Source organism: Plantactinospora sp. CA-294935, from assembly GCF_050936445.1.
Taxonomy (GTDB): domain Bacteria; phylum Actinomycetota; class Actinomycetes; order Mycobacteriales; family Micromonosporaceae; genus Plantactinospora.
In genome coordinates, this window is record NZ_JBNJMU010000001.1 from 1 (window position 1) to 52,720 (window position 52,720).

Consider the following 52,720-nt stretch of genomic DNA (forward strand, 5'->3'; position numbering starts at 1 on the left):
CGGCAACCTCGGCGGTGGCGGGCAGCGGGCAGTACGGATCCCCGGCACTCTCGACCAGGTCCTGGCGCAGGCTCACGCCGAGGGATGGACGATCGACTGGGTGACGCCTGGCACTGGAGCGACCATGCACCGCGGTTGGCTGGCGGTGCGTCTCACGATCGTCCGAGGTGGCGTGCAGGCCGAGCGGGTGACGTCGACCCGGACCGTGCTGACCTGGGCGGTCGCCGTCCTCGCGATCGTCGGCGCCTGCTGGCTGATGGTCGTGATCTGACCCCAGACACAGAGAAGCGCGCCCGCCGCCCGGCCGAAGCCAGGTAGCGGGCGCGCCGCGTTGGAGACAGGTTAGGGCTACCGCAGGCGCGGCATCGTCCCGGCGGGCCGGCCCACCTCGGCGGCCGGCACCACCTGCGGGCGGATGCCGAACAGGGCGAACCCGGCCAGCACCGCTCCGGAGATCGCGGCCACCGTGCCGTCGGAGACGTTGTACCCGTACTCGGCGATCAGCGCCGCACCCGCCGCGACCACGCCGGTGAACAGCGCCGGAGCGATGGGCCGGGTGGTGAAGGCGATGATGACCGCCGACGCGAACGCGGTGATGGCTGCCGCGGCTCCGGCGTCGATGCCGGGCATGTTCAGCGAGGCCAGGACGGTGAGCAGCGCGCCGATGGCGCCGATGACCAGCGCCGGCTCGCGACCCCATAGCTTCATGGTGATCTCCTTGATCGGTGGACCGACCCCGGGCCCCCGGGGTCGGCTGTTCAGACCGGGTGCGCTAGGGACCGGCAGCCGATGACCGTGCCGGACAGGTCACGGACCTCGCGAAATGGGGCCAGCAGATCGGTACGGTGGCCGGCCTGAGCGAGCGCCAGGGCCAGCGACACCACGTACCAGGTCGTCGGGTTCTCCCACTCCGGGGACCCCTTCTCCGGCCGGGGTGGCAACCCGTTCGCGTGGCGATACTCGACGAACTCCACCGACGTCGGGCAGTCCTGGAGATACTGGGTGCCGAGTTCGATCTCTCCAATGCGGGCCACGGTGCCGGATGGCTCGATCACCATCTGCGGCTCGTGGTCGCCAAGGTTGAACCGGTCGGGCACGTCCCAGCCGTAAATACGGATCGGATGCGGGGTCAAGTTGACGAGCACGTCAAGCTCCTTCGGTACGGTGTCGGGCGTGCCAGGGATCCCGCAGCTCAGAGAGGCCGCACGGCTGTACTCGCCCGACGGCAGGCTGCTGGCGATGGTGCGGCTGGAGCAGCGGATGGACGGCTCCGGCATCTGGGTGGTGCTGGTCAACGACCCGGCCAAGGCGCCCACCGAACACGGCGAGTTCACCACTGAGGCGGCGGCCTAGCCCCGACGGTTCAGGTCCCCAGGCGCCGAACGCACCAGATCCCGCAGCCGAGCCAGGTCAGCGTCCGGAGACAGGATCTCCGTACGGAGCCTGAGCAGCATCCTGGTCAGGTCCCGCACCGAATCCTTCAGCCGGTCCAGCTCGCCGTTCGTCGCAGCCACCTTTCGTCGGGCGTCGTCAGCCTCGGTCTCCAGCTCGGCGACCCTTTCCCGCAGCGGCTTGACCAGCGTCAGCGCGGTGTCCGTCAGCACATCGGCGGTGTCCGCCTTCAGCTTGCGCCGCTGCACCAGCACCATTGCCGCGGCGACCACCCCACCCGTGCCGCCGAGCATGCCGAGGGCAGACAACAGGATCTGCAACCACGCCGGAGACGCCGCGCTCATGACCCCTCCGTCGCGTCATGGTGCCGGGCGAGTCTGCGCAGGTCGCGGACGATCAGCGCGGTCCGCCACCAGGACGCCACCCCGATCGCCGTGATGAATGCCCCGGCCGCCAGCGCCTGCCAGCCGGAGATGGCGAACAGTGCGATGGCGTACATCGTCGTCGCCGTCCCGAGCACCACCAGCGCGCTCAACTCCGAACCCACCCCGACCAGCGGCGGCCCCGGCCAGTAGATGCCGACCAGGCCGACCACTCCGGCCAGGACGAGGGCGATCTCCCAGGTGTCCTGGAGCAGCGGCGGCATTGCCTCGGCCACCGACCGGGGCCGCTGGCCGGCGGCGATCAGGGACGCTCCGGCGACCGCCGACGCGGCGAGGACGGCCGCCTCGAACGGATTCCGGCCGACGACCAGGATGCGGCGCACGGTCAGCTCTGCATCCGCTTCGCGGCGTCGTCGTTGACGGCCTTGGCCAGTGCGCCGATGAACGTGGTGTTGCCGGCCAGCGCGACAGCCACGGCGCTGGCATCCACCGCGACGGGCCTCGGCGCAGCCGTCCGGTTCAGCAGCTCGTCGGCCTTGTTCACCAGGCTGTTCGCCGAACCGCGGCCGTTGCCCGGGTCGGTCTCGAACCCGCAGGACGGGCCGCCGAGGAACACCGCCGAGTAGATCGCGTTCAGCTTCTTTCGGTCGTCGTCGGTCATGTCGTCGTCCTCCGTGTCGATCAGTCCGATGAGCTGTAGCCAGCGGCGGGCCAGCGCGACCATGCGCCGGCCATCGGCGTCTCGGAACTCGCTCAGATGGGTGTGGGTGCGGTGCGAGCTGTCGCCGGTCGACCGCTTCCCGAGCCGGTCCCAGCGGCGGACCGTGGTCCCGTCCAGGGAGTAGATGACCTCTCGCAGATCAGCGGTGTCCGAATCTCCCGAGCGGCAGAGCCCGACAAGCCAGCGGTTGTAGTCGTACAGGTCGAAGGTGCCGCGGTCGGTGGTGACCTTGAAGTAGCCGATGTCCATCGCCGACGCGTAGTCGGATCGACCGCGGCGGTCCCGGGGTGACTCGTCGACCGAGTAGTCGCCGGAGTCGTTGTCTGCACGGCTGATGTGGTAGCCGCTGCCGTGCCGGGAGTCGCCGACGATGCCAGCTTCCAGCGGGTCGAGGTCGTTCCCGACGGTGCGGCCAGGGTGCAGGTCGAGGTGCTCCAGGTAGAGGGCCCTGGCCTCCTTGTGCTTCGGCTTCGCGACCGTGGCCATCAGCCGGCCGCCATCGCCGCCTGGACGGCCTGCACCATCAGCGAGTTTCGAGCGACCATCCCGTCGGCTGGGTCCAGGTGCACGCCGTCGGAGAGATAGGCGCGGACTCGGTCGGGGACGATGCTGATGTACCGCTCCCACGCCACGACGCTGAGGTTGTCGTGGCGGGCCGTGGCCTCCCAGATCACGCCGTTGATCCAGCCCGTGTTGCGCTGGTCGTTGACCTGGATGTAGCCAGGCTGGAGCCACCGGCTGATGTGCGTCTCCACCCAGATCAGGGCGGTGTCCGGCCCGACGATTGAGGCGGCCCGGTCGATCTGCGCGGCGATGCTGGTGGGCCCGACCGGCCCGAAGATGTCGTTGGCGCCTGACGCGATGATGACGACCGGCGGCAGGCCGTAGGTGGACGCCCACTGCTCCAGCACGTCGATCGTTGGCGGGGTTGGCCTGCCGCTCTTGCCGTCGACCGCGATGACCTGACCCGTCGCCGCATGCAGCCGGGTACCGAAATCGCTGTACGTTGCCACGGTGATGCTGTCGCCGAGCAGCCACACACCGCCGGTGTCGACGGCCTCCTGGATCCGGACCGGGCTGGACACGGCGTGCGAGCCGATCGTCCAGTCGCCGAGGGTGCCGGAACCGTACGCGCCGGGGCCGGGTGGCGGCACCACGCTCGCCGCGGTGGCCGGCTCGGTCGTCAGCAGCAGTGTCGCGATGGCGACAGCCGATACCAGCGCCTTGCGGACGTGAGGAATCATCGCAGCTCCCAGCGTTTTCGGAGGATCTTGAATGCGGATTCGCAGGTTCATCGCCGTCGTCATCGCCGCGCTCGCAGTCAGCGGCGGATCATGTGACAGCTACCAGGCCGATCCGCCGCCACTCCCGGCCGAAGGGCCGGCGGCGCCGAACGTGTACCCGAGCCCGCGATAGATCAGAAGAGGGTCACGACGACAACGAGGCCGGGACTGCCCGCCCCGCCCGCCCGGGTGGTCGTGGACCCGAACGCCCCGCCGCCGCCGGCGCCGTAGCCGGTACCGACCAGGCCGACACCGCCGGTACCGGGCGACGGCGCTCCACCGTGGCCGCACACGCTGTCGCCGCCGTGGTTGCCGAAAATGTTCTGGACGGACAGGGTTCTCCCGTAGCCACCAGAGCCGCCCGGAACGTTGCAGACGTTCCCGCCGGTCGCGCCCCCACCGGCACCACCGACCCCGACCGTGCTGCCCGTCGTCGCCGTCACCGCCGCGCTCGACGTCCCCCCAGTCGCGGTCATCAAATCGAACGTGCTGTCGCCGCCAGTACCGCCGGCACCGACCCCGCCGCCGACACCGCCCGCGCCGACTGTCACCGCCTCCGACGACCCCAGATCAGCCGCGTCGTAGACGCTCTCGCAGTAGCCCCCGGCCCCGCCGCCTCCGGACGCACCAGCGGTCGTCCCAGCCGCGCCGACGACAGCTCCCGCTCCGGCGCCGCCGGCTTGGACCCGCACCCATACCGTCCGCGCGCCGGCCGGTTTCGTCCACGTCCCGTCGGCGGCGAACACCTGCACATCGGCGGCGTCGCTGTACTGGGCGAGCAGCGTGTCGACGGCGGTGGCGAGCGCACTGACATCCGCCGGCACGTTCGGCGCATCCGACAGGTCGGGATACGGCAACCCGTGAATCGGTGTGGTGCCCACCTTGTGACCTCCTACGGTGTGCCGATGACCTGGTCCACGACCAGCAGAGACGGCGGCTGAACGACGACGAGGACGGTGTCACCGACGGTCGGTGTGTATTTGGCGCCATAAGCGGCATCGACCTCAGCGCCACGCCACTCGACGGTCAGCAGGGCGTTGCCGTCGGATGCCGCACCGGGCGCGACGGCGACGACCGTGGCCTGCTCCATCCATGACGCCGGAGCGCCCTGCGGTGGCCGGTCCCGCAGCAACTCGGCGGCGGCCCGGCGGATCTCACGGCGCACGGCTACCCCTCGGCCCCGTCCGGCCGCGACGACCGGGTGGTGATCGACTGAACGCCGCCGACGGTCAGCGGCACTGTCACCGCGTCGACCAGGTGCTGCTCGACCCGGCCGGAGGAGGTGAGCACGGTGATGACGTCGCCGCGGTCGAGGCCTGGGTGCACCACCGCATCCACGTTGAGCTGGGCGTTGACGGCCCTAACCCTGTTGAGGATGGTCGTGCCGGCGACGACGGCCTGTGGCGCCGACGTGACTACCGGGCTGCTCCAGAAGTACGGGACCCTGCCGAATGGGCCGCCGACGTAGGTCGGGCTGGCCGGGTCGTCGTCCTCGATCACCTGCGGGGCGAACGGCGTACTGCCGTCGGTGCGGGCGTCGCTGACCACCACGACGTTGTAGGTGCGGGACCGGTCCCGGCGCAGGTCACCGCCGAGCAGCACCCCGGACGGGGAGGCATCGACCGTCCACACCGACGGCTGCGACAACAGCGGCGCATCCCGGACCACCAGGGTTCCGTCGTTGTCGAAGTACGCCTCAGCACCGATCGACGTCGCCAGGTCGACGATCGCCTTGTCCCGATCCCGGTCCCAGACCAGCGCCCCGACCGTCGCCGTCGAGGTGGCCAGGACGGACACCGCGACGCCGGAGACCGCGTCGGTCACCAGTCGCACTATCTCGTCCACAACAAGGTCGCCAACCTGGCTCGACGCTGGCGTCTCGAACTTCGCCCGCTGCACCCGAGCCCACCGGTCCGGGGCGGTCCGGATCCTGATCCCGCCGTCAGGGCCCACCGACATCGACTGCTCGTCCAGGCCGAACACCCCGAGCGGCACCAGTTCCGTCGCACCGGACGGATACCGGACGCCGCGGTAGGGCCGTAGCTCAACGCCGGTGACGTCCAGGTCGTCCCACAGACCCGCGTCGGTGATCGTGAGGTCGAGCTGCCGGCGGACACCCGTCCCAGCCTGGATCGTCACCTGGCCGGCGCTGCCCTCGTCGAGCGGTAGATCCTCGATCAGGAGAGCCCCGTCGTACCAGGCGTCGACCCGGACGGCGAGGGTGTGCGCCTCCCTCAGGGCGTGCCCGAACACGCTGCTGACCGGGTACATCAGGACGTCCCGAGAAGCAGGTCGGAGTAGGTGTCGTACGCAGCCAGCACATCGGCGTAGGTGGCGTGTTCGGCCAGCACGTCGGCGTAGGTGCGTTCCGACTGCAGTCCGCCCGCAGGCCTGCCCACCACCACGTACGGCGCTGACCAGGTCCGCCACGGGTGAGGTCCGTAGTCGTCGCGGAACGAGGTCTCCTCCAGGTCGCCGAGCGCCAGGTAGGCGTGCGTGATGCCGAGTCCCCAATCGGCGTCAGCGTCCAGCAGGAGGATCGACGCGTCATCGGTAATGCCGACCAGGGCGGCAGCCTCGTCCGCTGTCTCCGTTCGCAGTCGCAGCGTCGACCGGATCGACTTGCGGCGCGCGTCGGTGACGACGATCGGCTCCCGCCGGCCCAGTGGCTGCAAGACCGCCTGGTTGACCGGGCGGACCCGGTCGGCAAGCGGCCCGACCGGTTCGATCGGGATAGACAGCGACGGCACCCCGGGGTGTCGTAGCCACGGCCGGTCAGCGGTCAGGGTGACCGGGGTGGAGGTGACCGACCCGCCGGCCGTGATCGCCGTGTAGACGGCCTCGCCGTTGAGCCAGCTCTCGTAGTCGTAGCCGGTCCACAGTCCGCCCGACAGCGTCGCCGGATCGGCGAGCCGCACCAGGCGGGTACGGCCGTCCGGGTCCAGCCGGGACACCGTCGCCTCGGTCTGCCCGGTGTACTCCAGCTCCAGCAGGACCCGTGGCGGGGTGTTGCCCGGCTCTGGCGTCGCGACAAGGGTTGTCGGCACCGGCCCCTCCCGTCACTCGGCGGTCTGGTAGATGGTGGCGTCAGCCAGAGAGCCGAACGCTTCGTCGACCTCAACCCGGACCAGGCCCTGCACGGCGCCGTCCTGGACCACCAGCCGCAGCGTCATCCCACCTGACTGAGTAGGCTGCTGAGCCTGTACGGGCGCTGCGCTGCCCATGAACGGGGCCGTAACCGGACCAGGTCCGCCGGATGCCGGCCAGGCCACCCGGCCACCGAGCCACTCCTCGACCACCGTCTGCGCGATCATCCGAGACCGGGCGGTGTCACCGTCACGCGGGATGTACGCCTCGCCGCGGGTCTCCCGCTCCCCGTACAGCACCGTCGGCGAGGTGGCGAAATGTGCCTCGATCATGCCGCCGCCGGCCATGGCGTAGTCGATGCCGCCCCAGCGCCGGCCGCCGACACCGCTTCCGATCGGGACGTTGCGGCCTTCGCTGCGAGTCACCACCTGGTTGTTGACCGTGGTGATGACGACCCGCTTGGATTTGATCTGTGCCGACAGGGCGATGATCGCCCGCAGGTTAGCGGCGGCCTGCTCCGTATCGGCGGTGACCGTGGTGGGTACCCTGCGCGGCACCTTCAGGTACTGATCGGCGAGTAGCCGCGCCTGCTCCCGGGTGTAGCCCATCCGCATCGCGGTCGCGACGAAGTCGCTACGGGCCTCCCGGCTGCGCTCCGACAGCGTCTTCGTGGACGCACCCTGCGCCTCCAGTGCGTCGGTCAAGGTGTTCGATGACCGGGCGAGGCTGAGAAGCTGCTCCTCCTCAGCCGCGGAGACCTTCCGCTTCTTGTCGATCTCGTCCCGGGCCTCTTTTAAGGTCTCCCGGTAGCGGAGGTTCGCCTCGGCAGCGGACAGGTTCTGGTCGACGATCAGGTCGAGCGCCTCGGCGTACTGCTGGACCGCGCGGGCGGCGTCCTCTGCCTCGGTCGACGTCTCCCGGAAGCCGTTCATCAGGTTGGCCAGCTCGCCAGCGAACTCCTCACTCTTCTTGCCACCTTCGTCGTTGGCCCGGCTGAACCACTCGAAGAGGCCGTTGCCGAACTCCATCACCTCGTACAGCTCGGCCAGGACGTTGATCAGGCCAAAGACCATCCGGATGCCGGTCTCGACAACCTCGAAGACCAGCGTCAGGGCGCGAGCACCGCTCTCGGAGTTGTCGGTCAGGGACTCCATCCCGTCCCGGGCCGCGCTGCCCAACTCGGCCAGGCCCTCCGAGATCGCGTCGACAGCCGGGCCGGCCACCTCGACCAGCTCGCGAGCTCCGGTGACGATCTCCTGAATGCCCGTACCGCCGCCTTCCGCCAGCGGCACGACAAACCGGGCGGAGTTGCTGAAGATGGACTCCAGGTCACCCTCGACCTCGGCGAGCTTGTTCCGGATCACAGAGATCCCGGACAGCGTCGCCGGGACGAAACTGACCGCCGCCGACTGGAGCCGGTTCTCGAACTCGCTGCCCAGGGACTCCGCCGCTGACTTGACCGCAGAGTGCTTCGCGGCGATCGTGACCCCGCCGATCACCCCGCCGATGCCGGCGCCGCCCGTGATGCCGGCGGCGACCGCCGCGCCCAGCACCGTGGCGACCTCGGCAGCGATCGGGAGAGCAATGGCTGCGCCAATGGGGCCGACGCTGATCGGCGCCCGAGCGATCAGCGGTCCGATCTTGGTGGCGAACTCGGTACTGAAGCCTTTCGCCGCCTCGTCGGCATCGATCAGGTTCCGAAGATCGGTGAGGCCCCGTTGCTTGCCGCGCTCGACCTTCAGCTTCTCGGTCAGCTTGGCGCGCTCAGCGGCGTCGGCGGTGCGGGAGATTTCCCGGGCCAGGTCCCGCACGCCGCGGGCCGTGTCCGTGATCTGGCGGTCCAGAATCGCGGCATCCCGACGCAGGCCGGTCAGCTCCCTGCCGGCGCCCCGAGCTGACTTGCCGACATCACTGATCGACTCGGACGCCTTGCCCATCCCGGCAGCGGTTTCCTTCGCCGAACCGCCGGCCGACTCGACCGCGTCATCCAGCTTCGCGGTCGCCTTCTCCGCCCGCCCCACGCCGCGTACGTACGGGGCTTCATCGACGTCGAGGCCGACCTTGACGGTGCGGGCCACGGGTCACCCCCTCGGTACGAGCTGAACGGCGTGGAGGATCGCGGCCGGATGCTGCGGGTTCTGGGTGCGCGTCTGCTGCTCCGACCGGTCGATCGCCGCGCAGCAGTGGCACTGCCGGGGGTAGCCGGGTGCCGGCAGGTAGACGGCGGTGGCGAACGGGTTGTTGAAGTCCCTGCCCGGGTCAGTCGTTTCCTCCAGCACGCCCCGGCAGCGGGGGCACTGGCCCGCCTCGTAGGCCGCCAGCGCGGTCATCCACGCCACCTCGCCCGGAGTCCACTCCGACTCCGTGGTGGTCACCGACCGGGCCAGCTTGCCACCCTCATGCCGGTACTCGGTTACTCGTTCGGGCTCCCAGCCGTCGAGTCGGCGGAGGGAGATGCCGAGGGTTCGGGCGAGACCGACCCGCTGGCGGAGTCCCGCGTCCTCAGCCAGCCGGCGAACGAGAAAGGGACGTCGGGCTCTTCCTTGTTCAGGTCCCAGCAGGTGCGGCCCAGCCTAAGGAACTGCTGCACGTTGATCAGTTCCTGCTCGGAGTCGAGCAGCGCCGCCCACGTCTCCTCACGCAGAACCGGCTCGACCGTCGACAGCCGGATCAGCGCCGGGAAGAACGTCTCGTTGTTGACCTGCGGGCCCCGGTCGTCCTGGTGGATCGACCCGTCCGCCAACTTGCGGGGAGGGTGCTCGTCAACCAGGTCACGCCACCTCTTCGGCTGCAAGGCCCGCAACCTGAACTGGACCGTGGCCGCCTCGATCTGCTGCCGCAACTCATCGACCCGGGCCCGCAGGTCGGCGGTGCCACTGCCGGCGATGCGCGGGTCCGCCGCCGCCTGCACCTGGGCCTGCGCCAGTTCGCGGTCCAGGCGCCGGAACTCGTTGATCAAGTCGCCCCGGGTGCACACCGGCACGGTCTCCTCTGGCAGCCGGGCGCCCAGCAGAACCTCGTCAGCGTTGGTCATGCGACGACCGCGACGTCCGACTGCACCTGGTTGGTCACGAACAGCCGCTGAGTCGCCGTGTGCACCGAGTTCGCGCCGTTCCAGTTCTTCATCGGCTCACCTGCGGTGATCGGCCACACGTCGGTCAGGTCACCGATCGCCCACGCCTGCGTGCGTGGCACCCCGTAGCGGGACAGGACATATCCGGTGGTGCCCTCGGCCAAGGTGATGTAGGCCTCGTTGTTGGTCGGGTCCGCCGGGTTGTGGACGTACACCACGGTCAGGCTCTTGGTCTTGCGACCGGGCTGCTCGAACGTCTGCGTGGTGGCGATCCGCTCGTCAGCAACCACAGCCTGCTCCCCGGTCGGCTGCCATCCGTCGCCGGTGATGTAGCCGTCCAACTCCTGGCTGGTCACGGCGTTTATCTCGGTCAGCTTGGGCGCCGTCGGGTCGGTCAAACTCGCCACGTACAGGAGAGCGAGGGTGCCATCAGACGGCACCGAGGTGGGCAGCGGTGAGGTCATCGGGCCTGCTCCTTGCTCTTCGCGGTCATCTCGGGAGTGGTGGGCGGCAGCGGTCGACCGAGGTTGTCGACGGCTTTCGCGTCCTTGAGAATCTCCACCCCGCCACGCTGGACGAGCTGGTCGGCGCGGCGGCGCGACACGGTGCTCTCTGCCTTGGTCCGGGTCTCTCGGATGCGCACGAACTCAGTCGGCACGTCGTCCTCCAAAGGTGATGTGCCGGTCAGCCCGGCAAAGACTCCAAGCGGTAGATGTCGATCTGGTCGACCACGAGACGGCCGGTGGACTCGTCGGGGCGGGGTGGCTGCCCGTCGTCGGAGCGGATCGGGTACGGCTTCCGGCCGGCGATAACTGGCACGACGTCAAGCAGCGCGGACCGCACCCGGTTGGCAACCACCCGGGCAGCGATGTCCGTCTGGCCGACGCTGTGACAGGTCACCCGCGCGACCGCCCGGCTGGACAGCAGATCGATCGTCGGGCCCAGCGCGTAGGTGACCTGGATGTACGCCACCACGTACGGCGGGGACGCGCTGGTCGGCACGATCTGCCCGTCGCCCTCACCGTCGGCCGGCGGGTACACGACCAGGCCGTCGACAGCGCGGAGCAGGTCGAGGATGGCGACGGCGTGCGGCTCGTCGCTCACTTCCCCTCCAGGGCATCCGCAGCGGCGATTTCCAGGCCTCGTACGAAGTCCGGGGTCCAGTGGTCCAGAGCCGGGCCCAGGTGGGCGTAGGGCGGGTTGTTGACCGTGCCGTACTCCAGGATGTTGCCCAACGCTCCCTGGCGGCGCCCCTTGTCCGGACCGATCTCCGCCGTCATGCCCCGCCCGACACCGAGATCCTTGGTGTCGTACGTGATCGCCCTCGGGTAGTCCGGGGCGTGGGCGATACCGCTGGCAGCGCCCCGCGCCGCGTCCCGGATGCCGTGGGCGGTGAACCGCACCGCCGCCCGGATGAGGACGTGCGCGTTGTCGGGCGCCTCGGCCAGGTCGGCGCGTAGCTGGTTGAGGCTGGAGCCGTCGAGGTTGATGTCCACCTAACTCGTCACCTCCTCGATCCCCAGTCGTCGAGCGGTCGCGTGGGTCTTGCCGAACTCGGCCCGGACCACGAACCGCCGGCCGACCACGTCCGGGTCGTACTGGCAGACCGTGATCTGGACCCGTTGACCGGCGCGGACGCCGACAGAGGTGGCCACCGGCAGCCACAACAGCCGGGTCACCATCAGTCGGTCCGCCTCGCCGACCATCTCGGCCCGGGCGATCGGGTCGGCCTGCTGGACTCGGCACGGGCCGGCGTACACCACGTCGGTATCCTCGACGGCCTGCCCGGTGCCCAGGTCCGTGTGTGTGCCGGTGACGGCAACGATCTCGCAGGTGTCGACCATCAGCTCAGCAGCGAACTCGCGGCCCCGGGCCAGCACCTCGGCGGCCGACATCAACAGCACCTGGCCCAGGACGGAGCGCCGTACGGCCGGATCGTGAACGCGCCCGACGTGCCCAGGCCGAGCGCATCGCGGATCTGCTCCCGCTCGGCGTCGGTCAGGCCGATGCCGGACAGCGTCTCGGAGGCATACGTGTTGGTCTCGGTGTAGTCGTCGATCTGCCGTGACCTCGACCGCATGCCGCCCGGATTAAGCAGCATCCGCTTCGCCACGTCGAGGGCGACCGGCTTGAGCATGCTCACATCGGTGAGCGCGTCGTAGACCGTCGGGCCGACCTCGTTACGGATCAGGGTGGTCACCAGTGCCAGCACCAGCGCGCCCGTTGCCGGCGGCACGGTCTGCTGGGTGTAGGCGTCCAGCTCGGGCAGCGTGAACAGCGGGTCAGGCATGACGCCTCCGAGGGTCGGTCCGGCCGGGCAGCCGGGAGGGTGACCGGCCGGCCGGAGCTGCTACTCGGTCGGGACGTTGGCCGCGGACAGCGCCGCGATCACGTCGTCCCGGGATGCGTCGTCGGGCACCTCGACACCCTTGCGGGCCGCGTACGCCCGCCACTCCGGCGCACCGGATCCGGCACCGCCCTTCGGCGGCGGACCGTCGCCGGCCGGCGCCTGGGGCCCGACGGACTCGCCAGCCGGGGTCGGCTTCGCGGCGTCCGCCCAGACGTCCGGATTGGTGATCGCCGACTCGACCCAGGACAGCTCCGGCCGCGACAGGTCGTCGTTCGGGCCGACGGTCACCGACTCGCCGGTCAGCTCGCCCTTGTCGTCGCGGCGGTGCACCGTGACGAAGGCGTTCAGCTTGCGCGCCATCGCATCTCCTCAGGTCAGGCCACGTCGGCGGCGAGCGTCAGGTCCGGGTTGGCCATGATCGGCAGACCGATCGCGGCGGCCTTCGTCCACACCGCCACCGGGTCCTTCGTGCTGTACGAGCCGGCCACGATGCCCGGCTCCACCCCCGACAGCCCGTACTCGGGTTCCAGCGACTCCGCGGTGGTGCCGAGCAGGGTCGCCCCCAGGTCGGTGCCCTCAGGGTTGTCCGGCGAACCGGGCGCCGGCAGCAGGATCACCCGGTCGGCGGGAATTACCCGGGTCGCCGTGGTGCCGACCCGCACTTGCGCGTCGTAGATGTAGATCGGCGGCAGCCCGTACGCCGCGAACACCGCATTCACGGTCGCCTGCGACACGATGCTCGGGGTGCCCGCCACGGTGGCGGCGAGCTGGCGCATCTCGGCGTTGCGCAGCAGGTAGCCGAGCACCGTGGTGGAGGTCAGAATCGCGCCCGGCGCCTCCCCGTTGGTAGCGATGTAGGTGTCCCGCCACGTGATCAGGTCGGCCAGCGGGGTCGCGGTGGCCACCACCGACCACAGCACCGCCGGAGCCACCGTGTGCGAGCCGGACCGGCCGAAGTCGACGGTTGCGACCACGCCGTTCTCGGAGATGACCAGGGACCCCCGGTAGAGGGCCTCGCCACGGAACAGCTCCAGCCGCGCGGCGACCGCCCGGGCCATCCGCTCCGCGTCCGACAAGATCGCGTTGCGGATTCCCGCCTCGTCGCGACGCTGCCGCAGCCGCTCGTACTCGCCCAGCCGGATCTTGCGGCTGATCGGCGGCAGCTCGCCGGTGACCCGGGTCAGGCCCGGCCGGGAGCCGATCGGCGACTCGGCGTCGTACGCCCGCACCGTGGCCGCCTCGGTCAGCCCTTCCCCGCCCCGGGTGTAGCGGTACTGCAGGTCGTCGATCGCCCGCCGGGGCAGCCACTGGGACAGGGTGAACCGGTTGCGGTCCAGGTCGGCCAGGGCCTCCCGGACGTAGCCAGTCAGTTCCGCCGGGGTGATGTAGTCGGTGAACAGGAACATCTACCTCACCCCTCTCAGGCGTCGAATCGGATCTGCGGAAGGTCGGCCGCGTACGCGTCGCCTGCGTCCGGACCGCCGTTGAGGCCCTCCGCGATCGGCAACTTGGACAGCAGCACCCGGCCGTGCCAGAGCATGGCGCCCTGCACGTCCGTGGTCGTCGCCGACGGAGCGCCCACCGCGCACAGCAGCAGCCCGGCGGCGGTCTCCGTCCCGTCCGCGGCGGCGGCGTTATACGGCCCGTACAGGCCGGTGGCGGTGATCTGGCCGAGGATGATGCCGGAGCGGAAGTAGCCGTCGGGGTAGTGCAGGCCGGCGTTGAACGCGCTGGTGTCCAGCGTGATCGAGATGGCCCGGTCCGTGCCCTCCTCCGAGCCCAGCCAGGACTGGTCGTCCTGGCCGAACGCCTCGGTCACAGGGGCGAGGTTCATCGTTGTCTCCTTCGCGAGCGATGCCGCGCCGCCCTGGCGCGGGAATCAGCGCGGAACACCCGCCCGCGCGGTCAACTCTTCTTGCCGTGTTTCTGCTGGTAAAGGCTCGCCCCCGCCTCCACGGATGCGGTCGGGGCGGTCGACCGGGCACCCTGCGACGGGTCCGGTTTCGGGGCCTTCGGTTCCGACTTGGCCCGCGCTGCCGGGAAGTCCCGCAGGATCTCCTCGGCGTCCGCCTCCAACGCTTCCCGGGTGTCGCCGACCAGCCGTTTGGCCTGGGCCGGGGTGAGGCCCTTCTCGTGGGCCACCTCCAGTCGGGTTGCCCGCAGTTCTGCCTCAGTGGCACGCTGTTCAGCGGCGGCTCGCCTCTCGGCCTCCGACTTGTCGGCCTCGGCCTTCTGCTGCTGGGCCTTTTCGTACTCGGCGAGCTTGGCCTGCGTCTCCCGCAACTCCCGCCGGTACCGGGCCGCCTCCTGATTGGCCTTCGTGACGCGCGGGTCCTCGGTGGTTCGTTCCTCGACGTCGGGCGCCTCCGGGGCGTCGACCGTCTCGGTGATGGTGTCGCTCAAGATGCCCTCCTGGGGCGTACTTCCACCGCCCTCCAGGGGCGGGAAGATCAAATGAGGTACCCGTGCTGCCTCAGCAGTCGGATCGCCTCGTCACGGTTGCCGGCCGCGTCGCGGAGGATCTGCTCCGGCATCAGCCGCTCCATCCGGCGGCGACGGGCACCTTCCCTGGTCAGCTTTCGGCCATCAGCGGCGGTATACATGCCACGTCGGGCGTTGACGACCTGGCCGATGTCGGCGCCGTCCCTGATCACCTCCGCGCCTGCCTTGGTGAACACCCGGTCCTGCTCGGCGGCGTCAAGACTGCCGAAGTAACGACGGGGGTCCGTCCGTACGTCGTCGGCAGTGTCCTCGGCCGCCGGGACGTGGACGCAGTCGCAGTTCGGATGCCGTTGGAATCCGGTGTTCCACCGGTACCGCTGGCCGGCGAGGAGGATGCACCGGGAGCAGGTTCCGCCGACGACCATCCGCACGTAGCCGGTCACCGACGGCCGCGCCGTCAGCGCCACCTGGTCAGCGACCCGACCAGCATCCGCCACCTGGGTCCGTACGATCATGTCCAGGTGCGCGGCGCCGCCGGCCAAGGCCCGGTCGACAGTCGCCCCGGCCCCGATCCCGGCCAGCGTCGTCACCACCGGCCGGTACAGGAGTCCGGACAGATCCCGGCCGTCCGACGCGACCCCGGCCAGGGACCCGGACCGGATTCGCACCCCGCCGACCGGATCAGGATCCAGGCCCTGCGCGTCGAGTACCTCGGTCAGGTAGCCGTCCGCCCGACCGGCCGCCGCCTGCTGGGCTCCGACCAGCACCAACAGCAGTCGGACCAACAACGACCGCCACGACACCGCGATCCGGTCCGGCTCCACCTGGCGCCACAACCGGGCCGCCTCACCGGCGACGGTCGATGTCAACTGGGCACGGTCGCGGTAGTGGCGGCGGGCGACCTCAAGCGGCGTCGGCACCGGTCACCGCCGCGGCCGGCTCGCCCGCCGCATCGCCGCCGGCCAGGCCGCGGGCGATGTCGAGCACCGGGTCGCGACGGCGCTCCGCCTCGTCCTCTTCCTCCATCCGGGCGATCTGCACCTGCGAGAAACCCAGCGACTCCCGGGTCTGCCGCAGCGGCACGATCGGTCGCGGGCTGGTGCTGAACAGCTTCACCGCGGCGTCGGCCTCGGCCGCCCTCGTCGGCGTCGCCGGGTTACGCCAGATCGTCTCCAGGCTCGCCAGGTCCGGATTCCAGTCCTCGTCGAGGATCCGGCGGACCAGACGCATCACCCGCTCCCACGACCCGCCCCGAGACCGCTGTACCCGCTCGCACAGCTTGATGACGCGCGACTCGTCCGCGCGGATGCCCTCCGCCGACGGCGGATTCGTCGTCGACTGGCCCAGGTAGCGCATCGGCAGCCCGGTCACCCCCGCCACCAGGCTGGCGTAGTGGTCGACGATCGTCTTGAAGTTGCTGAGATCGGCGGCGTCGAACTGGCCGACCTTGGCGGCCGGGTTGAGCAGCGCCCAGATCGCTCCGAAGTACGCCTCCCAGGCGGGCAACTGCTTGCCGTCCTTGTCGACGAAGTCACCCTTCGACGCGCCGAGGACGTACCGCTGTGGAATCGCCATGATCTCGGTGGCGAGCTGGGCGTTCGTCAGCGCGCGCGCGGCGGCGTCGGTCAGCGGGATAACCCGCTCCATCTCCGACCGGCCATGCCGACGGGCGACCCGGGACCGGTTCACCATCGGCACCACCGGCACCACACCCATGCCGTGATCGTCCCGGTCGACCTCCACCCAGCGGGCGTTACGCCGCTCCAGCCACACCGTGACGTCCGGCAGGTACAGGGTGGCGAGCTGAATCGACTCGGCTCGGCGGGCCGGACCGATGGGGCTGTCCCGGTAGACCTTCACCGCGGCGGCGACCCGGCGGGTACGCGGAGACAGTTCGGCGGTCACCTCACGCGGCGACTCAACCGTCACCAGAGGCGTGGCCGGATCCCGGTCCTCGTCGCCGTCGTCGTCCTCGTCCGGCCCGGCGTCACCGGCGCCGACCGTGACATAAGAGCGGCCAAAGACCAGCGAATCCAGGTGGGCGAGCTGGGACTCCTCGTCGAGGTCATTCTCCTGCCACACCCGCCAAAGGTCGGCGTCAGCGCCGTCCTGGCCGGGCAGCCGGAAGCCCTCCACGTCGAGGCGCTCCTCAATCGCGTCCACATACGTGGCCGGCCAGTTCACCACCGTCAGGAACTGGCGCAACTCCGGTGGCACCGCCAGGCCGAGCTGCTCGACCCGCTGCTCACCGTTGTAGTAGGCGTCGAGCGTCCACAGCTTCCGCTGCTGCCGAACGAGTTGGTACTCCAGCCGGGCCAGGGTCTCGGCCTCGTCTTCGCTGAGCGCCACAGACCCTCCCCTCCTACCGGAACACGATCACGCGGGTGTCCTCGGGCTCAGGGCTCCATAGCCCGGAAGCCAGTACGTCGAGCCGGGCCTGCCACGACAGCCCGCCGGCCATCGCACAGTCGATCTTTTTGGGTGAGTCGTGCCGCTCCTTGGCCATCACCCACAACCGCTGGCCCTCGTCGTCGACCATGTTCGTGAACCGCTTCTGAGCGGCGCCGATGTGCCGAGTGAAGGCGTCGTCGCCGTCGTTGGTGACCTCGCCGGCCCGGATCGCCGCCGAGTACGTGCGGCACATGAACGCGGTCTTGCGCAGGTTCCGGGAGTCCGTGTACCAGAACGCCACGACCTTCGGCCCGTGCGTGCCCGACCAGCGCGACAACGGGTCGTCCCAGCCGGCCGCCGGATCGCCGTAGAACCGCAGCACCCGCCACCGCTCGAACATCTCGGCCACCGCGTCATCGACCTCGGCAACCTTGATCTCACCGCCGGGGGATTCCTCCGGTATCCACAGCCCGAATCGGTGCTGGAAGCCAGTCTCTATCTCCGTAACGACCAACGCGGTGGTGTCCCGCCATCGGGCGCCATCCAGACCGGCCGTGACGGACGCACCACGCGGGATCTTCCGCCCGAGTCGGGCCAGGTCGATCCACCGTCCGGCGTCGAACGCCTGCGCCTCGGCCTGCGTCCACCGGTTCGTCCAGACCCGCTCCAGGTACGCCTTGTCGGCCTTCGGACGGTCCCACTGCTTCGCGATACCCCGCAGGTCTGACCAAGCCGCCGCTGGGCCGGACGCCTCCCGGATGGCCTCGATCCTCCCGGTCAGGGTCTTCAGGTCGTGGTGCGGGCCGGCCTCGCGGTGGAAGTAGAACAGCTCCGGCTCGTCGATCTCGCCCCGCGCGATCGCCTCGGCTTCGTCCTTGTCCTGCTCGGCGACCGATCCGCCGCCTGGCACTCCCGCCGTCGTAATGCCCATCGACCAGGGGTCGTCGAGCGGCCGTTTCGGGAGGTTGGCCTCCATCGTGTCGTACGCCGCGACGTGCCGGGGCAGGTCCAGGCGGTGCGTCTCGTCGTAGCCCTGGAACGTCGTCCGGGCGCCGTCCCGGGCATTCGGCGACTGGGCCAGCGGCACCGCCTTACCGTCCGCCCGGCCGCGCTCGTCGAGCCGGATGATGCGCTCCAGCCCGGCGTCAAACAGATCGGCGTCCGGGCCCTCGGTGCACACCACGTAGAGCACGTTGTAGGCGAGTTCCTCCACCTGCTCGGCGGTGTACGCCAGCAGCGGAATGTACGGGTCACGAACCGGCCGACCAACAGGCTCGCCTGCGGCATTCCACCCGTCGAACCGGACCTCCGCCTCAGGATGCAGCTCGGCGAAAGCGATCCAGCCGAGCTTCTCCGTCTTCGCCGTACCCTTCCGGGCGGAGATCCGGACCCGCCGGAACCGTCGCCGGCCGGCCAGTTCGTGCCTCCGGGGGTAGACCTCGTACGCCTTGTAGATGATCGCCCGGGTCTCGTCGTCCAGCTTCGCCGGCTGACCCTTCAGCGAGCCGGGACCGAACACTGCCCGATCCTGGATCAGGTCACAGACCCCGGGACCCAGCGTCGGCCAGGGCTCCTCGTCCAGCGGTGGAACGACGAACGTGCTCACGACACCGCGTGCAGGACGTTACGCGGATCCTCCCCCGTCTCGGCCGGCGTCTTAGCAGCCTGTCGACGACGCTGACCACGCTCCTGCGCCTCACTGGTCCGCTCGATCTCCCACTGGAGCCGGCGACGATCCATCGGGGTCAGACCGAAGCCCTGCCGCTGCTGGCGGATCTCCGCCGCTATCTCCTTGCGGAGCTTCGCGTCCTCGGTCGTCCAGAAGTCATCGACCAAGACGGCCAGCGCGAACAGGCCGTGCCGATCCGACTCGTCGTACTCCGGGGCCATCGGCGACGACCAGATGTCCCGCCACCAGGCGCGCGTCTGCTCGTGCCAGAGCCGGGTCGGGAGCTTCGGAGCCTCGATCGTCGGGTCGATGGACAGGGTCGCCGCCGTGCTGGCGCGGTTGCGGCGAGCCCGGGTCGACGGGTGCTTGGGTGCTGGTCCGGGCATGGTCACCGCCTCCAACGCAGAGTCACTGTCAGTCACCGGATCCCGTACGCGGCGATTTCTACCTCCCCGGCGGTCCTGGTCCGGGGCCTGCCAGAGGGTCACCCCCCCTTCGTCACTGTCCGTGAGATTGGGCGCGTCGCCATCCTCGGTTGCATCGCTCGTGCTCGGGCCCAGTCCATCCTTTGCGGTCGTCCGTGTGCCCGAGGTCCCACCGTTGGCCGGGCTTGATGGTCCGGCTCGGCATGACGCAGGTTGTGGCGTGGCAGTCGACCTCGCTTCGCTCGACCTTGGGCTGCCACTCGCGGCGGAGTCGTTCGTGCTCGGCGTCGTAGCCGCGGTCCTGTCGTCGTCCACGTGCGGCGTCGGCGGTCCGGGCGCATCCGTCGCATCGTCCGCCCGTCGTCAACTCGGGGCACGATCCGGGGTGCTCGGCGCATCCAGTGCAGGGGCAGACGCGCATTGCTCTTGGCACTGTGTCCACGCTCCCGCACGAACCAGGCCGGACCCATACCCGAGTAACCCTCAGGCTCAGATCTTGGCTTAGAAACGCTCTCAGACCCGGTCGGCCTGGTCACGCCTTGGTCATCGCAGGTGGCGCGGCCGGACCTCGCCCGCGACCCGGCCGCGCACCACCACCCGCACCGTCTCCCGCCAGCGCCGACCGATCTCGGAGACGACAACAGCCCGGGAGCGAGGGGGCTCGACCGGGCTGTAGAGACACCCCTGCCATCGGGGTGTGTGATCAAAGCGTATCAGCCCGCTACCGGGACGCGTCGTCTGCCGCGTCCGGACAGCCGCTTGTCCCGCTCGATGCTGGCCGCCTGGTCGAGTGCGTAGTAGACCGTCTGGCCGACCTGATGCCGGTGCAGTCCGTCGCGCTGGGACCAGTTGCGGACCATCGCCACGGTGACGTCGGGGCCGAGTGCGACAGCAATCTCGGCGGCGGTGCCATACCGGCGGCCGGTCTCGGGGTGCCGGATCACGGCCGCTCCTCGATCATCTCCACGCCGATGACGTTGTCGCGAAGCCACTGCTCGCACTCTGCCCTGCTGGCGAACCAGATGTCCAGCGACAGGCAGAGGCCAGCGGTTTGCAGGACCGGCTGCCACGGATAGGCCGGGTCGCTGCGTGGCTCTCCGTCCTCGGAGTCGACGTCCTCAACGTCAGCGAACCACCCCACACGATCACTCACGCTGCCTCACCTCCATCGGCGGTAAGCCCGACCAGCCACCGTCGCGGCCACTGTGCCAGCTCCATCGCAGCGACCAAGTCGACAGCGCCCGGCCAGATGTGCACCGCACCCTCCACCTGCACCAGCATGGCGCACCCGCAGCCCTGGCCGGCGCAGCGGCAGCCGGCGGTGCACACCACGGTCCAGTCGGCGGGGTCGGGGGCGGCGGTGCAGGCGGTCATCGGCCGGCGTCCGCAGGCGGGGCACTCAGCGCCCGGCAGCACCTGCTCGTCGGGACCAAGGCCGAGCGCGGTCCGGATCCGGGCGTCGTGGTCGACGAGCCACCGGCGTAGCTGCTCGGTGGTACCGGGCTGGAGCCGGGGCAGACCGTCGAGGATCCGCCACATCGGGTCCGGGCCTGCGGTGAGCCGGAGCGTGTCGGCGAGCCAGGTCAGGGTGCTGGTGGTAGCCCGCTCCAGCCTGGTGAGGCTTTCGTTCCCGGTCAGCTTGGTGGGGGCAAGTGCGATGTTGCCGACCGGGTCGCCGTGACCGCCTCGGGAGCGGACGCTGCCGCCGGCACAGGACCGGAGTCCGTCGCGGGGCTGGTCGGCTCCGCACTGAATGGCGTGGTCGAGCTGCTGTCGGGCGACCTGGAGGCTCCACGCGGCGGTGAGCGCGTGCAGGGTGTTCGGGTGGCGCGGTGTGGCGGTCTGGCCGGTCATGACGTGCGGTCCCCCTCGGTAGGCTGGCCGGTGAGTCGCAGCGCCTTCGCGGGGTGCTGGTGGTGGCCCTCCCGGTTTCGCGGTCGGGAGGGCCACCGGCGTTTCAGGGGGTCGGGGCGGCTTCCTCGGCCGGTGTACCAGCGGTGTCCTCGGTGACGACCCGCACCGACAGGTTGGTCAGATGCAGGGTGTTGTGGTCGCGGTGGCACTCGACCTTGGCGTCGTCGGGGATCTCCTCGGCGTCGAGCGCCCGGACGAAGTCGCGGAGTGCCCACACGCTCATACCGCCCTGGTACGGCGACACGCTGCGGATGTAGATCGAACGGCTGGCACTTCGGGTCACCTTGGCCATCGGGGCAGTCATGGGTCTCGGTCCTCTCGGGTTGGCCGCTCAGCGCGGCGCGGGGTCGTCGGCGGGCAGGTGGCGGGCGTAGCGGCCCATGAGCTTGTAGGCGGGGCTGCGCGACGGGTCGTAGTGGCTGCGGTCGTAACCCTGGGTCGTGTCGGTACGGCTGTGGCCGACCTCCCGGGCCACGTCGTAGATCGAGGCGCCCTCGTCGAGAGCACTGGTCACGTAGGTGGCGCGGGTGGTGTGCGGGGTGAGCCGGTCGGCGACCTCGGGCGGCAGCTTGGCGGCGCGGGCGAGGCGCTGGAGCAGCAGCCGTACGGCCTTGCGGTCGAGCCGACCTCCGGTGCGGGTGGCGATGAGCGGCCGGACGCTGCCGGCGCCCGTGTCGTCGGCGCTGACCAGCGTGCCGGTGTCGCGGCGGGTGGCCTGGTAGGTGTCGAGGCGGGCGACGACCGGGGGCACGAGCAGCACGGCCCGGGTCTTGCCGCCCTTGCCGTCGATGATGTGCAGGACGTGGTGCCCCCGGTCCAGCCCGACGTCTCCCGTGTTGGCGTTGGTCAGTTCGCCCACCCGGATGCCGGTCTGTAGGAGCGTCCACGCGATTGCGGCGGCCCGGGGTGTGTCCTGGTCGGCCTGGGCGAGGATCGCGGCTGTGTGTTCGTCTGAGAGCGCTGGGGCGTGCTTCGGTGACTGGGCGGGTCGGTCCTCGGGCAGGAGCGCGGCCGGGTTTCGTGGGGCGGCCTGGTGGTAGACGAGCCACCGGTACCAACTGGAGACGGCGCCGAGCCGGCGGGCGCGGGTGGTGCCGGCCTCCCCGGCACGGTGGAGGGTGCTGAGCCAGAGTTGGGCGTGGGCGGGCCAGGCGTCGAGGGGGTCGATGCGGTTGGTGTCGCACCACTGGAGCCAGAGGGCGAGGTCGCGGCGGTAGGCGGCCTTGGTGTGGTCGCTCTTGCGGCCTTCGATGAAGGCGGTGACAAGCCGGGCGAGGTGGTCGTCCGGTTGCGTCACGGTGGCAAGGGTGGTCATGCCACGAGCTCGCGGTAGTCGGCGGCGCAGAGGTAGCCGTCTCGCTGGGTGGCGAACAGGTGGTCGTTGCAAAACAGCTCGCCGCATCCGGCGGCGGTCTGCTCGCCGTTGAGTTCGCCGCAGCGGCTACCGGGAGTGTCGGCCACGGTGGTGGGGCATCCGTCCTCGGTGCAGGTGGCCTCGTCGGGCATCGGGGTCATCTCGATCTCCGATCTGTCAATGAATCGAGCCGGATAGGGACCGTTAGCGCGAAGCAGGGCGGTGACGAGGGTGGTCACGCAACACCTGCCTTGCGCCGGAGGTAGGCACGCTGACGACAGAGCGGGGAGAAGTACTTCGGGCGGCGCCCGGTCGCAGGTCGGATCACCGTCCGTCCGCACTCACAGGCGCACAGGGTTTCGTCAAAACTCCGAGTTCCGGCGCTAGTTTCGTCAAAAGCCCTGTTCAGCCATAGGGTCTCGGTGCCCACCGCACCCTGGCGGCCGGCACGGTTGCTCGTGGGCCTGCTGATTCCGACGTCAATCCGGGTCCAGTCGGCGTACAGCTCGTCGTAGAGCGGCGAGGCGTACCCGGACAGGATCACCATCGCCCGCAAGGCGTGCAGGGCCTCGGCGAGCGAGCGGTGATCGTCGGAGGTCATCTCCTCCTGGTAGGCGCCCCGGTCGTTGCGGGTCTCAGGCAGGTACGGGGGATCGACGTACAACAGCGCGTCATCAGCCCGCCCGTGCTGGGCCACCACCTCGACCGCCCGGCGTTGCTCGATTTGCACCCGGCGGAGGCGTTCCGCTGCTGCGCCCATCCGGGCCAGGTAGCCGGTAACCCGGGTGGCCGGATTGTTGCTGGCGTTGGACAGCGACCAGCCAACCCGGGCCCGCCGGGTCTGGATGGGGACGGCATTGAAGCCCTGCATCTGCCGCACCCACCAGCGTCGAGCCTGCTCCACCTCGTTCGCCGGCTGGTCCGCGTGCTCTTGGCAGTGCTGGAACTCGGCACGGGCGTACGGTGTCCGCTCGATGGCCGTGATCAGGTCGCGAGGACGGTCGCGCAGCACCCGGAAGAACGTGACGACGTCTCCGGCCAGGTCGTTGATGATCTCGAATTGGGCGGGCTGCTTGGCGAACAGCACGGCGGCACTGCCAGCGAACGGCTCGACGTAGAGCCGGTGGGGCGGCAGCATTTCCACGATGCGGCCGGCAAGTCGGCCCTTGCCCCCGTAGTAGCGCACCGGTGGCCTCACCTTTCACCTCCTATCTAGATCGTTTCTTGGGCTCATACTTGGGCTTATGAGGTGGTCCGGTCGTGCCGGTCGGCGGCATCGGCTTGGTCGATCGCCTCGCGCATCGTCGGCCGTTCCTCCGGCGGGACGGCGGGCATCGACGGGTCCTTGCGCACGAACAGAAGCGCCCACGACCGGCCGGCGATGATCGTCCGGAACCGGGCCGCACCGCCGTGCAGGTTGGCGAGTACCGCGATCCGCCGGATCGGAATCCAAGGTTGGAGCAGGCGTCGCATGGTCAACTCCCTTCTGATCTACGCCTTAAATGGCTGTTTACGGCTACGTGATGGGTAGTTCAGGCGGACTCCATGACGCGGCCCCGGGTGGCGTACTCCTGCAACTCGGCGGGAAGGTGGAGCCACCACGTCCGCTCCACCTCGCTCGTCGGCATCGGGTCGCGCCCGACCCACAGGAGGTCCTTCGTGGTGCGGGACAGGGCACCGCACGAGCAGCTCACCAGCACGCGGCGATCGCGCTCCCGAGCCAACATCACCGCCCCCTCGGTCCGGGGGAGGTGGCCGTCGAACGCCGTGCTGTCGGCCGGGCACAGGTGCAGGGCGAAGGACCCGGCGGAGACGTCCCAGGGGGACCGCTTGTCGGTGTACTGCCGACCGGTCGACGGATTACGCCGCCGGCCAGGCCGCCAGTCGGCGAGGTGATCGGCTGACGAGACCCGCCGCCAGCCGTCAGGAACGTCAGTGATCTTCTCGATGATTCCAACGGCGGAGCAGTGCGGGGCATCGCACGTTACGCGGTAGATCGTGTGGGTAGACATCTCGATCTCCAATCTGGGTCGTGGGGTCGTGGCCTTATCGGGAGTCAGGGGTGGTGGGTTCCGATGGGATGGGGACGGTGTGACGCACGGAAACCCCGGTGAAGTGGAACGTGTTGTGATCCCTCTGGCATTCGAGGGTGGCGGTGTCCGGGATACCCTCGGCGTCAACCGCCGCGAGGAAGTCCCTCAGCGCCCAGATGGTCATTGATCCGCTGACCGGAGGCGGGCTGGCGATGTAGACGCTGCGGCTGGCGGACTTGGTGACCTTGGCCATCACGCCACCTCCGCCGGCAGCGGCACCGTGACTACCCGGTCGCGCAGGCTGCGCTCGTCGCCGAACGGGACGGCGGCCGGCGTCGGGCCGGCTGAGCCGTAGCCGGTGGCGCGCAGCAGCGACACGGCGTCGGCGAGCAGCATCCGCACCGGGAAGGCGTGCCCGTCGCTGACCGGCAGAGGCTCCAGCGTGGCCAGGTCGGCGAGTTGGAAGGCGGGCATGACGGCCCACCACCGGCCGGCGTTGGCCGGGCCGACCCCGGACCGCTGGACGACGAGCAGCCCGACCGTGGCGTGGGCGTTGCGGACCTCGGTGGCGAGTTCGGCCATCCACCGGGTGATGTCCAGGTCGCTGGCGGTCCGGGCGGCAGCCCCACCCTTCACCTCCCAGCAGACGCCGGGTGTACCAGTGATGTCTCCGGCGTCGTGGGCGCCGCGTAGCGACCGGCGCTCGGCGTGCGGAAAGCCGGCGGTGTGCAGGTAGCGGACGACGGCAGTTTCGGCGGCGGTGCCGATGTCTCGGGGTCGGCGCTTCATGGTCGTCTCCTCAGTAGGGCGGCTGGTCGTCAGCGACGACCGCGGGGGCGGGTGGGGTGGTGGCTCGGGCGGCACGGATCTGCTCGGCCCGCTTCGAGGTCATCCACCGCGAGGTGCCGTCCTCGTCGATGAGGGCGATCGCGCTGGCGGAGATCGGTACGCCCATGAAGTCGAAGCGCATGCACCGCTGGACCTCGTCGGTGACCTGGTCCACGAGGTCCTCGGGAACTTGGAGCACCAACTCGTCGTGGATGGCAAACCAGACCAGCGGGCCGCGGCCGAACTCGTGGGCGAAGCGCCACCAGGCGTCGACCAGGAGGTCCCGGGCGCTGGACTGGACCAGGTAGTTGATGTTGGCGTAGGTCCGGAGGTCGCCGTGGCCGTTGGTAGTCACAGGGATGCGCCGGTGGGATATGGTCCGGATCTCGTCGCGGTACTGACCCATGGCCCGGGACAACTCATTGATGGCTGGGTACCGCTCGCGGAAGGTCGCGACGATGCGCTGGGCATCCTCCAACGGGATCCGAGCCTGCTCGTGCAGCGCCCGGCCGCCGCCGCCGTAGACGATCAGGAAGTTGGTCATCTTGGCGGTGTCGCGGGTGATCTCGATCCCGGACTCGGCCAATTCGTCAACGGTGAGGTCGTGAAGGTCGCCGCCGGCCAGGATGACGTCGATCATCTTGGTCTCCCGAGCCAGCGCGGCGACCACCCGCAGCTCGACCTGGTCGAAGTCGGCGGTGAGCAGCACGTGGCCGGGCTCGGGAAGGAACAGTCCCCGCATCCGGGGGTCCTTCTTGCTGAAGTTCTGGAAGTTGGGCGCGGCCGAGGACATCCGGGCGGTGACCGTGCCGAGAGTGTTCAGACCGGGGTGAACCCGACCGTCCGGGGCGACGCGGGACAGCAGGTCGGTGGTCTTGTTCAGCGCGTCCTGGTGGCCCTTGAAGCGGATGAGCTGATCGGCAACCCGCTGCCCGTCGTCGTCGAGGTCGTACCCGAGCAGCAGCTTGACGTTCTCCTTGGCCAGGCTGGGCTTGCCGGTGTTGGTCAGCGCTCCGCCGCGGTCTTCCCAGGTCGACCAGTCCACGCCGTGGTCGGTCAGCCACTCCTGGATCTTCGGCGACCTGGCGGGGATACCGCCGGTGACCTCGACGACAACGGCCTCAGCCTCGCCGGTCTCGCGGCGGGCTTCGTCGGCCAGGGTGTCCAGCGCCGGTCGGTCGACGCGCATGCCGCGGATCTGAATCCGGTTCGCTTCGGCGGCGAGCCAGGACTCGATGCGCAGGAGCGCCGGAGGCGCCGCGGTCAAGGGGGTGAGGATGTCGGCCAGCCGGCGGCAGGCGATGGCATCGAGTCCGGCGTAGGTCAGGTACTCCGGGTCGTCGGCGGGGGTGTTGGCCCAGCCGTACGCGTCGATCACGGACCGGGCCGGCTTCTTGCGCTTCGGCTCGGTGGCCAACCAGAGCGCGGTGAACCGGTCGGCGAGCGCCTTCTCGGCGGCCTCCAACTCGGCACCGATGTGCGTGGTGGTCAGGGTCTTAAGGTCCTTGCCGCCGGCCTTGTCGTCGGGGGCGGCCATCGCGGCGAGCATCCGGGTGTCGACATTGCGGCCGGTAATGTCCGCACCGAGCTGGGTGGCCACGGCCAGGACATCCATCGGGGTGTGTGAGCAGAAGCTGACTGTCGGGTCGGAGAGCAGGTCCACCGCGGCGGCACGCTGGTCCGGGTCGTCGAGGTTCAGCACCCAGGCGTACTCGGCGGTGCCGAACTGGATCAGCCGCAGCGCAAAGTCCGGGGAGAACTGGCCGAGGTCGTCCATGTAGAGGCTCTCAACATCGAGTCCGTACAGCGCGTCGCCGGGGAAGGCGGCCCGGAACGCCGCGGCATCGAACTGGCCGGGCTCCGGGGCGAGGATCTCGGTCGGCAGTCCGCCGAGGGTCGGGGTGAAGGTGCGCACGGTCGTCTCCTCTCAGTCGCGGGTGAAGGTGGCGGGGAAGCAGTGCGGGCACGCGAACCAGAACCGCCCGGGCGGGACGAGTTCCTTCGGCTGGCGGCAGTCGCGGCACAGCGGCGCCGGGTCGACGGTCACGAGCGGCAGTAGGTGCTCGATCGGCGCGACGGTGGCGGAGGGAACGGAGGGAACGGAGGGGTGTGTTCCGCCCTCTACTACACGCGAAAACACGTGTGCGTCCGCCGCGTATGACACGTCCGCGCTAGGAGGAGATGTTTTTCTCCCGCCTGTGAAGGGAGTAGGCATCCCTCCGTTCCCTCCGTTCCCTCCGTCTTCGAGGTTTTCGGGGGGCAAGATGCGCCACTTGGCCAGGTTCCTGTGTCCTAGACCCGTTTTGACGAGCTGGTAGCCGTCGAGCACCCGGCCCTCCTGCTTGGCGTACGCCTGGCCGAGCTTGCGGGCGTAGCCCTTGGCGGTCGGGTCCTCCAGGTTGTGCGGGTACTCCGCGGCCTTGCCCGCCCGGTCCAATTTCTCGGCGGCGTGCCCGGTCAGGAACTCCGCATCGCCGAACGTCTCGTGCAGCCACCGCAGGTGCGCCACCCAGTGCTGGCGCTCGAAGTCGCTCTCGGAGCGCCACTCCCGAACGTTGGCGAGGAAGCCCTCGACGCCCGCGATCTCCAGCACCCCGGCGAGCACCTTCTGCCAGCCCTCGAACGAGCCCATCGAGAACGGCAGCTTGGGCGTCGGCTGGCCGGCGGCGAACCAGGCCCGCACGAGGGTCAGGCACGCCGCGATCAGGCCCGCTCGGTTGGCCGAGGTCCACGCCCGGAGGTCGGCGTGCCGGAAGCTGGACGTCGGCCGGTTCTCCGGGCTCTCGCCGGGGAAGGAGAGTTGGATCCGGTAGACGCGCCGGCCCATGTCGCCGTAGACCTGCACCTTGTTGCCCAGGCTGATCCAGGTGACCCGGTTGGGGAACTCGGCGAGGTTGCTCACCCCGAGCACCCGGTCCTGGTAGGTGACCGAGGTGATCGCGCGGGCGAAGCTGGCCCCATCCAGCGCGTGCGCCTCGTCGAAAATGAACAGCTCGGCGCCGGACCGGAAGGCGGACGTGATGACCTTCCGGTGCTCCGCGTCGTCCGTGGTGTAGGGCAGCGGCTGGGCATCGCGGCCCTTCACCAGCCGGTGGATGACGTCAGCCAGCAAGTTCTTACCCGAGCCGGCTTCCTTGGCGTCGACCACGGCCAGCGGCGCCAGCGGCACCAGGCCCCGGATGAACGGCGTCAGCACCAGGCCGAGTGCGTTGGCCTTGTCGGCGGCGGAAGGCAGCGGGAAGTCGCCCAGCCAGTCGTCGAGGATCAGCTTCACCGCCGCGCTGATGTCCTCGGGCGTCGGGTCGGTCGGCACCGGCCCCATCTCCAGGTCCGGGTCGAGCACCAGGAAGGTGCGCGTCTCCGCGTCGTAGCCCGGGGTCTGGCAGATCGAGCCGTCCGGCCGGACGAACGGGATCTCCGACAGCTTGTCCAGCGTGCTGAACCGCTCGGCGTTGGCCAGGATGGCGCCCATGGTCTGGCCGTCGGGCCAGGCGTGCACGTGCCGTTCCTCGCCGTCGGGCGAAGGCGTGGCCACCACCGTCACCGCGGTCTCGGCGACGATCCCGCCGAACGCGTCCTTGCTGACCGGGGTCAGCGCCACGCCCTTGCGCTGGCTGATCACCCCGCCGTAGCAGAACAGCCGGTTGGCGTCGTGCCTGTCGAGCAGCGCCTGGGTCAGCGCGGTGATGACCTCGTACCGGTCTCCGTTGACCACGATCATGCCGCGCTCAGCGGGCACCACCAGCTCGGTGGCCGCCCGCTTTCGGGCGGGCGGCGGCTTCGGCTTCTGGTCGGCCGGCTTTGGCTTCGCCGTCTCGATCAACCGGGCCAGGTACGCCGCCCGCCGTGCCGCCGGCCGGCTGCCGAGGATATCGTCCAGCCCCGCCTTCTTGCCGCCGGTGAGCCGGAGGAACCGCACCGACCGGGCGCCCTCCGCCACGCACGCGTCGGCCAGGTTCAGCCCGGCGGTGTAGACGTCGAGGTTGGTTGCGGCGTCGGCGTCGAGGCACACCACGACTTCCCGGTCGTCGACCACGTACAGGTCCGGCGTCGGCGCCCCGTCGCGGTACCAGCCACGGCAGCCGACCATCCCGAGCACCTCGACGCCGGCCGGTACGTGGCTGGCGGCGGCCAGGGCCTGCTTCGTGCCCTCGACGATGAGCACCAGGCCTGCATCTTCGTCGCGCCGCAGCGCGTTGAGCACCAGGCTGGTGTCCGCCGGCCAGAGGTACTTGCTCGGCTTCCCGTCGATCCGTACCGGCACGTCCGGGCGAAGCTGGAGTCGCTCCTCACCGTCCGGCGACCGGTACGGAAAGACCAGTGCCGGCACCGCCGCCTCGCCGTACGAGGCGAACTCCGCTGGGAGCTGCTCCGTCGCGGTGATCGACCGGACCCCGGCGGCCCGGGCGACCTCTGGCGAAATCGCGGCGGCCTCCAGCAGCGCCCGGTGCTCCGACGTGATCGGCAGGTCGCTCCAGGTCGCCTCGCTGGTCACAGCCTCGGCTGTGACCGTCACAGCGTCACCGGCCGGGTCGTCTGGAAGGCGCCTGCGTCGTCGTATCTGTTGGTGCTCAAGGGGTGCCTCCCTGGTCTCGTGGTTGCTGGGGAGTGGCGCCCCGTCGCGCTCTCGATGCGCGGTGCCGGCCTGTCCGGGCGGGGCTGGTGAATCAGGGCTTCGCGTCGGCCAGCGTCCGGCCGCCGTGCTGGAACGGCCGGGTGCGGTTGAAGGCGACCTTCCGCTCGTACTCGGCGGTCAGGTTGATCCCGAAGACGTCGCAGGTGTCGAGCAGGCGAATCAGCACGTCGGCCAATTCGGAACCGACGCCCTCCGGCTTGGCGCCCTGGTGCGGCTCGGTGGCGTCGACGAGCCGCCAGTCGCGGTACGCCTCCAGGGCCTCGGACAGCTCGCTGTGCAGCAGGGCGATGTAGTCGCCGAAGGTGTTGGTGCCGGGGCCGCCGTCAGCGGACCGCCAGCCCTTCTCGATGTTGATTTCGCGCACCTCGTCGGCCATGTCGGCGAGCGACTTGCCGAAGCTGGGGTAGCCCATCTCGTGGTCTCCTTGGTCGTAGTCGGCTGTCGGGGTTGGCGGTTGGGAATCAGAACGGAGGCTCGACGCCGTTGCCATCGGGGCGCCCGAGCACTGCCGTGGCGGTCCGGCTCTGCGCCGGGGCAGCGGTAGCCCAGGGGTCGTCGGTCGAGCCTCCGGCCGGCGGCGACGCGGTACGCTGCCCGCTCGACCCGCCGCTGGAGCGCGTCATCTTCTCGACCCGCGCCGTGGCGTACCGCAACGACGGACCCACTTCGTCGATCTCCAGCTCGTAGACCGTGCGCTTCTCGCCCTCGCGGGTCTCGTACGACCGCTGCCGGAGCCGGCCCTGCACGATGACGCGCATGCCGCGCTGCAGGGACTGCGCGGCGTTCTCCGCCGGCTCCCGCCACCACTGGCAGGCCAGGAACAGCGGGTCGCCGTCCTTCCACTGCTGGGTGGTCTTGTCGTAAAACCGCGGGGTCGAGGCCACCCGGAACTTGCAGACGGCCGCGCCGGACGGGGTGTAGCGGATCTCGGGGTCATCGGTCAGGTTGCCTACGACGGTGATCGTGGTCTCGTTCACGACTGGGTCTCCTTGGCGAGTTCGGCGGAACGCGCGGTCCACGCGTCCAGGACGTGCTGGTCGCGGATGTTGTGCTCCTGGCAGGCCCGCTTGATGACGTCGAGGGTGTCCTGGGTGGCCGCGCTGGCGATCCAGTCGAGAACTCGTTCAGGAGTGATGTCCTCGGGCTCGACGAGGCAGTCCGGGTCGACCAGGTAGCTGACGGCCGCCGGCTTGGGCTCCTCGCTCGTCGTGCCGAGGATCTCGGCGGCAGTGATGCGTTGCGGCGCCGGCCGGGCTTCGAGGGAACCGCCCTCGTCGCGGATCTCCTCGGCTGTGTACGGCATGCCCATGATCGCGTCGGAGGCGATCCACCGGCAGACCTCCGCGGTCGCCCGGGCGACCAGCATCGCGGCAGGCTGCTTCTTCCACTGGTCCTTGGTGGTCAGCCCCATCTGCTGGGCGCGCTCGATGGTCCACGTCGAGACCTGCCAGTCGGTCTCGCCCTTGCGCAGCCCCCGCACCGACGCGGTCTGGGCGGTCGGCTCGCCGACGACCTCTACCCGGTGGCCCAGGCTCTGGACGATGGCGCGTAGGGTGATCGCCTTCGGCGCGGGCGTGCCCTGGATGTTGTCGAAGGCGCGCAGCGAGGCCATCGGCGAGAGCCTCACCTCGGCGCCGGCCAGGATCGCGGCGCACGCTTCCTCGGGCTTGCCCCGGTAGGCGGCCGGGGAGAACTGCGTACCGCAGAGGCTCTGCGCCAGGCGGTACGCCGCGTCGGCGGCCTGGGCCCACTGGGCGAGTTGGACGGCGGCCGGCTCGGTACCGGCCGGGATGTCGAGCTGCTGATCGGATCGGATGGCGACGTCGGTCACTGGGAGAACTCCTCGGTTCGGTGCCACGGGGGCAGGGAGATGGGGACGATGTCGTCGGCGTAGCCGGGCCAGCGCCCGGTCTCGACGCACTGGCGGTAAACCTCGATGGCCTTGCGGTTCTGGGCTCGCCCACTGGCCCGGTCGGGCTCTTCCAGCTCGACGACCGTGACCAGGTACGGCGGGGTCTTCTCCTGGAAGACGAAGAGGAATCCGGCGTCCTCGCCGAGACCCAGCGCGGTCACCGCGTCGAGGTACCAGGGGTCCTGCTGGTGGTAGCCGTACCGGCTGACGGCTCGGCGGATGTGCTCTCGCTCGGCCGACTCGGTGGTCTTGTAGTCCACGACCACCGGCCGCCCGGACACCCGGTTTCGGAGGAAGTCGAACCGGGCCCGGCGCCAGACCCCGGTCTCCTCGTCAACCCAGAACGCGGACTGCTCGGCATCCCCCGTAGTCGGGTCGAACAGCGCGTTGGCCAGCGGGTGCCGGCGCAGCGCCTCAACCATCTCCAGCACCCGCTGGTAGTCCTTGGCCAGCAGCGGAGCCGCACCGACCGCGTGCGCCGCGTCACGCTGCTCCCGGGCTGCTTTCGTACGCCAGTCCGGCGCGTCGACCACGACGATCTCCGGCCCAGACCCGAGCAACCGATGGTGAGCGACGTGCCCGAGGTCGAAGTCCGGTTGCGGCGCTCGACCGTTCTCCCGCTCGTAGGCGAACTTCGCCGGGCACGACGGCGGCAACAACCTCCGGGCTCCGCTGGACGACAGGGACCCGACCGGCACCGGATCGCCGTGGTACTCGGCCTCAGATATCGAGTACAGACCGGGCTCGGTGATGACGGTTGGCCGCGATACTGCGCTCGGCAGCTCGACGACGCTCACGCTGGTACCTCACTCTCTTCCTCGAAGACCCCGAACCCGTCAGCTCCGCACCCGCCGCACAGCCCGCCCGGCTGCCGCCACTGGGGCAGGCACGGACACGCCGCGATTCGGGCCAGGTAGTCCGCGGTCTGCTCGGCGGCGTCTGGCCGAGGGCTGCGGGGGTCGGGGCGGCAGGGGGTGGTCACGCGGCTGCCCTCGCCCTCGCTCGCGACGACCGGTTGCGCCGGTTCTTGTTCGCGGACGCCTGCGACGGTTGGGCCACGACGACCCACCACGCCACCTGTCGGCGGGGCAGCCGTATCCCCTCGCGGTAGGTCCACGAGCGGAACGAGTCCACGTCCATGCACAGCCGGTCGGCCATCACCTCGGTGGTCAGCCCGGCGGCGAGCATCCGGTTGACGGCCGCCCGCCGCTCCGGCCCGGTCAGCGGCATCCGGTAGCCGTCGTCGGCGACCAGGCGCGCGGACAGGTCGATGGAGTCCTGCTCGGTCCAGGTCGTCATGCCGCCACCGCCTGGGCGAGCAGCCGGCGGCCGTACGACCTCACGGTCGACAGCGGCAGGCCGATGACCACCGCGATCTGTCCCCAGGTCTGGCCGTCGCGGTGCCGGCGCAGGATCTCGTCGCGGTACGGCTCCGCCAGGGAGACCGGCCGCGCCGACACGGGCTCCGGCTCGGGCTTCCGGGCCTTGCCGGTGACCAGGTTGCCGTAGTCGTCGTGCGCGACACCGGCGACGATGACGCCGCGCGGGTACGGGTTCTCGGTCCGGCAGTTGTCCTTGAACGGGCACCAGTCGCACATCTCGATGGCGTCGGCGTTGCCCTCGTTGCCGGTCTCCCACATGCGGGGGTCCCACCGGGAGCAGGGGCGGATGGCGGTGAGGGTCGCGGTGCTCACGGCGTCACCTCGGCAAGGTCAATGTCCGGCGGGAGGTAGAGGACAGAGGTGGCGTCGGCGGGCACGGCGGCCCGCGCGGCGATGTGCTTGGGCGGGGTCCAGTCGGGGGCGACGCGGTGCTCGGCGGGGATGAGCCGGTCGCCGTTGGTGCCGGGGCGGTGCCGGCCGGCGTTGCGGGTGCCGCCGAGGGCGTGGTGGAGGCTCATCGGGCGGCAACCTCGACGGTCTCGACGCCGTTGGCCTCCGCGGGCCGCTGCTTGTCGTACTGCCGGATGGCCCAGACGATGGCGTGGCAGGCCCAGAGGAACGGCCAGTCCCAGTCGGTGAGGTCCCATTCCCAGGTGTCCGAGCAGACGCCCGCTTTCTCCAGGTCGCGCAGCAGGTCCCGGGCGCCGTCGGAGTGGCTGAGCATCCCGTCGCTGTCGTAGTCCTCGACGAGTTGCCGGATCTCGGCAGGCGTCTTCGGCTCGTACGGTTCGCGCGGGCCACTGCTCTTCATTGGCCACCGGTCGGCCCAGTCCGCCGTGTCGAACTGGTGCTTCGCCGTCACGTAGTCGCTCTTGTGCTGCGGGTACTCCTCCGCGTACTCCTTGAGGCAGCCCTCGATGTGCTCCCTGAGCATGTCTTCGCTGTACTTCTGGGTTGATCGGCCGGCGTCCGGCAGCTTCTCCGCCCAGTAGCCGGGGTTGATCCGGCCGCTGTCGCTGCGGAAGAACGCGAACATGTCGGCGACGCGGGAGAAGACGGGGGCGCAGTCCATGTCGCCCCGGAAGACGAGCGACCCGGGCCAGGTGATGATCTCGAACCAGTAGAACGAGCTGTCGGGCTTGGCGCATCGCAGGTGCCGGTAGAGCCCGTCGTCGTGCAGGACGGTCAAGGTGTGGTCGGCGGTGTCGCGGACGAAGCGGTCGGCGATCTCTCGCTCAAGGTCGGTCATCAGAGGCTCCAGATCAGGAGGCCCAGCAGCACGGCGCCGGGCAGGCAGGCGATGAGTAGGGCGCGGGTGAGAGGCCAGCCGGGGCCGGGGACGATCACGCGGCGGCCCTCGCGGGTTCGGGCGCGTACTTCGGCTGGGCCAGCGCCGGCTCGGGCATGTCGGCGAGCAGTTGCTGGAAGACCCAGAGCCCGGCCTTGGTGAAGCCGACGTGCTGCCACCCGGCTCGGCGGTAGCAGCGGCCCGGGTCGCGCTTCCTCCGGGTCTTCGACGCGTCGACGAACGAGACGATGCCCAGGTCCGGCACGTCCGGCCAGTGCGCCCGAGTAGCCGCGACGGCAGCGGTGATCAGGTCGGAGGCCAGGTACTCGCACTCCGGCTCCCGGCGGAACAGGGAGTTCATCCACGCCCCGGCCCAGTCGTGCTTGACGAACCGGGCGATGGGGTTGGAGGTGACCCAGACGGCGTCGGCGTGCTCGGTCAGGAAGACGACGCAGGATCCGGGCGGGACGAACTGCGGACTGCCGATCTTCTGCCGGTTGTAGTGGCGGTCCGCGAGCGGCAGGGCCCGCTTGTCGGCCCGGTTGGAGTAGTGCCAGGGCTGGGTGTTCACGCGGCGGCCCTCCGCTGGTCGAGCTGGGCGAGGAGCTGCGTGCCGATCCAGCGGGTGTAGGCGGGCGGGATGGCCAGCGCCATTTCCCGGACGCTCATCCAGTCGATGCCCATGGCGCGGACCCAGTCGGCCTTGCGACCGTGCTGGATGCCGTCGCGCCGGGACCGACCGCCGGACTTCCCGGTGACCGTCACGTACCGGCCGTCGCCGATCCGACCCCGGTGCTCCGGGTGTTCCGGCTGCGGCAGGACAATGCCTCCGCCGACCTCGAAACCGCGGTGCCGGAACACCCCGAGGTCGAACATCTCCCCGCACAGCACGACCGGGTCGACCAGGTCGGCGAGGTTGTCCTCCACGTTCTCGATCACGTAGGGCACCTCGGCGGCCCGGAGGAGGTCGCGGGTCGGCGGGATCAGGTTCTCGTGCCGGTCGGTGGTACCGAACTGCTTGGCCTCGGCGCACCCGTACTGGCAGGGCGGGGACATGTTGGCGCCCAGGCAGGCTCGTACCAGGTCGACGTCGGTGAGCACGTCCAGGACATCGGCGTGGATGAACGCGTCACCGCAGTAGTTCCTGCGGAAAACCCTGTCGATGCCGAGCACCCGGACACCGGTCTGCTGGTAGCCGCGGGTGGAGCCGCCGGCACCGCAGTAGCCGTCGAGCACCCAGCGGTCGGTCGAGTGCCGGATGAGGTGCAGCGCCTCGCGGACGGTCAGGGTGATCACGCGGCGGCCCTCCGGTGCGGCAGGTGGTCGTGGATCCAGCGCCACGGCGCGGCCCGCCACCCGGCGCGGTGGGAGTCGGCGACCGCCCAGCGGTGCGGACCCGGCCGGGTGGCCGTCATCGCCGCGTGCATGGCCTCGATGCGGCCGGTGCCGAGGTGGCGGGCGAGGCCGAATCCGGCGGTGAAGGCCAGTAGCAGGCCGAGGATGCCGAGCAGGTAGGAGGGCATCACGACACCGCCCGAACCAGCGCCGGGAACGCGTTCGCGTCGTACTCCGCCATCCAGTCGCCGACAACCTCCGGCACGTCCACCCGGCCGCCGTCGATCAGCGACACGAACAGCGGGTTGATCCGGTAGACCGGCAGGCCGAGGCTGAGCAGGTACTCGTAGACGGCGCAGCCCCGGGCGCTCTGCGGACGGCCGGTGACGCGCAGCGCGGTCAGGGTGGCGGTGATCTCGTCGCGGGTGGTGCCGAGCGTGACCAGCGCGGCCCGGACCTGGTCGGCGTACCCCGGGTGCCGGGGCAGGATCGGCGCCGGGTCGACGGGTCGGGGCAGTCGCGGCCAGTCCGGCAGCGGACGGGGCTCGGCCGGGGTCGTCGGAGCGGTGGTCATCGCTGGTCACCCGCCTCGCGGAGCACCAGGTCAAGCGCGGCCAGCGCGGCGCGGGCTTCCGCCCGGAACTCCGCATCGGACACGTGCTCCGAGTCGGTGCTCCGGAGGATCGAGACGACGTGGACGGACTCGACGTTCCTGCCGGGGTACTTGGCCGCGAGCCGGCGCATCGCGTTGGCGATCTGGTCGCGGCGCTTCTCCTCCGGCGTCGCCTCCGGCTGGGCGGGGGTCTGGTTCATCGCGCACCGCCCGTCGGCGGCAGCGGCACCCGGCCGGAGGCGACGTCGCCCAGGTCGGGGGTGTCGAGCCGGCGCAGCATCCTCCCCGCAGCCCGGGTGGCCGGAGACCAGCCGACGAGCGGCCGGCGGGGAATGGCGGGCAGCGGCGGCATGTGCCCGACCGCGGACAGTGCGGCGGCGACCTGCGAGGCGGTGAGGTTGGTCAGGACCAGCGTCGTGGTGCCGTCGTCGCAGGCGTCCGCGGTGATGGTGCTGTCGCCGCGGGTGCCGTCGAGCACGACGCTGCCGTCGCACATCTCGGTCCGGGAGTTGGACTTCCAGCCGGCGGCGAGCAGGTTACGAACGATGGCGATGGCGTTCACTGGGCACCGCCGCGGTTCTGCTCGGCGATCTTCCGGGCGGAGAGGCGGGACGCCGCGGTCTCGACGCCGTTCTCCTTGTCCTGCTGCTCCCTGCGCTGCATCCGCAGGGTCTCGGTGGCCGACGGGATCACGGAGTCGTGGTCGTTGCGGTTGGTCATGGGATACTCCTCGGGGTTCTGGCGTCCTCGCGGCTCTTGGTCGGGTAGCGGGGGCGCCGTTCTGTGTCCGGGCCGGGTGGCCGGGACCGGAGGTCAGGCGGCGGGGCGCTCGATCGGGTGCTTCATCAGCAGCCGGCGGATCGCGACCTTGCCGAGCGGGGTGACGTACAAGGTCGTTCGCATCTGGCCGTTGTGCATGCGCGGCGCGGTGGGCTGGTCGCGCGTGGTGAACCAGTCGGCGTGGTACGCGTAGGCCAACCACTGGTAGTCCTGGACAAGCCGCTGCTGCGAAGACGACCAGCGGGCCTCGGTCTCGCGGCGGTAGATCAGCTTCCGGGCGACCATCCACTCCCGGAGCGCCTTCTCCCCCACCCCGAGCTGCCCGGCGAAGACCCGGATGATCGAGGCGTCCTCGTCGGGGTTGACGAAGCCATCGACGTACTCGGCCTTCGGTTCGGCGACGGCCAGCCGAGCGCGCTGCGCCTCGATCTCCTCCGCCTGCGTGGCGGCAAGCCGGAGCGCCTCCGAGTAGGTCTGCGGGATGGCGAACTGCGAGGCCCCCTCGTAGCGCCCGGTCTTCCGGATCGCCGGCAGCACCTCGTGGGTGACCCACCGCTTGAACTCCTTCGCCTGCGGCTTGCGGCTACGGAGAATCAGCGAGTACAGGCCCGGCTCACTGACGACGGACACTTGCTGTTGGCCGCCAGGGGTGTCATTAGTAGTGACCCCCTTCTCGTCCTCATCGAGATAGCTGACGGCTTGCCGCGAGTTGTTGATGTCGAGGGCTGTGCAGACGTCTGCGGCGACGAACCAAGGCTCGCCGTTGCGGAGCAGGGTTCGGATCTGCTGACCGGTGGCGGGAAACTGGAAGACTTCGATCTCGGCGATCACGCGGCTTCCTCTCGTGGTCAGGCGGCGGGCGGGGTGTCGGTGGTCGCCTCGTCGTCAGATCGCTGCTGCCCGGCGGCGATGTGGCTGCGGACGGGCGCCAGCAGGACGGTGAGCTGATCGATCTGCCAGGGGGCCAGGGGTGGGGCCTGGTCGACGAGCCGCTGAATGTGCTCGGCGCTCACGCCGGACAGCGGGGTCGGGCGAGGCATTACCGGTCCTCTTCGGCGAAGTACTGGCCCACTCGTACGTGGGGGTACTTGGCGTGGAACCGGAGCATGAAGATCGCGCTGACTCCCCCGCCACTGCGGATGCGTGAGTAGTTGCCGGGGTCTACGCCGAGGTCGGTGGCCTGCTTCTCCTGGGTGTCCAGTCCGAGGGGTCCGACGAGGGCGTCGAAGTCGTCGCCCTTGAAGACCACCTTGCGGCGCCTGGCCTTCGGGGTTGCTTGCATACAACTACGCTAGCTCGATGTACGCATACAAGCAAGGGTAGAGTCAGAGAAAATGCTTCGGCACAAGGAAGGGATCGAGGTCAACCCATGAACCATCAGCGCAGGTCAACACCAGGCCGAGCCAAACGGGCAGGCCAGGGCCACTACTCCCCCGGCGCCGTCCAGGTCTGGCCCCCTCGTGCGCATGCGTGGAATGCCGTAGCCTTCATGCACGTGAGCAGCAAGTGGGATTTCGAGGCGTTCCGGGACTACGTCATCCGTCACGCGAAACGCTCCGGACGGGCATCCGACCAGGCCACCCTGGCGACCGCCACCGGCATCGGTAGCGACCTGCTCGGCCGATACTTCCGGGGCGAGGTCCAGCCGGGCCCGAAGAACATCCAGAAGATCCAGGCCGCCATCCCCGGAACGACCTACGAGCATCTGATGGTGCTCGCGGGGCGAGCTACCGCCGAGCAATTCGGACTCTCCGAGAACCCGACCCCGCCGCCGGCCATCCACCCGCTCGCCGAGCGCGTCAGCCACCTGCTCGGCGAATCGTCACCCCTCGCTACCCCCGAGAAGGATCTGCTTGCCACGCTGCTCGAACGGGTACTGGAGCCGTACAACGGGAACCGCCGCCGCACCGCCTGACTCCGGATAGCAGAAGCCCCGGCCCTCAAGTGAGGGCCGGGGCTTCATCGCATGCCTCAGAGCTTCCAGGAGATCTCGATCGTCTCCGGCCGGAAGATGCGCGCCCCCCGACCGGCGGGCATCACCTTTACGACCATCAGCACGTTAACGACGGTTCGTAGCCGATCGGTATCCAGGGACAGGACCGCGGCCTGCACGTCGTCGGCCCGCACCAGTGGGCCGAGAATCTCCAGCCGGCCGGCGTTGGCCATCTCCGCCTCCACCCTGGCGAGGCGATCCCGCAGCTTTCTGGACTCCCGGCGCACCCCGAGTTCGGTCAGCACCTCCTCGGCCAGCAGGGTCGCCAGACCATCCAGGCGGACACGAAGGGCCCGAGCCTCGCGGCGCAGAGCGGCGGTGTCCGGCTTGCTCTCGTCAGCCAGCAGGAGGGCGGCGTCAGGACGCGACAGGCGGTCGATCACCAAGTCCATGACGTATAGGTCCACCGGCTCCGATGCGCGCCCCACGTGGCCGTACGCGGCACGGCAGCGGTAGGTGGTGTGCCCTTCCCGGCCCCGCCGGGCGGGAGCTGCGCCACGGTGGACCGTGGCCTCGCAGACCCCGCAGAGCGCGACGCCGGTCAGGAGACCCCGCGCGGACCGGGCAGGGTTGGCCCTAGACGGGTCCGTGATCAGTTCCACCGCCGCGCGCCAGGTCTCCTCCGACACCAGCCCTTCCCAGGCCGCCGCTCCCACGATGCCCTTGAGCCGCGCCTTGCGAGGATCCATGGCCTCCCGTATGGCCTCCGTGACGTGGCTGCGCAGGCCGGCGTAGCGCGGGTTCAGCAGCACCGGGCGGACGCTCTGGGCGGTCCACGGCGACGGTGACCCGTCCCGCTTGGTCTGTGGTGTGGTCAGGCCTAGGGCGTTCCAGCCGGCGGCTATCCTGCCCAGCGGCACGCCGGCCAGGACATCGTCGTACGCCTTCCGGATGGCCCGGGCCTCACTCTCCCGGATCGTCATGCCGTCGGCCTCGTAGCCGAACGGCCGGCGGCCCCCTATTCGCCGGCCCTGCTCTGCGGCCTGGAGTGCGGCGCGCCGCTGTCGGTCTGACTTCTGCTCGATCTCGTGTTGCGCGACGGATCCCAGGATGTCCGCCGTGAGTCGGGCCGCCGGCGTGCCCAGGTCGAGATCCGTCCCGCGTACGAAGGCCACGGTGATGTTGTGCTGCTTGCCGGCCTCCAGCAGGCGGAGACGGTCCCGCGCGTTGCGGGTCAGCCGGGTCATGTCCCAGGCGACCAGACACCTCGCCTGGCCGCTCTGGATGGCCTGTAGTGCGGCCTCGAAGCCCGGCCGCCGCCGCTTGCCAGACGCGCTGACGTCGTTGTCGACGTGCTCCGCGACGACGGCCCATCCGCGCAGCTTGGCAAGCTTGCGGGTGTCCTCTCGCTGGCGGCTGATGCCCAGTTCTTCCCCGGTCCGGTCCTGGCTCTGGCGGAGGTAGATCACGGTATCCACATCTGCTATTGAACCATCCTTGTGGTGGCCTGGAGCATCGCCGACCTCGACGGTCGACAACGGCCCGACGCCGGTGACGTGGACGAAGCCATCCAACTTCGCACCGGGAGCATCGCATGACCAGACCAGCACACCCCGCTCCGGCCGCCCCGAGCGGCGATGCCCCGCTACCGGTCGATCCGGGGCGGCGACCACCACACCCCGCCTCCGGGCCGCAGACCGAGCCCCCGACCGATCCGACTCCGAACGACCTGATTCCGGACGATCCGACTCCGGACGACCTGACTCCGGACGACCTGACTCCGGACGATCCGACTCCGGGCGACCTGACTCCGGACCTGGACGAGCCGGTGGCGATGGACGAGGATCGACTGGCACGGATCGCTCTGACCTGGCTCTTCGAGCCCGGTACCCGAGCGGTGTTCCGCCTGGTTCGGCAGTTCGGAGCGGTCGGTGCGTTGCGTCGGCTGCTCACCGGAAAGGTCCCGGACCACCGGCTGCGGGCAACGGTCGAGTCCCGGCTGGCCGCTGGAGACCCCTGGCAGGTCGCGCTCGCCGCCGCCGAGCACACCGAGCGGCTCGGCGCGCGGGTGGTGACTCCCACCGACCCGGAGTGGCCGACCCGGCTGCGGAGCCTCGACCGGCTGACCCTGCCGAGTGCCGGTCGCAGGGTCGACCAGGAGACCGCACCGCCGCTCTGCTTCTGGGTACGCGGTGCCTGGTCGCTCGGGGAGGCGTTGCAACGATCGGTGGCGGTGGTCGGGTCCCGGGCCGCCACCCCGTACGGGCTGCACGTCGCCACCGAGATCGCCTTCGGGCTGGCCGAGCGGGGCTGGACCGTAGTGTCCGGTGGCGCGTTCGGCATCGACGCGGCGGCGCACCGGGGCGCCCTGAACGCCGGTGGCCTGACCATCGCGATACTCGCCTGCGGCGTCGACCGGCCCTATCCGATGGGCAACACCGCCCTCTTCGACCGGATCTCCGACGCCGGCCTGCTGGTCAGCGAATGGCCTCCCGGGGCGGAGCCGCTGCGGCCCCGGTTCCTGATCCGCAACCGGGTGATCGCCGCCGCGACCGCCGGCACCCTGGTGGTCGAGGCGGCGGCCCGCAGCGGTGCCACCCAGACGCTGCGCCGGGCACTCGCGATGAAGCGACCGTCGATGGTGGTGCCCGGGCCGGTCACCTCCGCCATGTCGGTCGGCGCGCACGAACTGCTCCGCGAATATCCCGAGGCGCGACTGGTCACCGGCGTGCCACACGTACTGGAGGAGGTGGGACGGATCGGTGCCGACCTCGCCCCGCCGGTTCGTGGTCCCGACCGGCCACAGGATGCGCTCGACGACGAGTCCGCGCTGATCCTGGAGTCGGTTCCCCGACGTGGCCCGCTCGGTCCGGACGTCCTCGCCGCACGCACCGGCCTCGACCTGCGTACCGCCCTGCGCAAGCTCTCCCTGCTGGAACAACTGGCTCTGGTGGTCCGCCGCGACGACGGGTACGTGCTCGCTCCGGCGGCGACCCGGTCCAGCCGCGCTCCGGCGGGCTTTCCCGGCGAGCCGGCTTGACGTGGCCGACGCCCGAGGTCCACCGTCGCGGGTGATGAGCCAGCCCAGTCGCAGTACCCGCGCCCGGCACGAGGCACTGGCACCGCCGCTCCGGGAGAGCGTCGACGACTTCGCCCAGCATCTCGCCTCGGTCGAGAACCGGTCGACGCACACCGTTCGGGCCTACGTCGCGGACGTGGTCTCGCTGCTCGACCATGCCGGGCGAATGGGCTGCGCCCGGCCCCGGGATCTGGACATCACCGTGTTGCGGAGTTGGCTGGCGAAGCTGCGTACCCTCGGAGCCGCCCGCGCCTCGCTGGCCCGCCGCGCCGCCTCCGCCCGTACCTTCACCGCCTGGGCGCACCGGGCCGGCCTGCTGGACACCGACGTCGGTGCCCAGTTGGCCAGCCCTCGGACGCACCGGGAACTGCCGACCGTGCTTCGGGCCGACCAGGCGAGCGAACTGGTGGACGCGCCCGGCGAAGCCGCATCCCCGGAAGCGTCGCGGGATCGGGCGGTGCTCGAACTCCTCTACGCCACCGGCATCCGGGTCAGCGAACTGTGCGGTCTGGATCTCGGCGATGTCGATCCGGCCCGGCGGGTGGTCCGGGTCCTGGGCAAGGGCGCCAAGGAACGCACGGTGCCCTACGGGGTGCCGGCGCAGCGGGCAATCGACGACTGGCTCCGAACCGGCCGGCCACGCCTGGCCGGGCCGGACAGCGGTGCCGCACTGCTGCTCGGGGTACGCGGCGGGCGGCTCCAGCCCACCGTGGTACGCCGGATCGTCGCCGCCTACGCCCGGGCGACGGGGCTGCCCCGGATCAGCCCGCACGGGCTGCGGCACTCCGCCGCCACCCATCTGCTGGAGGGCGGTGCAGACCTGCGTACGGTGCAGGAGCTTCTGGGGCACGCCACGCTGTCGAGCACGCAGATCTACACCCACGTCTCGATGGAGCGGCTGCGGGCGGCGTACCGCCAGGCACATCCTCGGGCCTGACTCACCGGCCCGACGGGGAGATCACCCGAGCCGGACCGCCCCGGCCCGACGACCCGGCCCACCCACCCGGTCCGACCTGTCCGCCCGCCAGGGCGCAACCATCCGAGCCCGACAGCCCGAACCGACCGCCCGCCCGCCAGACAGGGCGCAACCATCCGAGCCCGACAGCCCGAACCGACCGTCCGCCCGCCAGACAGGGTCCGGAACGCCGGAGCGGGTCACGACGATGGCGGCCGATGCCGACGGCGCAAACCGGGAGACCGGTTCCGCCAGCTCGACTATGCCGCCCGTCGGCGAGGTGGCCGCCGCCCGATGGCTCGTTCCCGACCGGTACCCGATCGACGCCGGGCTACGATCACCGAATGAGCACCGCCGGGCCGCCGCCGCCCGTGCCGATCCCCGGCGCCCGACTGCTGTTCTCGCTGGATCCCGGCGTCGCCCACCTCAACCACGGCTCGTACGGGGCGGTGCCGATCGGCGTGCAGCGCGCCCAACAGCGGCTGCGCGACGAGACCGAGGCCAATCCGATGCGCTTCTTCAACCGCGGACTCGTCGACCGGATCACGCACGCCCGTCGACACCTGGCCGGCTTCCTCGGTGCTGATCCGGACGGGACGGCCCTGGTCGGCAACGTCACCATCGGGGCCGCCATCGTGCTCCAGTCGCTCGGGCTGGAGCCCGGCGACGAGGTGGTCGACACCGACCACGGGTACGGCTCGGTCGCCCTCTCCGTCGATCGGGAGGCGCACCGGACCGGGGCCGTCCGGCGCACCCTGTCGGTGCCGCTGACCGCCACCGACGAGGAGATCGTCGAGATCGTGCGGGCCGGGATCCGGCCTGGCCGTACCAAGCTGCTCGTCATCGACCAGCTCACCTCCGCCACCGCCCGGCTCTTTCCGGCGGCAGCTATCGCAGCGGTGGCCCGGGAGCGCAACGTCCCGGTACTGGTCGACGGTGCGCACGCCCCCGGGATGCTGCCGACTCCGGTGGAGAGCATCGGCGCGGACTTCTGGGTCGGCAACCTGCACAAGTGGGGGTACGCCCCGCGGGGCAGCGCCGTGCTGGTGGTGGCGCCCCGCTGGCGGCCACGGATCGAGCCGTTGGCCGTCTCCTGGCAGGAGGAGGCCGGCTTTCCCGGCCGGGTCGAATGGCAGGGGACACTCGACTACACCGCCTGGCTCGCCGCGCCAGTGGGGGTATTCACGCTTCGTACGCTCGGCCTGGACCGGGTCCGAACGCACAACGCGGAACTGGCCGCGTACGGGCAGCGGGTGGTTGGCCGGGCTCTCGGGATCGCGCCGGCCGACCTGGTCGACCCCGGCGGGCCGACGGTGTCGATGCGGATCCTTCCCCTGCCGGCCGGCGTCGCGACCACTTTTCCGGACGCGATAGCACTTCGACAGCGGATCGCGGACGAGCTCGGCACGGAGGTCAACGTCAACCCCTGGCACGACCGAGGCTGGCTGCGACTGTCCGGCCAGATCTACAACCGGGCGGACGAGTACGACCGCCTCGCCGAGCGCCTACCTGCCCTGCTCGCCTCGCTCTCCTGATCAACGACGGATGGCGTCATCGGATGGCGACTCGACCGCGTCCGCAACCTGTGGGAAGCGGCACCTTCACCCAGGCCGGTGGCGATGGGCCGGGGCCGGTAGCAGACGGACCCGGCCGAGGCCCAGCAGGAGCAGGGGATCGAGGTAGTCGTCGCCCCGGCGCAGGCCCCAGTGCAGGCAGGCCGATCCGCCGGCCGCGCAGCCCGGGTGGCCGGGCAGGAGCACGCCGAGCGGATCTCCCGCCCGAACCGAGTCCCCGGCCGCCAGTCCGGACCGCACCGGCTCGTAGGTGGTGCGCAGTCCGTTGGGATGGGCGACGCTGACGAGCGGACGGCCGGCCACCATCCCGGCGAAGAACACCACTCCCGACCCGGCCGCCCGCACCGTGGCACCGGGCGGGGCCCCCAGGTCGACGCCCCGGTGCCCGGCCGCCCACGGCTGCGGCGGCGGGTCGAACCGGCGGACGACCCGGGGCACCCCGTCGAGCGGCCACCGGAATCGTCCGGGCACCGGCACCGTCCAGCGGGACACGCTGGAGGTGGGTACTCGCGACCTCGTCCACGCCATGCGCGGCGTCGAGACCGTGGTCAGCGGGTCCGAGGCCGAGCCGGCGATCGAGACCATGGCCACCCGGTCCCAGGCCGAGCCGGCGATCGAGACCATGGCCACCCGGTCCCAGGCCGAGCCGGCGATCGAGACCGGAGCGGCGCTGTCCCGGCCCGGCCCGGCGGTCGGCGCGGTGGCACTCCCGACCGGCAGGCCGGCCGACGCTGCGGCGCTCCCGACCGGCCTGCCGGTCCAGGTGGCGTCGGACCGGGCCGGTGGCGGTGTCAGGGCCAGCAGCAACACCGGAAGCAGGATCACCGGTCCCCCGCCGTGCCATCTCCTCGTCATGGTCGTGCAGCCTCGCGGCACCGCGTGGTTCCAGCAACGTCGCGGACCGCGCCCTGTGCACAACTGCCACGGCTGTGGAAAACGCCCGCAAAGCCCGACGATCTGCTATGCCCGGCACCGGCGACGGTCCTCGCCGCAGGGCGGCGGAACCTCCCCAGTACCCGCGACCTGCCCATTGATGGCTGCCCTGGTGGGGGAAGTCTGCCCACCCAGGGCCCCGGCGTCTCCGGCGGCATCTGGGGCGGGAGAACGGCGAACGGATCGGCGATCCAAGCGGGCGGGAGAACAGCAGACGAATCGGCCATGCAGGCGGGCGGGAGAACGGCGAACGAATCGGCGATCCAGGCGGGCGGGAGGCCTGCGGTGGCAGGGGACGACGGGACGGGTGGAGCGGGTACCCCATCGAGGGCACAAACCGGACAGCGGTCGAGAGGCGTGCCCGACCCGGTCGAGCCGTGCCGCCCGGCCGTGACCTGGGCCGGCTCCACGTCCGTTCAGGCGGCTCGCCTAGGCTGGACGGCCGGAGGCGGGTTCCCGTCCGTCACCGGATCGACGGAGGAGCGGCGATGACCACAGTGGACGACGTGAGCCGGCCTTCCCGGGTGGCCGATCCCGACGAGGGCATCAGCATCGAGGAACTGGGCCTCGCCGCGCGTAACCACGCGCTGCCGCTGGAGGCGCTCCGCTACGACGTCACCCCGGTGGGCCTGCACTATCTGCTCATCCACTACGACATCCCGGACCTGGACGCGGGCCGGCACCTGCTGACCGTCGACGGCCGGGTCGACCACCCGCTGGCCCTCGATCTCGCCGCCCTGCGGCAGCGGCCCAGGGTCACCCGGCGGGTCACCCTGGAGTGTGCCGGCAACGGCCGGGCCCTGTTGACGCCCCGTCCGGTCAGCCAGCCGTGGCTCTCCGAGGCGGTCGGCACCGCCGAATGGACCGGGACGCCGTTGGCTCCGCTGCTGCGGGAGGCGGGGCTCGCGGCGGACGCGGTCGACGTCGTGTTCACCGGCGCCGACCACGGCGTGGAGCGCGGCGTCGAGCAGGACTACCAGCGCGGGCTGCCGGTCTCCGAGGCGCTGCGCGAGGAGGTGCTGCTGGCGTACGAGATGAACGGCGCCCCGCTGCTCCCACAGCACGGCGCGCCACTGCGCCTGGTGGTGCCCGGCTGGTACGGCATGGCACACGTCAAGTGGCTCACCCGGATCACGGTGCTCGACCGGGAGTTCGACGGCTACCAGAACGCGGTGGCCTACCGGCTCCGCACCTCCGCCGACGACCCCGGGATTCCGGTCACCCGGATCGAACCCCGGGCACTGGTCCAACCGCCCGGCTTTCCGGACTTCATGTCCCGGACCCGGGTGGTACGCCCCGGTACGTGCACAGTGGAGGGTCGAGCCTGGTCCGGGCACGCGCCGGTGACCGCCGTCGAGGTGACCACGGACGGGGGTCTCAGCTGGGTTCCCGCCACCCTCGATCCGATCGGTGCGGTGGAACACCTGGGCAACGGCTCGGATCCGGCCTCGGCAGGGCAACGGTCACCGGAGTCCGCTCCGAACGGACCGGTCGTGGACGAGCGCTGGGCGTGGCGCCGCTGGCGGTACGAGTGGCCGGCGACCCCCGGCCGGTACACCCTCGGCGCGCGGGCCACCGACGCGTCCGGGCGTACCCAGCCGATCGAGCAGCCGTGGAACCGGGGTGGGTTCGCGAACAATCTGGTCCAGCGGGTGGAGGTCGTGGTCACCGAGGACCACTAGGCCAGGTTCGCGGGCGCCGGAGCCTGGTCCGGCGTCGCCGGTGATCCCTTCTGAAGCTGTATAGCTGGTGATCGGATCATCCGCCCGGACCGATCCGATCACCGGCCGCCGCCGTCCACCGGCGTCTCCGGCTCGCACAGAAGCCCCGACCGACGAGTCCGGCTCCGGCAGAAGCCCGCCCGACGACTCCGGTTCGGGGAGAAGGGCCGACCGATGCCGAGGGAGCAGTTGATCTTGCTCGGGCAGCGAACGTGGGCGGTCAGCCGCCGGATCCCGGGGCGACCGGAATGCCGATGATCAACCGCCGAATCCAGAATCAGCGGGAAGGGAGATGTCCGGCTTTTCGAGTTCTTCGACGTTGACGTCCTTGAAGGTCATTACTCGGACATTTTTCACGAAACGCGCCGGCCTGTACATATCCCAGACCCAGGCGTCGTGCATTTCCACCTCGAAGTAGACCTCACCGTCGGAGTTGCGGACGTGCAGGTCAACCTGGTTCGCCAGGTAGAACCGCCGCTCCGTCTCCACGACGTAGGAGAACTGGCGAACGATGTCGCGGTACTCCCGATAGAGCTGCAGCTCCATCTCGGTCTCGTACTTCTCGAGATCTTCCGCGCTCATCCCACTCCGCCTTCCATGGCCACATCTTCCCCCACGAACGTTGACGGCCGAAGCCGCTCGCCCAACGCCACGCCGACGGTACTCCCTGCCCGGCCCCCGTGCGCCATCGACTCGATCCCACCGAGGTGCGCCGGACGCCGGGACCGGGGCGGCCGGCCGACCCGCCCGGAGACGGTCGCGACATTGACGTACGAGAAGCGATGTTCCGGGCACGGGCCGTGACGCTCCAGCGCGGCACTGTGCTCGGCGGTGATGTATCCCTTGTGCTCGGCGAAACCGTACCCGGGGTGCCGGTCGTCCAGCTCCACCATGATCCGGTCCCGGGTGACCTTGGCCAGCACGCTCGCCGCCGCCACGCAGGCGGCGACCTGGTCGCCCTTCCAGACGGCCAGCCCCGGCACGCCCAGCCCGTCCACCCCGAAACCGTCGGTGAGCACGTAGTCCGGGACCAGGGCGAGGGAGGCCAGTGCCCGGCGCATCGCCGCCAGGTTGCAGACGTGCAGCCCCCGGGCGTCCACCTCGACGGCCGGAATGACCACCACGGCGTACGCCAGGGCCCGCTCCACCACCTCGGCGTAGATCCGCTCCCGGGTGGCCGGGGTGAGCAGCTTCGAGTCGGCCAGCCCCTCGATCTCGCCACGCCGGCCGTCGGGCAGCACCGCCGCGGCGGCCACCAGCGGACCGGCACAGGCGCCCCGACCGGCCTCGTCGGCCCCGGCGACGTGCGGGAAGCCGCGTCGCCGCAGTGCCCGTTCCATGGCGTAGATGCCGCCCTCGCGGCGGATCACCGTACGGGGTGGGGTCAGCACCGCTACTCGCTCTCCAGCGCCCGGCGTAGCAGCTCGGGCAGGTCGGTCGGATAGAACCGTTCCGTCGTCCGGTCCAGCTCGTCGATCGACCACCAGCGGTGGGTGTCGATCGTCTCCTGCTCGACCGCGTCGAACCCGGCCGTGTCCACCGCCCAGGCGGCGACCCGGACGAGGAAGAAGTGCTGTTCCTGGCGGTACCACTGGCCGCCGAAACTGAACTCGGCGATTTCCCGCCGGACCGGTTCGCCGAACTCGGCCGGGCGCAGCCGCAGCCCGGTCTCCTCGGCCAGCTCGCGGGCGGCGCCGACCGCCGGCGTCTCGTCCGGGTCCAGGCCGCCGCCCGGGGTGAACCAGTAGCGGTGAACGGGTCGAGCCGGATCCCAGCCGTGGAACAGCAGCACCCGGCCGTCGGCATCGACCAGGAGCACCCGGGCGGCCTGGCGGGGGGTGAACACGGTCACCGGGTCAGCCTAGCCGCGCCGGCACCGGACCCGCCGCCGGCCGCAGGCCGGCGCGGGCGGCGATCAGCCCTGCGGATCGGGGATCGCGCCGTAGGAATCGGGTACGGAGAGCCAGGTGGCCCGGCCGACCGGCCAGAAGACGGTGAAGGCCCGCCCCACCACCGACTTCTCCGGAATCGTCGCCAACTCGATGTCCTTGCGGCTCTGCTGCCAGTGCTCGAGGGAGTCGCCGGAGGCGGAGCGGTGGTCACCCATCACCCAGAGTCGTCCGGGCGGCACGGTGATGTCGAACTCCTCGTCGGCTGCCGGATCCCGCACCCCGTTCTCGGTGAAGATGTACGGCTCGTCCAGCGACTGCCCGTTGATCACCAGTCGGTCCTGCGGGTCGCAGCAGACCACCCGGTCCCCGCCGACCCCGATCACCCGCTTGATGAAGTCCTCACCCTTCGGGTTGCCGGTCCACTGGGTGGGCGCCTTGAAGACGATGATCTCGCCTCGGTGCGGCGACCGGAAGTCGTAGACCAGCTTGTTGACGAGCACCCGGTCGTAGATGTCGAGGGTGTGCTCCATCGACGGCGACGGGATGTAGAAGGTCTGCAGGACGAACGCCCGGACCAGTACCGCGACCAGGATGGCCACGCCCACCAGGATGGGCAGTTCCCGCCAGAACGAACTGCGGGGCTTGGACTTGTCGGTCTGCTCGTCAATCACGGGTGGAGCCTACGATGCCGAGTCCCACGGGAGCGCCGGGAACGCGCGGTAACGAGCAGAGAGCCCAAGATTGGCATCGCAATTGCTATTTCTCCCGTGTTCGCGCTGTTTTGCGGACTGTCGGCGGGCGGTTCCGCCGGGGCGGACGCCGCGGCCGGTCTCGGCAGTTTGTCAAAGGTGTCCGGCACCGGCAGCGAACTCCAGTGGCCGAACGGCCAGACGACTACGAAGGCCCGGCCGATGACGTTCTCGATCGGCACCGGACCCTGGCAGCGCGCGTCCTGCGACACCAGCCGGTGGTCGCCCATCACGAAGATCTGCCCCGCCGGGACCACCACCTCGTCGAACCGCCGCGACCGGCATTCCTGGCGGTTGGGCGGGACGTCCAGTGGGGAGTTCTCCAGCACGTACGGCTCGTCGATCGGGACGCCGTTGACGGTGACCCGGCCCTGGTCGTCACAGCACTTCACCTTGTCGCCGGGCAGCCCCACCACCCGCTTGATGAAGTCCTTCTCGCCGGGTCGGCTCACCCCGACCAGGTCCCCGATGGTGCGGCCCAGCTTGGCCACGAACCCCGGATCGGCCTCCTCGCGCACCTCGGGCGCCCAGGCGGCCGTACCCCGGAAGACCACGATCTCGCCGCGGGCCGGGTCGCGCACGTCGTAAACGATCTTGTTGACCAGGACCCGGTCGCCGATCAGCAGAGTGTCCTCCATGGACCCCGAGGGGATGAAGAACGCCTGGAGCAGGAAGGTCCGGATCAGCACCGCGAGGCAGAACGCCACGATCAGCAGTAGCGGAAGCTCCTGCCACAGTGGCATCTGCTTACGGGTGCGGCGGGAGCGTCGGGGCCGACGACGCCACGGTTCGACGTCGTCCTCGTCGTCCACCCTACGCACCACGCAACTCCCCGGTCCCGAGATACCGCGCCATCACCCGCTGGCTGGGCGACGGGCACCGTGAGCGGAAGCGCGGGGGTGACGGGCGACCCCGGCGGTCGCCGGGGTCGCCGTGTCTCGCGTCTGCCCGTGCGGCCAGCGTAGTCGGCGTTGGCCGGGTCGGCACCCCGCGATCGGCGTCGGTGCGGTCAGCCGGGAGGTCAGCCGACCCGCTTCTCGCGCTTCTCCTTGATCTTGGCCTTCTTGCCGCGCAGCTCACGGAGGTAGTAGAGCTTGGCCCGGCGTACGTCACCACGGACGACCACCTCGATCCGGTCGATACCCGGGCTGTTGATCGGGTACGTCCGTTCCACCCCGACCCCGAAGCTGATCTTGCGTACGGTGAAGGTCTCCCGCAGGCCCGCTCCATGGCGCCGGATGACGACACCCTCGAAGACCTGGACCCGGGAGCGGCTGCCCTCGATGACTCGGGCGTGCACCTTGACCGTGTCACCGGCCCGGAAGTCGGGCACGTCGGTCCGCTGCGACTGGGCGTCGAGGGCGTCCAGGGTGTTCATCGCTGCATCCTTGAAGACTCACGGCGCACCGGGCGTCGGCGCGCGGATGGGTGATTCTGATCTCCGCGACGGGGTCCGGCACGGCAACCTCGGCGGAGATCCTCGCAGCCGTCCGTGGCACGGGCGACTGCGGCAACCCCCCTACTTTGCCATATCGTCGGCCGGAGGCTGAAATCCGGCCCCGGCCAGGGTCGCGACGTCCCGTTTGTCCAACTGCTCCGCCGGCAGCGCGGCGAGCATGTCGGGCCGGCGCCGGGCCGTCCGGACCAGTGCCTGGTCGCGCCGCCACCGGGCGATCCGGCCGTGGTCACCCGAGCGCAGGATCTCCGGTACGTCCTGCCCGCGCCAGCTCGGCGGCTTGGTGTAGACCGGCGCCTCCAGCAGCCCGTGCGCGTGCGACTCCTCGGCGAGCGAGTCGGCGTTGCCGAGCACCCCGGGCAGCAGGCGGGTCACCGCCTCCATGACCACCAGAACCGCGACCTCGCCGCCGAAGAGCACGTAGTCGCCGAGCGAGACCTCGGTCACCGGCATCCGGGTGGCCGCATGGTCGAGGACCCGCTGGTCGATCCCCTCGTACCGGCCGCAGGCGAAGACGAGGTGGGACTCGGCGGCCAGCTCGTGCGCCGTCGCCTGGCTGAACCGCATCCCAGCCGGGGTGGGCACCACCAGGCGCGTGCCGGACTCCCGGCCGGGCGGCACCAGGGCGTCCAGCGCCTCTCCCCACGGCTCGGGCCGCATCACCATGCCGGGACCGCCGCCGTACGGGGTGTCGTCAACCGTACGGTGCACGTCGTGCGTCCAGGTCCGCAGGTCGTGCACGGCGACGTCGAGTACGCCGGCCGCCCGGGCCCGCCCGATCAGCGAGAGCCCCAGCGGGGTGAGGTACTCGGGAAAGATCGACACCACGTCGACGCGCATGTGCGGAGGGCCCTCTCGACGGCTCCCGGTCAGCGGGGCCTGGTCAGACGACGACAGACGCGAACCTGACTCACAGGTCCAGCAGGCCGGGCGGGGCGTCCACCACCACCCGGCCGGCGGCCAGGTCCACCTCCGGCACGATCGCCTTGACGAACGGGATCAGCGCGGTACGCCCCTCGGGGCGGCGCAGCACCAGCAGGTCGGAGGCGGGGGCGTGGTCGATCCGGGCCACCTCGCCGAGCGCCTCACCCGCCGGGGTGACCACGGCGAGACCGACCAACTGGTGGTCGTTGAACT

75 protein-coding genes and 1 pseudogene (1 of these 76 cut by a window edge) are annotated in these 52,720 nt (G+C 70.6%); 8 read left to right on the top strand and 68 right to left on the bottom strand.

What is annotated here, in order from left to right; genetic code table 11:
• On the top strand, positions 1-271 hold a 271-nt coding region (locus ACQEVC_RS00005), incomplete at its 5' end, for a hypothetical protein (RefSeq protein ID WP_432872074.1).
• A 77-nt stretch (positions 272-348) separates the two neighbouring features.
• Here ACQEVC_RS00005 and ACQEVC_RS00010 read toward each other — a convergent pair.
• A complete protein-coding gene (locus tag ACQEVC_RS00010; protein WP_432872076.1) occupies positions 349-708 on the bottom strand; it encodes a hypothetical protein in 360 nt (119 codons plus the stop codon).
• 50 nt (positions 709-758) lie between these two features.
• A complete protein-coding gene (locus ACQEVC_RS00015) occupies positions 759-1,145 on the bottom strand; it encodes a hypothetical protein (protein WP_432872078.1) in 387 nt (128 codons plus the stop codon).
• 28 nt (positions 1,146-1,173) lie between these two features.
• On the opposite strand from ACQEVC_RS00015, the gene ACQEVC_RS00020 reads away from it, so the two are divergent.
• Positions 1,174-1,353, top strand: coding sequence for a hypothetical protein (locus ACQEVC_RS00020; protein ID WP_432872080.1), 180 nt, complete (start codon positions 1,174-1,176; stop codon positions 1,351-1,353).
• Here the strand turns inward: ACQEVC_RS00020 and ACQEVC_RS00025 are convergent.
• From ACQEVC_RS00025 to ACQEVC_RS00300, 56 genes are all read right to left on the bottom strand, one after another.
• Positions 1,350-1,736: a hypothetical protein gene (locus ACQEVC_RS00025; protein ID WP_432872082.1), complete on the bottom strand. Its 387-nt coding sequence runs from the start codon at positions 1,734-1,736 to the stop codon at positions 1,350-1,352. The two genes, ACQEVC_RS00020 and ACQEVC_RS00025, sit on opposite strands and share 4 nt — an antisense overlap.
• On the bottom strand, positions 1,733-2,158 hold the full coding sequence (locus tag ACQEVC_RS00030) for a hypothetical protein (RefSeq protein WP_432872084.1): 426 nt from the start codon (positions 2,156-2,158) through the stop codon (positions 1,733-1,735). Before ACQEVC_RS00030 ends, ACQEVC_RS00025 begins: the two co-directional genes overlap by 4 nt.
• A 2-nt stretch (positions 2,159-2,160) precedes the next feature.
• Positions 2,161-2,982, bottom strand: a complete 822-nt coding sequence (locus tag ACQEVC_RS00035) for a hypothetical protein (protein WP_432872086.1) — start codon at positions 2,980-2,982, stop codon at positions 2,161-2,163.
• Positions 2,982-3,740 (bottom strand): GDSL-type esterase/lipase family protein, encoded by a 759-nt coding sequence (locus ACQEVC_RS00040; RefSeq protein ID WP_432872088.1) that lies wholly within the window; start codon positions 3,738-3,740, stop codon positions 2,982-2,984. The genes ACQEVC_RS00035 and ACQEVC_RS00040 overlap by 1 nt, the downstream gene beginning before the upstream one ends.
• A gap of 173 nt (positions 3,741-3,913) precedes the next feature.
• A complete protein-coding gene (locus ACQEVC_RS00045; protein ID WP_432872090.1) occupies positions 3,914-4,660 on the bottom strand; it encodes a hypothetical protein in 747 nt (248 codons plus the stop codon).
• A gap of 11 nt (positions 4,661-4,671) precedes the next feature.
• The gene (locus tag ACQEVC_RS00050) at positions 4,672-4,944 is read right to left on the bottom strand and encodes a hypothetical protein (RefSeq protein WP_432872092.1); all 273 of its coding nucleotides are present in this window, start codon (positions 4,942-4,944) and stop codon (positions 4,672-4,674) included.
• A gap of 2 nt (positions 4,945-4,946) precedes the next feature.
• Positions 4,947-6,050, bottom strand: a complete 1,104-nt coding sequence (locus ACQEVC_RS00055) for a DUF5047 domain-containing protein (RefSeq protein ID WP_432872094.1) — start codon at positions 6,048-6,050, stop codon at positions 4,947-4,949.
• Entirely contained in the window at positions 6,050-6,826 is a 777-nt protein-coding gene (locus ACQEVC_RS00060; protein WP_432872095.1) for a hypothetical protein, read from the bottom strand. Before ACQEVC_RS00060 ends, ACQEVC_RS00055 begins: the two co-directional genes overlap by 1 nt.
• A 12-nt stretch (positions 6,827-6,838) precedes the next feature.
• Positions 6,839-8,944 (bottom strand): hypothetical protein, encoded by a 2,106-nt coding sequence (locus ACQEVC_RS00065; protein ID WP_432872097.1) that lies wholly within the window; start codon positions 8,942-8,944, stop codon positions 6,839-6,841.
• 3 nt (positions 8,945-8,947) lie between these two features.
• Complete coding sequence (locus ACQEVC_RS00070; protein WP_432872099.1) at positions 8,948-9,241, bottom strand: hypothetical protein; 294 nt, start codon at positions 9,239-9,241, stop codon at positions 8,948-8,950.
• Between the two features lie 38 nt (positions 9,242-9,279).
• The gene (locus tag ACQEVC_RS00075) at positions 9,280-9,900 is read right to left on the bottom strand and encodes a hypothetical protein (protein WP_432872101.1); all 621 of its coding nucleotides are present in this window, start codon (positions 9,898-9,900) and stop codon (positions 9,280-9,282) included.
• Positions 9,897-10,403, bottom strand: coding sequence for a hypothetical protein (locus ACQEVC_RS00080; RefSeq protein WP_432872103.1), 507 nt, complete (start codon positions 10,401-10,403; stop codon positions 9,897-9,899). The genes ACQEVC_RS00075 and ACQEVC_RS00080 overlap by 4 nt, the downstream gene beginning before the upstream one ends.
• Positions 10,400-10,582: a hypothetical protein gene (locus ACQEVC_RS00085; RefSeq protein WP_432872105.1), complete on the bottom strand. Its 183-nt coding sequence runs from the start codon at positions 10,580-10,582 to the stop codon at positions 10,400-10,402. Before ACQEVC_RS00085 ends, ACQEVC_RS00080 begins: the two co-directional genes overlap by 4 nt.
• A 41-nt stretch (positions 10,583-10,623) precedes the next feature.
• Complete coding sequence (locus ACQEVC_RS00090) at positions 10,624-11,043, bottom strand: hypothetical protein (protein ID WP_432872107.1); 420 nt, start codon at positions 11,041-11,043, stop codon at positions 10,624-10,626.
• A complete protein-coding gene (locus ACQEVC_RS00095) occupies positions 11,040-11,435 on the bottom strand; it encodes a hypothetical protein (protein ID WP_432872109.1) in 396 nt (131 codons plus the stop codon). Before ACQEVC_RS00095 ends, ACQEVC_RS00090 begins: the two co-directional genes overlap by 4 nt.
• Positions 11,436-11,834: a DUF6093 family protein gene (locus tag ACQEVC_RS00100; RefSeq protein ID WP_432872111.1), complete on the bottom strand. Its 399-nt coding sequence runs from the start codon at positions 11,832-11,834 to the stop codon at positions 11,436-11,438.
• Complete coding sequence (locus ACQEVC_RS00105) at positions 11,834-12,229, bottom strand: hypothetical protein (protein ID WP_432872113.1); 396 nt, start codon at positions 12,227-12,229, stop codon at positions 11,834-11,836. Before ACQEVC_RS00105 ends, ACQEVC_RS00100 begins: the two co-directional genes overlap by 1 nt.
• Before the next feature lie 60 nt (positions 12,230-12,289).
• Positions 12,290-12,649, bottom strand: a complete 360-nt coding sequence (locus tag ACQEVC_RS00110; RefSeq protein ID WP_432872115.1) for a hypothetical protein — start codon at positions 12,647-12,649, stop codon at positions 12,290-12,292.
• 14 nt (positions 12,650-12,663) lie between these two features.
• Entirely contained in the window at positions 12,664-13,695 is a 1,032-nt protein-coding gene (locus ACQEVC_RS00115; RefSeq protein ID WP_432872117.1) for a major capsid protein, read from the bottom strand.
• 14 nt (positions 13,696-13,709) lie between these two features.
• Entirely contained in the window at positions 13,710-14,123 is a 414-nt protein-coding gene (locus tag ACQEVC_RS00120; protein WP_432872119.1) for a head decoration protein, read from the bottom strand.
• Between the two features lie 71 nt (positions 14,124-14,194).
• Positions 14,195-14,692 (bottom strand): hypothetical protein, encoded by a 498-nt coding sequence (locus ACQEVC_RS00125; protein ID WP_432872120.1) that lies wholly within the window; start codon positions 14,690-14,692, stop codon positions 14,195-14,197.
• A 47-nt stretch (positions 14,693-14,739) separates the two neighbouring features.
• Positions 14,740-15,600, bottom strand: coding sequence for a hypothetical protein (locus ACQEVC_RS00130; protein ID WP_432872122.1), 861 nt, complete (start codon positions 15,598-15,600; stop codon positions 14,740-14,742).
• 34 nt (positions 15,601-15,634) lie between these two features.
• Complete coding sequence (locus ACQEVC_RS00135; protein ID WP_432872124.1) at positions 15,635-17,080, bottom strand: phage portal protein; 1,446 nt, start codon at positions 17,078-17,080, stop codon at positions 15,635-15,637.
• A gap of 13 nt (positions 17,081-17,093) precedes the next feature.
• Positions 17,094-18,728, bottom strand: a complete 1,635-nt coding sequence (locus ACQEVC_RS00140; protein ID WP_432872126.1) for a hypothetical protein — start codon at positions 18,726-18,728, stop codon at positions 17,094-17,096.
• On the bottom strand, positions 18,725-19,177 hold the full coding sequence (locus ACQEVC_RS00145; protein WP_432872128.1) for a hypothetical protein: 453 nt from the start codon (positions 19,175-19,177) through the stop codon (positions 18,725-18,727). The genes ACQEVC_RS00140 and ACQEVC_RS00145 overlap by 4 nt, the downstream gene beginning before the upstream one ends.
• A gap of 752 nt (positions 19,178-19,929) precedes the next feature.
• A complete protein-coding gene (locus tag ACQEVC_RS00150; RefSeq protein ID WP_432872130.1) occupies positions 19,930-20,160 on the bottom strand; it encodes a hypothetical protein in 231 nt (76 codons plus the stop codon).
• Positions 20,157-20,369: a hypothetical protein gene (locus ACQEVC_RS00155; RefSeq protein WP_432872132.1), complete on the bottom strand. Its 213-nt coding sequence runs from the start codon at positions 20,367-20,369 to the stop codon at positions 20,157-20,159. Before ACQEVC_RS00155 ends, ACQEVC_RS00150 begins: the two co-directional genes overlap by 4 nt.
• Entirely contained in the window at positions 20,366-21,070 is a 705-nt protein-coding gene (locus tag ACQEVC_RS00160) for a hypothetical protein (protein WP_432872134.1), read from the bottom strand. Before ACQEVC_RS00160 ends, ACQEVC_RS00155 begins: the two co-directional genes overlap by 4 nt.
• A gap of 103 nt (positions 21,071-21,173) precedes the next feature.
• Entirely contained in the window at positions 21,174-21,434 is a 261-nt protein-coding gene (locus ACQEVC_RS00165; protein ID WP_432872136.1) for a hypothetical protein, read from the bottom strand.
• 27 nt (positions 21,435-21,461) lie between these two features.
• Positions 21,462-22,427, bottom strand: coding sequence for a tyrosine-type recombinase/integrase (locus ACQEVC_RS00170; protein ID WP_432872138.1), 966 nt, complete (start codon positions 22,425-22,427; stop codon positions 21,462-21,464).
• Between the two features lie 14 nt (positions 22,428-22,441).
• Complete coding sequence (locus ACQEVC_RS00175; RefSeq protein ID WP_432872140.1) at positions 22,442-22,723, bottom strand: hypothetical protein; 282 nt, start codon at positions 22,721-22,723, stop codon at positions 22,442-22,444.
• Entirely contained in the window at positions 22,720-23,670 is a 951-nt protein-coding gene (locus ACQEVC_RS00180) for a DNA adenine methylase (RefSeq protein ID WP_432872142.1), read from the bottom strand. Before ACQEVC_RS00180 ends, ACQEVC_RS00175 begins: the two co-directional genes overlap by 4 nt.
• A gap of 56 nt (positions 23,671-23,726) precedes the next feature.
• Positions 23,727-23,957 carry a hypothetical protein gene (locus ACQEVC_RS00185; protein ID WP_432872144.1) on the bottom strand — a complete coding sequence of 77 codons (231 nt, stop codon included), beginning with the start codon at positions 23,955-23,957 and terminating at the stop codon, positions 23,727-23,729.
• 59 nt (positions 23,958-24,016) lie between these two features.
• The gene (locus ACQEVC_RS00190; protein ID WP_432872146.1) at positions 24,017-24,496 is read right to left on the bottom strand and encodes a hypothetical protein; all 480 of its coding nucleotides are present in this window, start codon (positions 24,494-24,496) and stop codon (positions 24,017-24,019) included.
• 34 nt (positions 24,497-24,530) lie between these two features.
• Positions 24,531-24,770, bottom strand: a complete 240-nt coding sequence (locus tag ACQEVC_RS00195) for a hypothetical protein (RefSeq protein ID WP_432872148.1) — start codon at positions 24,768-24,770, stop codon at positions 24,531-24,533.
• A complete protein-coding gene (locus tag ACQEVC_RS00200) occupies positions 24,770-25,306 on the bottom strand; it encodes a hypothetical protein (RefSeq protein ID WP_432872150.1) in 537 nt (178 codons plus the stop codon). The genes ACQEVC_RS00195 and ACQEVC_RS00200 overlap by 1 nt, the downstream gene beginning before the upstream one ends.
• A 10-nt stretch (positions 25,307-25,316) precedes the next feature.
• Positions 25,317-27,260 carry a DNA polymerase gene (locus ACQEVC_RS00205; RefSeq protein WP_432872152.1) on the bottom strand — a complete coding sequence of 648 codons (1,944 nt, stop codon included), beginning with the start codon at positions 27,258-27,260 and terminating at the stop codon, positions 25,317-25,319.
• A gap of 12 nt (positions 27,261-27,272) precedes the next feature.
• A complete protein-coding gene (locus tag ACQEVC_RS00210; protein WP_432872153.1) occupies positions 27,273-29,861 on the bottom strand; it encodes a DUF3854 domain-containing protein in 2,589 nt (862 codons plus the stop codon).
• Positions 29,862-30,012: 151 nt separating this feature from the next.
• Positions 30,013-30,393 (bottom strand): hypothetical protein, encoded by a 381-nt coding sequence (locus tag ACQEVC_RS00215; protein WP_432872155.1) that lies wholly within the window; start codon positions 30,391-30,393, stop codon positions 30,013-30,015.
• 49 nt (positions 30,394-30,442) lie between these two features.
• Positions 30,443-30,958, bottom strand: coding sequence for a single-stranded DNA-binding protein (locus tag ACQEVC_RS00220; protein ID WP_432872157.1), 516 nt, complete (start codon positions 30,956-30,958; stop codon positions 30,443-30,445).
• The gene (locus ACQEVC_RS00225; protein WP_432872159.1) at positions 30,955-31,812 is read right to left on the bottom strand and encodes a hypothetical protein; all 858 of its coding nucleotides are present in this window, start codon (positions 31,810-31,812) and stop codon (positions 30,955-30,957) included. Before ACQEVC_RS00225 ends, ACQEVC_RS00220 begins: the two co-directional genes overlap by 4 nt.
• Positions 31,809-32,690, bottom strand: coding sequence for a PD-(D/E)XK nuclease-like domain-containing protein (locus tag ACQEVC_RS00230; protein WP_432872160.1), 882 nt, complete (start codon positions 32,688-32,690; stop codon positions 31,809-31,811). Before ACQEVC_RS00230 ends, ACQEVC_RS00225 begins: the two co-directional genes overlap by 4 nt.
• A gap of 181 nt (positions 32,691-32,871) precedes the next feature.
• Positions 32,872-33,192 carry a hypothetical protein gene (locus ACQEVC_RS00235; protein WP_432872162.1) on the bottom strand — a complete coding sequence of 107 codons (321 nt, stop codon included), beginning with the start codon at positions 33,190-33,192 and terminating at the stop codon, positions 32,872-32,874.
• The gene (locus ACQEVC_RS00240; protein WP_432872164.1) at positions 33,189-33,587 is read right to left on the bottom strand and encodes a hypothetical protein; all 399 of its coding nucleotides are present in this window, start codon (positions 33,585-33,587) and stop codon (positions 33,189-33,191) included. Before ACQEVC_RS00240 ends, ACQEVC_RS00235 begins: the two co-directional genes overlap by 4 nt.
• A complete protein-coding gene (locus ACQEVC_RS00245) occupies positions 33,584-33,793 on the bottom strand; it encodes a hypothetical protein (protein ID WP_432872166.1) in 210 nt (69 codons plus the stop codon). Before ACQEVC_RS00245 ends, ACQEVC_RS00240 begins: the two co-directional genes overlap by 4 nt.
• On the bottom strand, positions 33,790-34,524 hold the full coding sequence (locus tag ACQEVC_RS00250; protein WP_432872168.1) for a hypothetical protein: 735 nt from the start codon (positions 34,522-34,524) through the stop codon (positions 33,790-33,792). The genes ACQEVC_RS00245 and ACQEVC_RS00250 overlap by 4 nt, the downstream gene beginning before the upstream one ends.
• Positions 34,525-34,618: 94 nt before the next feature.
• The gene (locus ACQEVC_RS00255; RefSeq protein WP_432872170.1) at positions 34,619-35,134 is read right to left on the bottom strand and encodes a hypothetical protein; all 516 of its coding nucleotides are present in this window, start codon (positions 35,132-35,134) and stop codon (positions 34,619-34,621) included.
• Positions 35,131-35,859 (bottom strand): DNA methylase, encoded by a 729-nt coding sequence (locus ACQEVC_RS00260; RefSeq protein ID WP_432872172.1) that lies wholly within the window; start codon positions 35,857-35,859, stop codon positions 35,131-35,133. Before ACQEVC_RS00260 ends, ACQEVC_RS00255 begins: the two co-directional genes overlap by 4 nt.
• The gene (locus tag ACQEVC_RS00265; RefSeq protein WP_432872174.1) at positions 35,856-36,086 is read right to left on the bottom strand and encodes a hypothetical protein; all 231 of its coding nucleotides are present in this window, start codon (positions 36,084-36,086) and stop codon (positions 35,856-35,858) included. Before ACQEVC_RS00265 ends, ACQEVC_RS00260 begins: the two co-directional genes overlap by 4 nt.
• Positions 36,086-36,472: a hypothetical protein gene (locus ACQEVC_RS00270; RefSeq protein WP_432872176.1), complete on the bottom strand. Its 387-nt coding sequence runs from the start codon at positions 36,470-36,472 to the stop codon at positions 36,086-36,088. The genes ACQEVC_RS00265 and ACQEVC_RS00270 overlap by 1 nt, the downstream gene beginning before the upstream one ends.
• Positions 36,469-36,711, bottom strand: coding sequence for a hypothetical protein (locus ACQEVC_RS00275; protein WP_432872178.1), 243 nt, complete (start codon positions 36,709-36,711; stop codon positions 36,469-36,471). The genes ACQEVC_RS00270 and ACQEVC_RS00275 overlap by 4 nt, the downstream gene beginning before the upstream one ends.
• Positions 36,708-37,073, bottom strand: coding sequence for a hypothetical protein (locus ACQEVC_RS00280; RefSeq protein ID WP_432872180.1), 366 nt, complete (start codon positions 37,071-37,073; stop codon positions 36,708-36,710). The genes ACQEVC_RS00275 and ACQEVC_RS00280 overlap by 4 nt, the downstream gene beginning before the upstream one ends.
• A complete protein-coding gene (locus tag ACQEVC_RS00285) occupies positions 37,070-37,231 on the bottom strand; it encodes a hypothetical protein (RefSeq protein ID WP_432872182.1) in 162 nt (53 codons plus the stop codon). The genes ACQEVC_RS00280 and ACQEVC_RS00285 overlap by 4 nt, the downstream gene beginning before the upstream one ends.
• Before the next feature lie 93 nt (positions 37,232-37,324).
• A complete protein-coding gene (locus ACQEVC_RS00290; RefSeq protein ID WP_432872184.1) occupies positions 37,325-38,122 on the bottom strand; it encodes a BRO family protein in 798 nt (265 codons plus the stop codon).
• 17 nt (positions 38,123-38,139) lie between these two features.
• Positions 38,140-38,331, bottom strand: coding sequence for a hypothetical protein (locus ACQEVC_RS00295; RefSeq protein ID WP_432872186.1), 192 nt, complete (start codon positions 38,329-38,331; stop codon positions 38,140-38,142).
• The gene (locus tag ACQEVC_RS00300; RefSeq protein WP_432872188.1) at positions 38,331-38,573 is read right to left on the bottom strand and encodes a hypothetical protein; all 243 of its coding nucleotides are present in this window, start codon (positions 38,571-38,573) and stop codon (positions 38,331-38,333) included. The genes ACQEVC_RS00295 and ACQEVC_RS00300 overlap by 1 nt, the downstream gene beginning before the upstream one ends.
• Positions 38,574-38,786: 213 nt before the next feature.
• On the opposite strand from ACQEVC_RS00300, the gene ACQEVC_RS00305 reads away from it, so the two are divergent.
• Positions 38,787-39,206, top strand: a complete 420-nt coding sequence (locus ACQEVC_RS00305) for a helix-turn-helix domain-containing protein (RefSeq protein ID WP_432872190.1) — start codon at positions 38,787-38,789, stop codon at positions 39,204-39,206.
• 56 nt (positions 39,207-39,262) lie between these two features.
• Here the strand turns inward: ACQEVC_RS00305 and ACQEVC_RS00310 are convergent, their stop codons facing one another.
• The gene (locus ACQEVC_RS00310) at positions 39,263-40,702 is read right to left on the bottom strand and encodes a recombinase family protein (protein WP_432890906.1); all 1,440 of its coding nucleotides are present in this window, start codon (positions 40,700-40,702) and stop codon (positions 39,263-39,265) included.
• A 15-nt stretch (positions 40,703-40,717) separates the two neighbouring features.
• Here ACQEVC_RS00310 and ACQEVC_RS00315 point away from each other — a divergent pair.
• From ACQEVC_RS00315 to ACQEVC_RS00330, 4 genes and pseudogenes are all read left to right on the top strand, one after another.
• Positions 40,718-40,822: pseudogene (locus ACQEVC_RS00315) on the top strand (hypothetical protein); the annotation flags it as partial.
• A gap of 236 nt (positions 40,823-41,058) precedes the next feature.
• Positions 41,059-42,264: a DNA-processing protein DprA gene (locus tag ACQEVC_RS00320; RefSeq protein ID WP_432890909.1), complete on the top strand. Its 1,206-nt coding sequence runs from the start codon at positions 41,059-41,061 to the stop codon at positions 42,262-42,264.
• Positions 42,265-42,298: 34 nt separating this feature from the next.
• The gene (locus ACQEVC_RS00325) at positions 42,299-43,240 is read left to right on the top strand and encodes a tyrosine recombinase XerC (protein WP_432872192.1); all 942 of its coding nucleotides are present in this window, start codon (positions 42,299-42,301) and stop codon (positions 43,238-43,240) included.
• A 362-nt stretch (positions 43,241-43,602) separates the two neighbouring features.
• Positions 43,603-44,793 (top strand): aminotransferase class V-fold PLP-dependent enzyme, encoded by a 1,191-nt coding sequence (locus ACQEVC_RS00330; RefSeq protein ID WP_432872194.1) that lies wholly within the window; start codon positions 43,603-43,605, stop codon positions 44,791-44,793.
• 66 nt (positions 44,794-44,859) lie between these two features.
• Here the strand turns inward: ACQEVC_RS00330 and ACQEVC_RS00335 are convergent, their stop codons facing one another.
• Positions 44,860-45,360, bottom strand: a complete 501-nt coding sequence (locus tag ACQEVC_RS00335; RefSeq protein ID WP_432890911.1) for a murein hydrolase activator EnvC family protein — start codon at positions 45,358-45,360, stop codon at positions 44,860-44,862.
• Between the two features lie 893 nt (positions 45,361-46,253).
• Between ACQEVC_RS00335 and ACQEVC_RS00340 the strand changes: the two genes are divergently transcribed.
• On the top strand, positions 46,254-47,447 hold the full coding sequence (locus ACQEVC_RS00340; RefSeq protein WP_432872196.1) for a sulfite oxidase: 1,194 nt from the start codon (positions 46,254-46,256) through the stop codon (positions 47,445-47,447).
• A gap of 297 nt (positions 47,448-47,744) precedes the next feature.
• Here the strand turns inward: ACQEVC_RS00340 and ACQEVC_RS00345 are convergent, their stop codons facing one another.
• From ACQEVC_RS00345 to rimM, 8 genes are all read right to left on the bottom strand, one after another.
• Positions 47,745-48,068 (bottom strand): DUF2469 domain-containing protein, encoded by a 324-nt coding sequence (locus ACQEVC_RS00345; protein ID WP_007075222.1) that lies wholly within the window; start codon positions 48,066-48,068, stop codon positions 47,745-47,747.
• Positions 48,065-48,877 (bottom strand): ribonuclease HII, encoded by an 813-nt coding sequence (locus tag ACQEVC_RS00350; RefSeq protein WP_432872203.1) that lies wholly within the window; start codon positions 48,875-48,877, stop codon positions 48,065-48,067. The genes ACQEVC_RS00345 and ACQEVC_RS00350 overlap by 4 nt, the downstream gene beginning before the upstream one ends.
• A gap of 2 nt (positions 48,878-48,879) precedes the next feature.
• Positions 48,880-49,338 carry an NUDIX hydrolase gene (locus ACQEVC_RS00355; protein WP_432872205.1) on the bottom strand — a complete coding sequence of 153 codons (459 nt, stop codon included), beginning with the start codon at positions 49,336-49,338 and terminating at the stop codon, positions 48,880-48,882.
• Between the two features lie 63 nt (positions 49,339-49,401).
• Positions 49,402-50,049, bottom strand: coding sequence for a signal peptidase I (gene lepB / locus ACQEVC_RS00360; protein WP_432872207.1), 648 nt, complete (start codon positions 50,047-50,049; stop codon positions 49,402-49,404).
• A complete protein-coding gene (gene lepB / locus ACQEVC_RS00365; RefSeq protein WP_432872209.1) occupies positions 50,046-50,951 on the bottom strand; it encodes a signal peptidase I in 906 nt (301 codons plus the stop codon). The genes lepB (ACQEVC_RS00360) and lepB (ACQEVC_RS00365) overlap by 4 nt, the downstream gene beginning before the upstream one ends.
• Before the next feature lie 197 nt (positions 50,952-51,148).
• Positions 51,149-51,505 (bottom strand): 50S ribosomal protein L19, encoded by a 357-nt coding sequence (gene rplS, locus ACQEVC_RS00370; protein ID WP_203858388.1) that lies wholly within the window; start codon positions 51,503-51,505, stop codon positions 51,149-51,151.
• A gap of 141 nt (positions 51,506-51,646) precedes the next feature.
• Positions 51,647-52,423 carry a tRNA (guanosine(37)-N1)-methyltransferase TrmD gene (trmD, locus tag ACQEVC_RS00375; RefSeq protein ID WP_432872211.1) on the bottom strand — a complete coding sequence of 259 codons (777 nt, stop codon included), beginning with the start codon at positions 52,421-52,423 and terminating at the stop codon, positions 51,647-51,649.
• A gap of 70 nt (positions 52,424-52,493) precedes the next feature.
• A protein-coding gene (rimM, locus tag ACQEVC_RS00380) for a ribosome maturation factor RimM (RefSeq protein WP_432872213.1) crosses the window boundary here: on the bottom strand, positions 52,494-52,720 show its end. The gene runs 346 nt beyond the window's last position; only the last 227 of its 573 coding nucleotides appear in the window; its start codon lies off the right edge, out of view — the gene reads right to left on this strand; the stop codon is at positions 52,494-52,496.

Bases quoted from the DNA above. Each gene is read 5' to 3' on its own strand.
- ACQEVC_RS00010 (WP_432872076.1), bottom strand. From the start codon at position 708: ATGAAGCTATGGGGTCGCGAGCCGGCGCTGGTCATCGGCGCCATCGGC.
- ACQEVC_RS00025 (WP_432872082.1), bottom strand. From the start codon at position 1,736: ATGAGCGCGGCGTCTCCGGCGTGGTTGCAGATCCTGTTGTCTGCCCTC.
- ACQEVC_RS00035 (WP_432872086.1), bottom strand. From the start codon at position 2,982: ATGGCCACGGTCGCGAAGCCGAAGCACAAGGAGGCCAGGGCCCTCTAC.
- ACQEVC_RS00040 (WP_432872088.1), bottom strand. From the start codon at position 3,740: ATGATTCCTCACGTCCGCAAGGCGCTGGTATCGGCTGTCGCCATCGCG.
- ACQEVC_RS00055 (WP_432872094.1), bottom strand. From the start codon at position 6,050: ATGTACCCGGTCAGCAGCGTGTTCGGGCACGCCCTGAGGGAGGCGCAC.
- ACQEVC_RS00075 (WP_432872101.1), bottom strand. From the start codon at position 9,900: ATGACCAACGCTGACGAGGTTCTGCTGGGCGCCCGGCTGCCAGAGGAG.
- ACQEVC_RS00080 (WP_432872103.1), bottom strand. From the start codon at position 10,403: ATGACCTCACCGCTGCCCACCTCGGTGCCGTCTGATGGCACCCTCGCT.
- ACQEVC_RS00100 (WP_432872111.1), bottom strand. From the start codon at position 11,834: ATGTCGGCCGCCGAGGTGCTGGCCCGGGGCCGCGAGTTCGCTGCTGAG.
- ACQEVC_RS00105 (WP_432872113.1), bottom strand. From the start codon at position 12,229: ATGCCTGACCCGCTGTTCACGCTGCCCGAGCTGGACGCCTACACCCAG.
- ACQEVC_RS00110 (WP_432872115.1), bottom strand. From the start codon at position 12,649: ATGGCGCGCAAGCTGAACGCCTTCGTCACGGTGCACCGCCGCGACGAC.
- ACQEVC_RS00115 (WP_432872117.1), bottom strand. From the start codon at position 13,695: ATGTTCCTGTTCACCGACTACATCACCCCGGCGGAACTGACTGGCTAC.
- ACQEVC_RS00120 (WP_432872119.1), bottom strand. From the start codon at position 14,123: ATGAACCTCGCCCCTGTGACCGAGGCGTTCGGCCAGGACGACCAGTCC.
- ACQEVC_RS00145 (WP_432872128.1), bottom strand. From the start codon at position 19,177: ATGCCCGGACCAGCACCCAAGCACCCGTCGACCCGGGCTCGCCGCAAC.
- ACQEVC_RS00160 (WP_432872134.1), bottom strand. From the start codon at position 21,070: ATGACCGGCCAGACCGCCACACCGCGCCACCCGAACACCCTGCACGCG.
- ACQEVC_RS00165 (WP_432872136.1), bottom strand. From the start codon at position 21,434: ATGACTGCCCCGATGGCCAAGGTGACCCGAAGTGCCAGCCGTTCGATC.
- ACQEVC_RS00185 (WP_432872144.1), bottom strand. From the start codon at position 23,957: ATGCGACGCCTGCTCCAACCTTGGATTCCGATCCGGCGGATCGCGGTA.
- ACQEVC_RS00190 (WP_432872146.1), bottom strand. From the start codon at position 24,496: ATGTCTACCCACACGATCTACCGCGTAACGTGCGATGCCCCGCACTGC.
- ACQEVC_RS00195 (WP_432872148.1), bottom strand. From the start codon at position 24,770: ATGGCCAAGGTCACCAAGTCCGCCAGCCGCAGCGTCTACATCGCCAGC.
- ACQEVC_RS00200 (WP_432872150.1), bottom strand. From the start codon at position 25,306: ATGAAGCGCCGACCCCGAGACATCGGCACCGCCGCCGAAACTGCCGTC.
- ACQEVC_RS00215 (WP_432872155.1), bottom strand. From the start codon at position 30,393: ATGGGCTACCCCAGCTTCGGCAAGTCGCTCGCCGACATGGCCGACGAG.
- ACQEVC_RS00235 (WP_432872162.1), bottom strand. From the start codon at position 33,192: ATGACGACCTGGACCGAGCAGGACTCCATCGACCTGTCCGCGCGCCTG.
- ACQEVC_RS00245 (WP_432872166.1), bottom strand. From the start codon at position 33,793: ATGAGCCTCCACCACGCCCTCGGCGGCACCCGCAACGCCGGCCGGCAC.
- ACQEVC_RS00250 (WP_432872168.1), bottom strand. From the start codon at position 34,524: ATGACCGACCTTGAGCGAGAGATCGCCGACCGCTTCGTCCGCGACACC.
- ACQEVC_RS00265 (WP_432872174.1), bottom strand. From the start codon at position 36,086: ATGCCCTCCTACCTGCTCGGCATCCTCGGCCTGCTACTGGCCTTCACC.
- ACQEVC_RS00270 (WP_432872176.1), bottom strand. From the start codon at position 36,472: ATGACCACCGCTCCGACGACCCCGGCCGAGCCCCGTCCGCTGCCGGAC.
- ACQEVC_RS00275 (WP_432872178.1), bottom strand. From the start codon at position 36,711: ATGAACCAGACCCCCGCCCAGCCGGAGGCGACGCCGGAGGAGAAGCGC.
- ACQEVC_RS00285 (WP_432872182.1), bottom strand. From the start codon at position 37,231: ATGACCAACCGCAACGACCACGACTCCGTGATCCCGTCGGCCACCGAG.
- ACQEVC_RS00295 (WP_432872186.1), bottom strand. From the start codon at position 38,331: ATGCCTCGCCCGACCCCGCTGTCCGGCGTGAGCGCCGAGCACATTCAG.
- ACQEVC_RS00300 (WP_432872188.1), bottom strand. From the start codon at position 38,573: ATGCAAGCAACCCCGAAGGCCAGGCGCCGCAAGGTGGTCTTCAAGGGC.
- ACQEVC_RS00320 (WP_432890909.1), top strand. From the start codon at position 41,059: ATGGACGAGGATCGACTGGCACGGATCGCTCTGACCTGGCTCTTCGAG.
- ACQEVC_RS00325 (WP_432872192.1), top strand. From the start codon at position 42,299: ATGAGCCAGCCCAGTCGCAGTACCCGCGCCCGGCACGAGGCACTGGCA.
- ACQEVC_RS00330 (WP_432872194.1), top strand. From the start codon at position 43,603: ATGAGCACCGCCGGGCCGCCGCCGCCCGTGCCGATCCCCGGCGCCCGA.
- ACQEVC_RS00335 (WP_432890911.1), bottom strand. From the start codon at position 45,360: ATGGCGTGGACGAGGTCGCGAGTACCCACCTCCAGCGTGTCCCGCTGG.
- ACQEVC_RS00340 (WP_432872196.1), top strand. From the start codon at position 46,254: ATGACCACAGTGGACGACGTGAGCCGGCCTTCCCGGGTGGCCGATCCC.
- ACQEVC_RS00345 (WP_007075222.1), bottom strand. From the start codon at position 48,068: ATGAGCGCGGAAGATCTCGAGAAGTACGAGACCGAGATGGAGCTGCAG.
- rplS (WP_203858388.1), bottom strand. From the start codon at position 51,505: ATGAACACCCTGGACGCCCTCGACGCCCAGTCGCAGCGGACCGACGTG.
- trmD (WP_432872211.1), bottom strand. From the start codon at position 52,423: ATGCGCGTCGACGTGGTGTCGATCTTTCCCGAGTACCTCACCCCGCTG.